Here is a 57,671-nt window from a genome sequence, read left to right on the forward strand (position 1 = left end):
CTCCTGACTATTTCAATTTTTTCAGAATACCTTTTATCTAAGACGCTATCATCAAATATAACGTAACCGTTATCATCAGTCATAATTACATCTTTAACATTATCCCAAAGTAAACGAGGTGTTAATTTTTCTTTTTTTAAAAAGTAGTTAATTTTGTCATGACTAATATTTTCTAAATGCTCTGCCAAGTTAGTAATAGTATAATTGATTTGGCTACTTAGCAAATATTGGCAATAATCTAATTTCGTAAATTTCATATTAAATCAGAATTGATAATTCATGGGATTGATTATTTTACCATGTCAGGAATAATCGGATTTTTATTATTTATGGTCTTGGCGATTAAAAATATATTTTAATAATTGCAAAATTGGCTTTTTACTGGAGTTTAGTCTCGGCGCGACGCTTCCGCCGCACCGAGACTGATTGTGCCAGTTATGTTATTTATTATATTACAATAATACTATATTCTAGCGATCGCCTGTGCCAGTTGCGTAAGTCCTGTGTAAAACTAACTGACACAGGCTTAAAAGTAGAAAACGGTGATGTTGTAGTCAACAAAGCAACTGCTAACACCGCTACCATCAGCGCTAACCGTAATTTGACATTACCAGCCAGCCAAATTTCCACAACAGGTAACCTATCGTTATTAGCGGGAAATATCATCACAGTTCGTGACAGTTCGGCAAATTTTTTTAGTGCTAATGCGGGCGGTAATTTTTACATTCAAGGCAATCAAGGCATTGATGTTTTTACAATAGACAATTTAGGTCAAACACCTTTTGTTAGTGGTGGTCAACTAACATTCGTCAGCGATGGCAATATTGACATATTATCATCTTTGATTGCCAGTGGTGGAGTTGAGTTAACAGCTGGAGGTAATTTGAAAACAGGTATAATTAACACTTTTACCAGAAATGATTCTAGTTCTTCTCAACAAACAGCCACAGGCGGCATAGTAAATATTAAATCTGGCGGAAATATTGACATCAAGGCTATTGATTCTTCCGCAGCCAGTAATTATGGTGACTCCACAGGTGGAAATGTCACTTTAGAAGCAGGAGGAAATATTAACATCGGTTCAATTAATTCTTTTGCAGAAAGCGAATTGAGTGCTGCTACAGCCGGAAATATCACCTTAATATCTGGAAGCAACATCAACACGGGCGATATTGATTCTTCAACCAGAGCATTAGAAACTGCTAAAAGTGGCGTGGTGAATTTTCAAGTTAATAACTCCGGTAATATTGTCACAGGAACTATCAATACCTCAGCCATTTCTTTTAATAGTCTTGCTGCGTATGGTGGTGATGTAAGCCTTCTGGCCAATGGTGTAGTCAGAGCATTAGGAGTTTTAGATACTAATGATACAATTATTAGCAGTGCAGTAACGGAAGCAGGTTCTGTAACAATCCAACATGATGGAGGGGCGGATAATTTGCCATTTGTTGTTGGTGATTCTAGCCTGAATGGGACACAAGGAAACATTAACACCGGAATTTCTGAGATTACACCAACTTCCGAATTTCCTGTATTACCAAATGGCGGAAATGCTGACACTACTCCCAGCAATATTGCCATTATTTCCACTAATAGTCCACCCACCATAACAGCAAATTCACAGTTACCAACCACAGAAGAAAACCAATCTGTAACATTTAAGTTTAGTGACCTCAGTGTGTCTGTCAATGATGTTGATAGAGATAATTTCACTATTGGTTTAGATAATTTATCCGGAACTGTGACTTTGGAGGATGGTACACCAGTCACCAGGGAAACAACCCTTGCATCAGACACGGTTTTAGTTTACAAGCCGCCAGTAGATACAAGCGGTCAAAATATTCCCGCTTTTGAGATCATAGCCAGCGATGGTGTTTCTGACTCCTCAGCACCAGTATCCATCAACATTACTCCCAAACCCAAACCCACACCACCGGAACCACCGATACCTAAAGAAAACGGTCAGATTGTCCAAAAGGTCGAACAAGCAATTAGTACACAATCAAGTATATCTGGAAGTACATCAGTAAAAGAAAATAGTGAGATTGTCCAAAAGGTCGAACAAGCAATTAGTAATAACTTAACTAGCCTTGGTGCTAGTGTCTCCCAAGACTTGCAGAATTTAGAAGGTCAATTTAGCCAGGATGTTGCTAACTTCTTAGGTGTACCGTCACCTGAAATCAAAACATTACAAGATACTACTGATGTTCTCCGCAGTTTAGAAAAATCAACAGGTATAAAACCTGCACTAATATACCTCAATTTTGTACCTGTGGAAATTGTACAAAACACTGATACTAAAAACAACAAATCTACAGCAGCATTGAATAGCATAGCTGAGAGTGATCAGGATGAGTTAGAAATATTACTGGTCACTGGTCAAGGCGACCCCATCCGCAAACGCATTACCGGAGCAACTAAAGCTAAAGTTTTGCAACTAGCTCAAGAATTTCGTAATCAAGTCGTCAATCCTCAAAACCGCCGGGGTACTGGTTACTTAAAGCCATCTCAGCAACTTTATAATTGGATCATTGCAGATTTGGAGGCAGATTTACAGGCAAAGGGCATTAATAATTTAGTCTTTATATCAGATGTTGGCTTACGTACAACTCCCTTAGTGGCGCTTCATGATGGTAAACAGTTTCTGGTAGAAAAATATAGTGTTGGCTTAATGCCTAGTCTGAGTTTAACAAATACCCGTTATAGTGACATTAAAAACTCTCCAGTTTTAGCTGTGGGAGTTTCTCAAAGCACTCAGGGACAACAACCATTACCAGCAGTTCCTTTTGAGTTATCAACTCTAGTCTCTAAACTAAGGTCAGGGAAATTATTGTTAGATCAGCAAGCGACTTTAGATAATCTCAAAATGATTCGTCGCCAACAACCCTTGGGGATCATTCACTTAGCAACTCATGCTGATTTTATCCCCGGTCCGTTGAGCAATTCCTATATTCAGTTATGGAATGACAAATTGCGTTTAAATCAATTACGTCAATTAAGATTGAATGACCCGCCTGTGGAAATGTTGGTGCTGAGTGCTTGCAGAACTGCTTTAGGTGATGAAGAAGTGGAAATTGGGTTTGCAGGTTTAGCTGTATTAGCAGGGGTAAAAACTTCTATTGCCAGTTTATGGGCGGTAAATGATGCCAGTACGGCGGCATTTATGACCAGATTTTATGAATCTCTCAAAACTGCTCCTATACGTGCAGAGGCGCTGAGAGAGGCGCAAGTGGCTATGGCTCGAGGACAGATTTATATCCAGGATACTCAAGTCCGGGGTTTAGAATCATCCCCCGGATTACCTTTACCTGCTGAGAGTGTTACAGCACCGGATATGAAGTTAACCCATCCCTATTATTGGGCTGCATTTACTATGGTAGGTAGTCCATGGTAGTGGGAACCGTTACCGCGCTGCTTGTTAGGAGCAACGAGAATTTTGGTTAATTTGGGGAAGTACAACAAGGCAATAGCGGCTCTTGAGCGACTTCTTTCAGGTCCACTGATTTCAATAAATCCTGCCAATATTTCTCCACCTGGGAATCATTGGGGCGATCGCGGCGTAAGTTAACCAAAACACTTAGAGTATTTTCCCATAATCCTGCTGCTGCATAAAGCATTGCCTTGTCTAAAGGTTGAGTTGTTTGCTGTATTTGAGAGGAGAGGTTTTCATTTTCTATTAACTCGATTTGACCTTCTTCATACAAATCTTGATCACGATTCAGAAAATCGCAGATCATCGAAAACCCCCAAATATATTTTTTGCCCGCTTTTAATGATGGCTCATCACTAGGTATGGTAATACTGACAATACCCCCTTGTTGAACAGGTTTAAAAGTTTTTCTATACACAGTTTCAATACTTTCCTCCTCCCGCAACACAAATTCTAGTCCTTGTATTGGTTGAGCAGTTTCAGGAACGTAGAACAAAAATGTGGGATGCTGTGATGTTGTTAGTTGCGCTTCGTAGTCGGTGGGTACAAGGGGAACTGCATACTGGCTATTTAAGAAACAACTTCCCCTGGATGCAGCCCCTCTCCGTCTCCCTGGTCTACCGGGAGAAAAGCTAATTAAACTGCTGCTTTGCTCAATGTAATTACTGACATTCCTAATGGCAGCTTTGGCATCCTGATCATCAGGACGTACCTTCAGCGCCTGCTGGAAATATCCTAAAGCCCTGCGATAGTTTCTCCGTATAGTTTGTGTATAACCAAGCTGCATATATTGGTCATAAGTTGAACTTTGCTGTGCTGCGTGAACACCGTAATCATTTGCTAGTGTCTGAGTCTGACTGACCAAATCTAAGGATAGACAGAGGAACCCAGCTAACAAAAATCCTCTCCAAAGTTTATTTTTCATAGGTTATATAGGACTTGCTGAACAACTTTACTACTGATGACAGCAGGTTTTTAATGATTTAATCACTGATTGTAAGACCTAATTATTTACTGTTATGTTCCGACTTTTAAATTTTTCTCAAAAAAAAGAAACACCAAATATTACAGGAAATCTTAACATTAATATGAAAACCATTGTCTAGCCTGTATTTTGACTTGTGGTAAGATTATTTAACATATAAGTATCAGGGTTAACTGGAAATTCAACTACCCCTAGTTTTAATTTCCATATATTCACAACGGTGCAGTTACTTCAATCAGGATGATCAATCTACCACTTATGGACTTATGGATATTCAACAAGCCTTAGCCTTGGTTGACACCTTGGTGTTTGAGAAAACAGGTAAGCATCTCAGCGATTTGCAAAGAATGCTTTTGCATTCGTCTTGGTCAGACCCGCACCTACGCTACCATGACATCGCCCAAACCCACGGTTACTCAGTCAATTACCTTAAGCAAGATATCGGTCCAAAGTTATGGCAACTGCTATCAGAGGTTTGTGGTGAAAAAGTCAGTAAAAGCAGTTTTCGTTCAGCTTTGGAAAGAAAATGGCATCAAGCAGATAAAAATTCAGTAGTTACCCCCAAACAAAACTCATCAGAGAAGATGAGGACATACCAAGACTGGGGAGATGTGCCTGATGTTACGGTTTTTTATAATCGCACTGAGGAATTGGCAACCCTGGAAAAATGGATAGTGGGTGATGGTTGTCGTTTGGTGGTGTTGCAAGGAATGGGGGGTATTGGTAAAACTCACCTGAGCGTTAAGTTAGGGCAACAAATTCAACATCAATTTGAATATTTAATGTGGCGATCGCTCGTTTCATCCCCTCCTTTACAACAATTAATACGCGATATCCTGAAATTCTTGAACCGAGGAGAAGAAAACAACTTACCCATCAGACTTGAGGAGCAAATTTCCCATTTGATGCAAATTCTCAAACAGAAAAAATGTTTATTAATACTAGATAATGCTGAGAGCATTTTCAAAAGTGGGGTGTTAGCAGGTGAATATCAAACAGGCTATGAAAATTATAAAACATTTTTTCAAGGTTTAGGACAATGCCAGCATAATAGTTGTTTGTTATTAACCACAAGAGAAAAAACCCAAGAAATTAGCTTGATGCAGGGAGAAACATCACCTGTGCGCTGTTTAAATTTAGCGGGATTAACTGCTGAGGCAGCAGTGCAAATATTACAACTAAAAGGTTGTTTTTTAGAGTCGGAAGAATGTTTACAGGAATTACTCAAAAAATATAGTGGTAATCCTTTAGCTTTAAAAATCATTGCATCCATCGCCAGGGATTTATACAATGGCAATGTTTCCGAGTTGCTGAGAAGTAATTTATTTATACCAGGAGAAATTAACGAGGTTTTAGAACAACAATTTAATCGCTTGCCTTTGGCAGAAAAAAATTTTTTATATTGGTTAACTTTAGAATCTGAACAATTTGATGAAAGTGGATTGAGATCGTGGTATATCCCAGAAATTCCCACACCAATGATTAATAGAACTATTCGGTCATTACTGCATCGTTCTCTTTTGGAGAAAAAAGACAAAAAGTTCTTCCTACAGCCTGTTGTCAAAGAATATTTACAAAACAAGCTTATTGAGGAGATTTTAGCGGAAATAGAAAGGGAAAATATACTTTTATTAAATCAATACCCGCTAGTAAAATCAGATGCAAAAGAGTATGTGAGACAAGGACAAATTCAGCTATTTATTAGACCTTTAGCAGAGAGGCTGCTAACTTTGTATAAAACTGTCAACAAAGTTGAAACGAAGTTACAAACAGTTCTGGTCAATCTGCGGCAGAAAATTTCCTTAGAACCGGGATATGCAACTGGTAATATTATTAATATTTTATCTCATTTGCAAGTTGAACTCACTGGCTATGACTTCTCTGATTTAACTGTTTGGTCTGGTTGTTTACAAACAATCAGCCTACACAATGTTAACTTTACTGGTGCAGATCTAAGCAAGTCGGTATTTGCTAAACAGTTAACTAGCATTTTATGTTTAGCTTTTAGTGACAATGGCAAATTATTAGCCACTGGAGATGTCAATGGGGAAATTCACCTTTGGCAAGTTGATAATGGTCAGGTGGTGCTGAAATGCAAAGGACACGCAGGTTGGGTACATTCCATTAGTTTTAGTCCCGATGGCAAAATGCTTTGTAGTGGTAGCAGCGACCATACTGTGAAATTATGGGATATGTTTGACGGCAGTTGTTTAAAAACCCTCACAGGACATGACCAGCGAGTGCGATCAGTGGCCTTTAGTCCAGACGGTAAATTCATTGCTAGTGGCAGCAGTGATGCTACCATCAGACTGTGGGATAGTAACACTGGTGACTGTTTGCAGGTTCTCCAAGGACACGAAAATTTTATTTGGTCTGTTGCTTTTTCCCCTGATGGCAGGTTGATTGCCAGTGGCAGTGAAGATAAAAGTGTTAAACTGTGGGATGTCAATAGGGGTGAATGTTTACACACCCTATTAGAACATAGCCGTTGGGTGCGGTGTGTGGCCTTCAGCCCTGATGGTAAACTGTTGGCCAGTGGCAGTGGCGATCGCACTCTAAAAATTTGGGAAACTAATACTGGCAAATGTTGGAGAACATTCACAGGACACAGCCAAAGACTGCGATCAGTGGCCTTTAGTCCTGATGGCAACCTAGTAGCCAGTGGTAGTGGTGATCACACCGTTAGACTTTGGAGTATTACTGATGGAAAATGTGTAAAAAACCTACACGGTCATAATAGTTATCTCACATCAGTAGCCTTTAGTCCCAATGGAGCAATTTTAGCCACATCTGGGGAAGATCGCTCGGTGCGACTGTGGGAGGTGAGTACAGGTAGTTGTATTGATGTTTGGCAAGGTTACGGTAGCTGGATTCAGTCAGTAGCTTTCAGTCCCGATGGTAAAACCCTAGCCAGTGGTAGTGAAGATCAAACCGTGCGATTGTGGCATCTAGAAACAGGTCAATCTTTAACAACTCCACCCCCAGCGATGGTGTTAAAAGGACATCGCGGATGGGTCTGCTCTGTGGCCTTTAGTCCTGATGGTAAATATCTAGCTAGTGGTAGCAGTGACTACAGCATCAAGCTTTGGGATGTGAATACTGGTCAATGTCTCAAGACCTTCCAGGGACATAAACGTTGGATTCGTTCAGTGGCCTTTAGTTGCAATGGACTGACCCTAGCCAGTTGCAGTGGTGATTACACTGTGAAATTATGGGACATGATCACCGGCAACTGTCTAAAAACTCTACAGGGACATGAAGGTTGGTTGTGGTCTGTGGAATTTAGCCCTGATCAAGTTACCTTAGCCAGTGCTTCTGAAGACAAAACCATTAAACTGTGGGATATTACCACTGGTAACTGTATACACACCCTCCGGGGACATACTAGCTGGGTACAAGGAATATCTTTTAGTCCTGATGGCCAACTTTTAGCCAGTGCCGGTTGTGATTGTACCATTCGCATCTGGGATGTTGCCACGGGAGAATGTTTAAAAACCTTGTGGGGACATACTAGTTGGGTGCAGTCAGTAGCATTTAGCCCCCAAGGAAACATTTTAGCTAGTGGTAGTTGTGACGAAACCGTCAAGCTGTGGAATTTAAATACCAGTCAATGTCAGTTGACAATACCAGCCCATCAAAGTTGGGTGTGGTCTGTGGCCTTTAGTCCCGATGGACAGATTTTAGTTAGCGGCGGACAAGATGAAACTATCAGACTGTGGGATATTTCCACCGGAAAATGTCTACAGATATTGAGAGCAAAGCGACCCTATGAACAAATGTGCATCAAAGACGCGAAAGGTTTAACAGATATGCAAAGAGAGGCTTTGAAATTTTTAGGCGCAATGGATTGAAACTAGGACTCTGTAGCCTGGAGATCAAGTTGAAACCGGGAAGATAGAGATTTTCGGATGATATCCATTTGCTCAGTTAAGTTAGCTTCGTTTAAAGTTTTCAGTCTTTGTAGCATGAGTTGAAAACTAGGTGCTGTAAAGACTTCTGGCACAATTGTATCGTTAGGTAAAATTAAACCATCACTAGATGAGTCAACCACAAAAAAAGGTATGTCGTTTTGTTCCATTGCCTGTAATTCAGCCTTTAAAACCGGCCAAAACACAGGTTTTTCCTCGCCGACTAAAAAAGCGCGACTGAGAAGCTCCAGGATGATGCTGTGATCAATGCCACAACGTAAGAACATTGAGCAATAGGATTTTTGCAAAATCTTAGCGTAGGTGGATGTATTACGAAATACAAGACGGACTTTTTGCTGGTTTAAGTCTGTTAAACAACTCTCACTGGTGAGCAAATCTTGGTGATATGTGATCAGAAAGCGATACATATCTTCAAATCCATTGAGGATATTTTCTAAATAGTCATGGGGAAAGATGGGATTTCCTTGACAAGTTGGGGAGTTGACATTTTTAATGGCGACTCTATGCTGGTCAAGCCGCATCCCATCTGTGTTAATATCTGCTAAAGTTAGAGTATCTAACTCCTGGTCGTGGACTCCACCAATACCACTCATATCAAAATTTTTCGGATACAGATCAATACCCGCGTTAGGAAACATATGTGTGGGAAGCATGGCTGTCCGCAAAACTGATTCAGTGATTTTTAGTTGGCTTTCTTCTAAAGACGCAAAAATCTTGAATCGGTGTTGTAATAGAGTTTCTAAATCTATTAATACCGGATGTTCAGCATGAGCCACTAAATTTTCAAGATGGCAATCTGTTCCTTCCAGAACATAAACCAAACACATTAACATCCCCATTCTTTGGTAAAATTTCTCTGCATCTGCTTGTGTTTGACAGTCTTGAAATGAAATATACTCTACCCAGCCATAGGTTTGACGATTGAGTGTTTTGATCACTTTCAGAGGTAAATTTACAGAATGATTATTATACCAATCTATCAAACGGTAAAAAGTAACATCTAAAACTAAAGTTTTGGGTTTATAGATGAGTTGCATTCCTTGCTCAAAGGTGAGGGAAATGACACTTCTTCCCCGATTATGAGGATCTGATAAGCCAGCAGCTAAATCTACAACTTGCCCTAAAGGTTGATGATTGGCAAAACTTTTTTCAATTTCTGGGTAGTCTGCAGCCAGTCTGTGAATAAACTCTGCCATGGATTCTACCCAAAAATCAATGGTTTGGGCTAGTAGTCGTGCTAACACACTATACTCTTGAAAAAATGCCACTAAACCGTCTGCAAATAACTTTTTGATAAATTCTTGGTATTTTTCTTGGCGATAACGCCCTCTCAAGTGCAGCAAGAGAAAATCTCGTGTAGAGTTACTTGAGGAACGGAATTGAGTAAATTCTTCCAACAAAGTTACAGCAGCAATAGTAGCCAAACGATTCACAAGATTCCGTTGTAAAGGAAGTTGGGCTGAATCGGCTAGTAATTGCCAATGTGTACCTACTGAATTATTTAGCTGGGTCCAAGCAACTTGCACAAAGGGAAAATAGAAATGCTCAAAGGGAATAGGTTCTTCTGGATTTAAGTAGGGCTGAGGTGCAAATAGTTCCTCTGCATTGGTGGTTTTTGCTACTTGTAGCAATTGATTGAGAGTGTCCGCCCACGGGGGTAGAGTTTCGGGTTGATTGTGATCTATATCATCCAAGCAACAACGAATCTTGTCTAACTCCCACCCATCCCAAGCTAAACGCCGTTCAAATTTGCTACTATCCCCCTTGGAGACAATTTGACACCAAGAAGCTAAACGCTTTTCTGCTTGTTCTGTATCTAATGGTTGCTGGGGGAAAACTAAACTGTGGTCGATACGCTCTGACAGTGTGGCGGCTTTACGAACAATTGAAGTAATGAGATCCATATTAGTTAATTGCATTTGGTGATTAATGATTGATTAATGATTGATTCATGAATTGCTACTCATCGTCGAGTATGTCAATTGCTCAGTTGTAGCGATAAACAACTTTGCCAAATCTGTCTTTGGCATGATAAGTTCTGGTAAAAAATTCTGAAATTTGGGTGTCACTCCAAACTGAATCAATGGCTACAGGTAATTGACCGTTTAGATAATCTTGCACGGCATTGGCTAAGTCTTCAGTTTGACCGATACAATTACCAATAATTTGAAGATTTTTTACCAAGACTGTTGTCATAATTTCGCTAAGTGTTAATCCTCGATACTCAAAACTAGGGTCAAAAAACTGATGATACAAACCACAGGTTATATATCTACCGCCATCCACTAAATTATTAATTAATTTGCCGATATGCAGGTCAAAGAAAGGATCTATAATACAATCAAAACCAGGAATTTCCGGGGGGATTAATTTTTCTGTGTTCAGATTAACAGGAATGAATTGTTTAACCCCTAAATCAGAAAATTTATCGGCAAAACCCCATGAAGTGGAAGTGACATAGACGTTGACTTGATATTTTTGCAGAGCGGCGATGGCAAACAAAGAAGTATTAGATTTACCAGCAGTAACTAAAATATTAGAGCCTGGTTGAATATTTAGTTTGCGAATCATACTATAAGTGGTTTGAGCGCCAATGCTAAAACCAGCCGCTATTTCATCCGGCATTTGGGGAGGGATTTTTAGTAATTTGACCTGATGAAAAACTTGGTATTCTTTGGAGGCTTGATTAGTGGGTACACCGGGCAAAATACCTACTACCCCAGAGTGTGGATATTGATTATCACCAATGACGCGATCGCCAATTTGTAAATTAGTTACTTCTGCACCAACAGCAACAACTTCACCCACAAATTCTGAACCGATCACATAATAGCGATCGCCCTTAACATATGGCGCAGCCCTCAGCATCAATCCCTGGTCACGATAGTTACAGGAAAAAGCTATTTTTCTCACTAAAACTTGTTGTCGATTTTCCGGCAAATCAGGGTCAAAGTCAATATCTTCTGTTTTTAGCAAACCCGCCAATATAGGCACAGAATTTAATTCAATCTGGGCAATTCCCAAGGTTTTCACCGGTGACTGATTGATGTTTTCACCGCAAATAGCAAGATTTCTCATACCAACAATCCTTGTAGATAATAAGGTAAAGCAAATTTAGTAATGTATTCACAATGATGAGGACATTGATAGCGGGGATGAATATCTGATACAGAAGACTCGCGAAAATTTAAGTCATATTCTTGTGAGCAGCAGTTTTCCGCTAGAGCTAAAGCAGCTATGGCAGTGGATATGGTTTGAGAACTATCTATATAGAGAGAGATGCTATGATATTCTCCGAGGACTTTTCTAATTTGTTTTGGTTGCCCATCACTAGCTAAACTATGAGTTAACAATAATCCCAATAAATTTTTACTAGAAACCTGGGTATCTATGGCTAAACTAGAATAAAATGGGGTTGCCACTGGAAACTTACCCTCCCTATCCATAAAATCCAACAACCGCAACTGAGCGCTTCTCAGAGTTCTACCTCTAAACCCCAGCTTGGCCATACACAGAATCGCCAAAGCTGTAGAAAAAGCCACATCATAGTTGCCAAAAGAAAAATCTGCATTTATGGTGGGGAGAATCTCGTTTAAAAGTTGCTGGCGCAAAGATTCCGCCCCCGGATCATTTTCAATGGCACTGGCCAGAGCATAATCTACTAAATAGGGGTTGGCAAAATACAAACCACTGCGTTCTGCAAAACCAGCTTGTAAGTAATCAATGCTAGTGTTTGTTGGTAATCCCCCTTGGCGTTGTAATCCTCGGATCAAACAAGTAGTGGCGTAATCGCTTTGACACCAATGGACACAAGTCTCATCCCACAGCATTTTACCCGGTTCTTTTGTCTTAGACCACAGTTGAGGATAGTAACCACCCTGTCCATCAGCAAATATTTCTAAGGCTTGAATAGCAGATTCATCCTCAAAACCTTGTAAAATCAAAGCTGAATCTGTAGCAGTTACCAAACGTCCAGTGTGAAATGCCCACAGTTTTCCTTGACGCTGTTCTGCTAAAAACTCCCTCAAGCTTCGGTGTGCTGTGAGCATATCTGGTTGATCTTGGGATGATACAGCAACATTTAAAGCCTGTAAAACAAACCCCAAGGGAACTAAATCACCATAAGCAAAAGATGGGGCTGGTGCGGGGGGTTGACAAGTCATGGCTTGATGTGAGTCCACACAATTGGCTGCTGTAGTGGCCAGAGCTTGAAAAGCACGATTTTTCACGAATTTGACCCGAACTTCTGCCGCCTTTAACAACCCCTGTTCTAACAAAGGGTCAATATTACCATGTTGCAGAAAAAAGATGTTGCAATGTCCCGTGCGACTGAAATGAGAAAGAATACCAGCATGAATATGCACAGGTAAACGATTACGAAATCGAGCTAAATAGTAGTTATCTGTGGTTTCTCCCCCCATAAACTTAACTCCCACTGCTTGCAGGAGTTCATAATGTTTTTCACAAGGCTTTTGCTCAAAAATCGCTTGTGCTTCTCCGTAGCCTTCTGAGTTAATTTTGATGTGGAGTAAAACGGGAGCAAAGGGAGATTGTTCTCCCAAACCAAGACAGTCGGCTTCATCTACAGGAAACAACGACAATTGTTGACAAAATCGCTCGGCTAAGGAAGATTTAATCATGTTCCCAGACCAACCTTTCCCCAGAGTAGGTTCCGTCAACCAAGACTTATTCTTACTAGCTAAAAATCTACCGTGACTTGTCAATACTACATGAGAATAAGCATCTAGGTCTATATCTTCAGGTAAGTGATACATGGCCTTAGAGGTATTATCATCCGCCAATTGGCGAATTTCTCCCAGATTGAACAAAACCATCCATTCTAAGAAATTAGGTAGGGCTTGTAAAATTTCTGATACCAACATAGTTCTGCAATTTTCTCCCATCAATTGAATTGACTTGGCTTTTCCGATACTGTTGGACGAAATCTTGAGTAATCAACCAATAACCCATTGCCAGATAAGCTTTTGCTAACTGGGGATGGTTATCTTGATAAACAATTTTGATGTGATGTATTTGCCTAAAAAATACCGCCTCGGCATTATTTTCTAGTAAATTACATGAGCGAGAAAGGTAACTTGGCCAATCACCTGGATCGGCACTTTCTCGGACAAATCCAGGATAAGCCAATAAAGCCGCTTGCTTGCCTGTAAGACACAAATTTTTACCCACCAGATAATTTAAAAATAATTGCCATCGGGGTTCTAATTTTGGTTGTTTAGAGAAGTAACATTCCAAGCCAATTTTAGCACCAATACTTTCACCCACATCAATATCTAAATCAATTCTTTCCACCAAACCAGAAATTTCTTGCAAAAATACTTCTAGAATATCTACAGAACCAGACCAACCAATTTTTTGTAAATATTCGCCAATTTGTTCTGGTGAAATGTTGCGGATACACACCCTCACCTGATTGTTAACATTTCTAGCTAACATCACCCCAATTTGAAACACATAGGCTTCATGGGGCAACAAATCTAAACACTTAAAAAGTTCTTCTTCTACTGCTTCTGGTAAGTTAGCATTAAGGAGCAGTTGTAAACCAGTTCTGGTAATCCATTCATAGGAGTTATTCTCAGCTAGACCTGCATCAGGTGATTTACTAGAGTAAATCGGTTGTGGTCCAAAAAAACAACTGGGAACAGGTAAACTATCTCCGTAATCATCAATGTCAAATTCTAGCCAAACATTATGTACTTGTTGATAAAGAGCAGAAGTCTCATTCTGCCATGCTTGACTAAATTTATGTATCTGATGCCAAATAGGATCAGACAGCAATAATTTCGGTAAACCACCATGATTTGCCGCTAATACTTCTCGTCCAGATTCTGCCGCCTCTGCACAAATTAAAAAATCACTCCTAGCAGCTGCAATTCCCAAGGGACATTCAAAACCAAAAAACGAAGTAATATCACTAGGAAGCAGTGCGGCTATGGCGTTAATTTTACCCCAAGTTGCTGAGGAAATCAGGGCAGAGGATGTGTAGGGTTGAACAAGTTTTACATAATCTTTTACAGAAGAATTAATCATCAGCTATTTCCTACCACCATATTTTAATTAAATACGGGATGACAAATTGTCTGGTTATCCTGGCTGACAGAGCCATCACCAATGCGCCAAGGAATAACTTTTGTGGAACAGCCTAGCTTGTTGAGTTCCTCTTGGGTCTGTACCATCAGCCGTTCATCGTTAGTTGTGTAAGTGCCTAATTCCGCCCAACTGTGGGCATAAGGTAAGCAAAATTTAGCTCCCACAATGGCACAAATTTCCGCCACTCCCTTCGGTCCTAATGTAGCAATATATTCTCCTTCTTGTTGGTTAGTAACAGAAAAAATTTGAGGATTACTAATTAAATTGCCAACAATATCTATGCCCCAACTGGATAAATCTGTGCCAATTGAGTTATAAGATAATGGCTGAAAATTACTAATAATCTGATCTACATCAGCAAACTTTTGTTTCACATATTCTGCCACTTCCACCATAGAAGCTGTTGGTTCATTGCCCGCATCAATTAAGAACCAAGATGTATAATATTCTGTGCGTATCAAATAGGTATTACCCCAGTTTCTCAACTCTGGATATTTCGGGCGATCATATTCTGGCACTAAAGGCTGTTCTCCGTAAAACGGTAAAACATGAATTTCTATGTCACCAAATATAATAGGGTCAGCATACCAATCAACAGCAATGACATTCTCAAATCCCAGACTTTTTAATCTAGCTTCCATGTCTTCACAAGTAATTGTTCCCTGTGGTACTTTGGGAACAATGATAGGGATATCAGCAGGAAACATCATTAAGGTGGGACAATGCCAATGGTCATAATGACTATGGGAAATTAAAATAGCATCTACAAGACCTTCTAATTGGGCGCGAGTAATATCTTTTTTCAAAGAAGGGATGCCATAATTAGAGTGGAGGTGGGGATCTACTAAAACTCCTGTAGTCTTGGTTCTGTATAGTAGTGATGCGTGTTGCAGGCGAACAACCCCCGGTGAATTTTGAGAATTTTCTGCCTCATTTATGTCATGAGAACCAGGTTTCTCTTCAACAATACGGCATTTGATCCATTTATCTAACAACAAATTACCACCATCACCGATTTGTTGAGAAATTTGTGAATATGTGTGTTGGGACTGACCGCATAAATACAAAAGTTTTTTGATATCGGGTAATATCCCTTGGTCTTGCAGGTTTACCAATCCACTTTTACCTAAAAATGCTGGATATCTGGCATTGTTAAACAACAAGGCTAAAACCGGGTTATTTTCAAGTAAAAGAAATTCTTTCTTTAAGGAAAAACTGGTTTCTACTTGGTTAGGGTCGATATCAAAAAATCTATCTGCTATTTTTTGATGTTTGTGGGCTGCTTGTAGAATTGCTTGTCCAAAATTATTAAGTTCCAATAAAGAGTTAAAAATTTCTTGAACAAAAGGTTGAACCACACTACACAGGCGATCGCTTTATATTTCTGAGTTGTAAAAGTTTTCTGTCTTGTTATCTGTCTGAATATCGGCTAAAAGCCGATGCTACTTATACAGTCCACGTAACACAAGCATCTTGCTTGTTAGAATTTAGAATTGCAGAAGCATTAGCTGATGCGCGATCGCCTACGGCACTGGCGAAGCCAATCGCCTACGAATATAGAATATAGAATTTAGAACTTAGAATTTAGAATTGCAGAAGTAGCCATTAATGCGATCGCCTACGGCACTGGCGAAGCCAATCGCGTTCAATACAAGCATCTGTAAACTAGTCGGTTTTAACCGACTTTAGCTATTAGACAGGGAATTTATTCCCTGTCTGCATGATATAATAGAACAGCGCGCTCTTGAATACCGGCTAGAAGCCAGTGTTACCTGCTTTATTCATAACAAAAAAACACAAATAAACAAATCAAATAAAAACAAGCAGGATGACATCAGTGGGAATGTCAATACATAAAAGTTCAGGTTTGTTCAGGTCTTCCCACTGACCAATTTGTGTATAATGTCTCTAGATAAGAAAATATCACCAGAATTAATCACCCTCAAAGCATCCGGTAACACAATCAGCATTACCTGAGAGAATATGAATACCATCTATTGTTTAAATCCAGACTGTCTCCACCTTAACCCTGATAACTTCACATCTTGTCAACAATGCGGTAGTAAGTTAATTCTAACAGAAAGGTATATACCCCGGTCAATTTTAGGTCAAGGCGGTTTTGGGCGGACATTTCTGGCTACTGACAAATATAAACCATCCCAGCCTTTTTGTGTCATTAAGCAATTTTTACCCCAAGCACAGGGGACATCTACTTTTGACAAAGCATCTGAGTTATTTGCACAGGAAGCACAACGACTAGAAGAGTTAGGTAAGCATCTCCAAATTCCTGACTTGATGGCTTATTTCGTGGTGGATAATCGCCAATACTTAGTACAAGAGTTTGTGGACGGAAACAACCTCCAGGCTGAGTTAGATCAAAATGGTGTATTTTCCGAACCACAGATTAGAACATTATTACTAGAAATATTACAGATTTTAGAATTTGTCCACAGTAAACAGGTAATACACAGAGATATTAAACCAGAAAATATTATCCGGCGTAGCAGTGACAACAAGTTGTTTTTAGTAGACTTTGGCGCGGCTAAAGCAGTAAAACCACAGCGACGCACAGCCGCAGGGACAATTATCGGTTCGGCGGAATATTGCGCTCCAGAGCAGTCTATGGGGAAACCGTTATTTATCAGTGATTTATATAGTTTAGGGGTGACCTGTTTGTATCTATTAACTCAAGTTAGCCCCTTTGATTTATACAGTCCCCTGGAAGGAGAATGGCTATGGCGAGATCACCTGAATGGGAATGTAGTCAGTGATGAGTTGGGTCAGATTTTGGAAAAGTTAGCCCACCCCATCGCCAAGCATCGTTATCAATCTGCTGCAGAAGTTATTAATGCTCTTAATCCTGGTGGTCATTCAGTTACCCAGTCACCCACCACAGTCCCCCCTGTTCCTACTCCATCTGTAACTTTACCAAGTCAGTATCAAAAGCTAGAGCGATTTTTAACAGATGGGGAATGGAAGAAAGCGGATGAGGAAACATTCCGGGTCATGTTAGCAGTGGCGAAGCGGGAAAAAGAAGATTGGTTAGATGAAGAAAGTATTGAGAATTTTCCCTGTGAAGACCTCCGTCTTATTGACGGGTTGTGGATCAAACACAGTAATGGGCGGTTTGGGTTTTCTTTACAGAAGCGCATTTATCAAAGTTTGGGAGGAAGCAGAGAGTATAACGCTAAAATCTGGGAAGCTTTTGGGGAAAGACTAGGATGGAAAAGAGGAAGAAGGGGATGGTTGCACTACACTAATATTACTTTTAACTACGATGCACCGGAAGCCCATCTTCCTTGCAGGTGTCATTTTATGTGGACATTTAAGGAATTGGAGGATGGGCGGATTGTTCTCGGTGGTTGGGGTCTGTTATCCCGTGTTGAGACTTGCATCAAGGAGACTCAAAGGGTGACACATTCTTCTCCCACTGTGATCAAGTAACAATCTTCAAGGGTAGGTCGAAATAGCATTGGTGAAACTCAAGTTAAATGACTCCAACAATGTATCTTTAAGTGAGATTATTGTTTTTTCTCAGCTGCTCTGCACGTTGCTGCAAACTTTGGAAAAAATCGCCCTCAATGATTTCAGCAACTTCTTCTTCTTTCTTTGATTCATCAATTTTAATTTGCAGTTCTAGCACTTGTTGTTTCAGTTTTTGTTCTCGCTTATAAAATTCCCGAGACAGATGAATGGCTGCTGCTGCTTGGTTAGCCAAAGCAGTTAAAAAGTCTAAATCCTCCTCAGTATAACGGACAAGGGGAGACAAATTATCAACATATAACACCCCCATGGTTTCTTGATGATTTTTCAGGGGGACGCACATACAATTCTGAATCCGGTCTAGGAGAATAGAAACAGAACCATGAAATCGCTCATCCCCCTTGGGATCTTGAGAGATAATTGCATCACCGCTCTTGTAGGCGACATTGACGATTTTGCGACTGTAAAACTCTTGACTAGAATGAACATGATCTCGTAACTTGACCGCTTTTGGTTCGATTTGTTGAGACTCTTCATCCAATAAGAGAATTACCGCCCGGTCGATTCCCATAATTTGAAATAACAAATCCAGAATTTTTTGCAACAGTTGATCTGGTTCATCGGGGGAACACAGCTGTTTACTGACTTCTAAAAGAATTTTTAGTTTGTTGACTGGGCGTTGCTGATTATTGTCAGTATCAAGATTAACAATTGACTGATTTTTGGAGTTTTTACCCAGCAAATTCTCTAGTTGATTGGGAGTTTGGGGTAGAGGAATTTGTTTGAATTTCTCGCCTAGTGATTCTTGATCATCAATATCCTTTAGCCGTGATGTGGTCAGGTGGTGGACAAATTTAAATGTGGCTGTACCGCACATAACTTGATCACCTCCACTCAATTGACATACATCAACCTGGACTTGATTGACAAAAGTATGATTACTACTACCACAATCTTTAATAGTTACACTGTTATGAGTAACAAAAATCTGAGCATGGTGACGAGATACAGTTTCTTCTAGCAGAACAATAGTATTATCTATTTGGCGACCTATTGTGTTAACTCCAAGTTTCAATTGATAAACTCTTTCATTTGCTGTTTCAGAAGCGTAGATTAAGTAAGACACGGTTGCTACTCGGATATTTTCTAACTATATTTAAATGATTTAAATCCTAATGGCCTGGTTAGTAATTTGTTGAGCCATTTTTTGCATAACTTCAGTGATGGGATGGTTTTTGTATTTAATTGTAAATATCCCTTGACTAGCTAAACGTAGCATATCGGCAGAGTCTGGGAGGATGCCTAACACTGGTAAATTGTAGGTTTGTGTGACTTGTTGGCGCATTTTTTCAAAGTCGTATTCAGGTAAAGCTTTATTAACAATGAGAAACATCTGAGGGACTTTCAGTCGCCGGGCTACGTCTACTGTAACTGCGGTTCCCTGAAAGTCTTGTTGATCTGGTCGCAATATCAACAGCAGAGTTTGGGAAACTGTTAAAGAAAGTAAAGTTTCTTCACTGAGACCAGGATGGGTATCAATGAATAGATAATCTAATTTTAATTCCTTAATCAGCTGCTGATATCCTTGAAATAACAATTCTGGATCAAAACCTTCTCTTAATATGCGAGAAATTTCATTGAGTTTGACGCTGGCGGGAACTAAATAAATTTTGCTATCAGGAGTTCCCTGATTTTCTAGCACATGACTGACATCATGGGCAGCATCACTAATTTTACTCTTCCCCCACAGAAAGTCATTCAAAGTGTTCAAGGTGCGATTGCTTTTTTGAAGTTCCAAGCCAAAGAGAATGTGAATTCCCGGGGAAGGAAGGTCGGTATCAATAATACCAACACGATTTCCTTCACGAGCAACTAGGGTAGCCAGATTAGCTGTGGTATTAGATTTCCCAGTCCCGCCCCGATAAGAGTGAATAGAAATAATTTTTGACATAGACTTAATTACTCACCATTGAAAAAATATACCAATCCCCACAATATACAACGAATTTTTCCAGTATTACTATTTCTAACATACTTTGTTCCTGTGGGGTAGCAATGGATTCTTTACAGTTGTGTGCCGATACCTTGGCAGCTTATGGAGCGAGTGAGTCAGAAACTCTAGAACTGCTGAATTACAATGAAAATCTGTTCACTCCTCCCCGTCCAGAACAACTACACCAAAACCGTGTTGAACCTCATCTTGCCACCTGGAACCAATATGTACAACAGTCTCATACCATTGGGGCTTATGCAGCCTTAAAACCACACTTAGTGCAGTTACAGTTCCCTATTTATTCTGGTATTAGCGAAACCCAAGAATATCGAGCCGCAACCCGCCAAGGAAAATCAACCGAACACATGAAGATTTCTAACGGGTTTACTTTGCTGCAACCAGAAAAACTGCAACTATACACATATCAAACCTTAGCTGGTGAGATTCCCATCTTAGTTGCAGGTAACAGACCTGACTTTATTAGCTTAGTCCAAGCCTTAACAAAACGCAATGAACCCCACCCCATCCCGGAATCAATGGGGGCTTGCATTATCCAGGGGTATAACAACTGGCATCGAGTGCGAGAATATCAGCAAGAATGGCTAAAGGAAAATCAAGATGATCAACTAAGATGGAATGCCGAATTTCAACGCCTAGTCCAGCGCCCAGAACTGTACCGGGATCGCTTTATTTTGCTCAGTCAAGGTACATATAGCAACGTTAGTGCTACTAAGTTAGGATTAGACCAACAAAAATGGCTAGAACTTTCTGGTAAAATTCGCTTAGAACACGAATGCACCCATTACGTAACGCGCCGTTGGTTCGGCTCGATGCGAAATAACATTCTTGATGAGTTAATTGCAGATTATCGTGGTATTGTCAGTGCAATCGGCCATTATCGGGCTGATTGGTTTTTACATTTTCTGGGTTTAGAAGCTTTTCCCATCTATCGTCCAGGAGGCAGATTAGAAAATTACCGGGGGAACCCCCCACTTTCGGAAGGGGCGTTTAAAATTTTACAAAGGCTAGTCAAAGCAGCAGCGGAGAACTTAGAACAGTTTGAGCAAAAGTATCAAATAAACCCAAAAACCAAAGCAGAAGCAATGTCCATATTTATAGGCTTGACAACCATTAGACTGGAAGAATTGGCATCTGAAGCCGGAATATCCCTAATCGAAACAGCTGTAGAGAATGCCAAACAACTTATTGGTCAAAACCAAGAAATTACAACCCAGTGAAATACAACCCTTGAGACTTTCATGATTAAACAGGTGAGACTATGATAGACCTTTTTCTGAAACAGTTAAGTAATGGCGATATCCAATGGCTGAAGCAAAACGGACACACGGAAAACATTCAGACAGGGGGCGTGTTAATTGAACAGGCGCGATCGCCTGATTTTTTATACCTAATCATTAGTGGCGAATTCATGGGGAGTATTAGCCAAAATCAAGGGGGTAGATTAGGGCGTGTGTTTGCAGCCCTGGAAGATGATCAAGACTTAGAACAGGAAATTGCCCGCTTTTCCCCAGGGGAAGTGATGGGAACAGTTTCAACCGTGGAGCTAACCCCGGCGAAAATGACCATTAGAGCCACAGAAAACTCCTCCTTACTCGCCATTCCCCATCCGCTACTCCAACAACAAATAACACAAGACCTGGGTTTTGCCTCCCGATTTTATCGAGGAATAGCAACTTTACTCTCAGAGCGTTTTGGGCGACTTGTTCAATACTTTCTGCGTCAGCACAAAAAACAAATTCCCCCTCTAGAGGATGTACCCCTAATTTTTGGGGAACTGCGTGACAGTGATGTTGACTGGATGCTAAACGTGGGTAGATTAACACAAATATCAGCCCAAGAAGTTCTCATTCTCAATGGGGAACAGATGGAAAATCTTTATATCCTCCTGCAAGGGACAATAGCCGTCCTTGTCAAAGAAGAACAGCCCAATAAACTCATCAGCTTGTTTGCAGCCTTAGAAAGGGATGAACAAACAGATGAATCATTAGCCACAGAGATCATCCGTCTCAACAGAGGAGAAATTTTAGGAGAGGCGATCGCTTTAAACGATCCCATGTCAAACTACACCTTGAGAGCCTTAGAAAATTGCAGCTTACTCACCATTCCGGGTCAACACCTGCTAGTCAAATTACAGCAAGATGTCGGCATTGCAGCGCGGTTCTATCGAGTTGTTTCCATGCTGATTTCCGGGAGATTACAAGGCTTAATTAGCCGTTTGGGATATGGTCGAAGTCCCTACCAAGTCGGGCAAACTCTAGACACACAAGCAACTTATGAGGATGAAATTGATTTAGAAATCATGGATAACCTGACTCTGGGCGGGGCCAGATTCGACTGGATGCTCAAACGATTAAAAGTCAGTTAAACATTGATCAAGCATAAATTATCAGTGGGCATCAGTGGATTAATTATTATGTCAGATTCATCAAAAAAACTATTTCGTCAGGAAGCTTTAGAACGCCTATCCTCACCAGAAAGGCTCGACCAGCTGATGAACGTTGTCAATCCTAGAGCTTGGTTACCACTAACCGGCTTGGGATCTTTGGTAGCAGTAGCCGCAGTTTGGAGTATTGTTGGTCGGCTTCCCCTCACAGTCACAGGACAAGGTGTGTTGCTCTATCCTCGCGGTGTAGTCCAATTTCAAGCACCTAGTGAAGGAACCGTCACCAAACTTAGCATTAAATCTGGAGATGAAATCAAAAAAGGCGACATCATCGGATTGATTAGCCAACCTGCTCTAGAACAGCAACTGCAACAAGAGCAGAAAAAGCTGAGAGAATTATTGACTCAAGCGCAAGAAAGCGAATCAGCCCTCAACACAAGACTAACTGCAGAAAGGGAAAATCTAGCTAAACAACAAGCCACCCTCCAATCCAGTCTAGAAAGAGAATCCATCATACCCAGGTTACGCCAACAAAACCTGAAACTACTAGCACAAAATCGTGAGTTGATTGAAAAAAGACTTAGGGACGACCAAAAAGTTTTACCCAATCTGCGTCAACGAAGTTTCGATTCTATTAAACAAAAAAAAGAAGGTCTCAATAACCGCCTGAAGCAAATTAACAAATTGCTCCCCCAACTGGAAACACAGCTAGAGGCTCGACGCAGCTTGTATGACCAAAAAATTGTTAGTGCTGATGTGATGTTAGGGGCTCAAAGAGAATACTTTGATAGTCTAGCCCAACTCTCCGATCTGGAAGCCCAAGAGAAACAGCTAGAACTAGAGCAGGTAAATACAGAACGACAGTATTTAGACAGCATTAACCAAAGTAACCAACTGAAAGTTCAACTACAAGAAATTCAGGTCAATGAAGTTGATCTAGAAAGACAATACCAGCAAAGCCTGAATAAAATCGACGAACTAAACACCCAACTTCAAGGAATTAACAGTCAACTAGCCAAGTTAGCTCAAGAAGAATTAGAGGCAAACATTAATAGTAAGAATAGAATTGATGAAGTAAAAGTCAGAATAGCTCAATTAAAAAAGGAAATAGAATTAAAAAGCCAAATTATCAGTGATTATGATGGCAAAGTCCTTGAATTATCAGTTGTACCCGGGCAAATAGTTTCTGGAGGATCTCGTTTAGGATCAATTAATGCCAAAGGTACTGTTGCCAAACTGATGGGCGTCATTTACTTTGCTGACAAAGATGGTAAGCAAGTTCAACAGGGAATGGAAGTGCAAGTCACCCCCAGTTTAGTTAAGCGAGAACGATTTGGTGGTATTTTAGGCACTGTAAAAAATGTCGCACCTTTTCCAGTAACAGTGCAGGATATGTCAACCATTATCGGTAACCAAAATCTGGCAGAAAATCTAGCTCAAGGTCTGGCATCAGGAGGCGGTACTGCCCCTGTGCAAGTGTTCGCTGAACTGGAAACTGCCAATACCAATAGTGGCTATAAATGGTCTTCTTCCACAGGTCCTGACATCCAACTGTCTCCAGGGACTACCGTACAGGTTCGGGTCAAGGTGGGAGAAATTGCACCTATAGCCTACGTCATCCCCATCTTTAGGTCTATTACTGGTATTGATTAGCATACTATGAGTATAGCATTTATTTCTAACTTGATCAGACGGAGTGACGGTGGTCGAGTGCGAACTCCCACCATGCTGCAAATGGAAGCCGTGGAGTGTGGAGCAGCAGCACTGGGCATTGTCTTGGGTTATTACGGCCGCATAGTCCCCCTGACGGAATTGCGGCTGGAATGTGGTGTATCTAGGGATGGTAGCAAAGCCTCTAATGTTCTTAAAGCTGCTCGATTATATGGTTTAAACGCCAAAGGCTTTAAAAAATCTTTGGCAGCAGTGCAAGAAATTAAACCTCCTTTTATTGTTTTCTGGAACTTCAACCACTTTTTAGTAGTGGAGGGCTTTGTTGACAAAAACGTTTACATTAACGATCCAGCCACAGGTCCAAGAAAGGTTTCCTTAGATGAATTCGACCAAGGGTTTACGGGTGTGATCCTAGTGATGGAACCGGGACCAGAATTTAAGAAAGGTGGTAAAAAAAAGGGGATTATCCCCGCATTAGCTACACGGTTACAAACCTCCCGTTTGGCGATTATTTTCTGCTTGGTGGCCGGGTTGTTGCTGACAATTCCTCGCCTGGCTATACCTGCCTTTACTCAAGTATTTATTGATGAAATTATCATTGAAAATCGCACTGACTGGCTGCGCCCCCTGGTGTTGGGTATGGTTTTAACAGCTTTGCTCACCGGTTTATTAACCCGATTGCAGCTCACATATCTGCGAAGATTACTACTCAAGCTCTCAGTTACTATGTCCGGTCAGTTTATTTGGCATACTATCCGTTTGCCAGTGGGGTTTTATGCCCAACGCTTTGCCGGCGAAATTAGTAGTCGTGTTCAACTCAATGATCAGGTGGCACAAATCCTTTCAGGACGTTTGGCCACCACTATCATAGACTCCGTGATGATAGTGTTTTATGCCTTGATCATGTTTTTCTATGATCCATTGTTGACCTGGATTGCCATTATTTTCGCCGTCGCTAACTTCATTGCCTTACAGTCCCTATCTCGGAGCCGAGTAGATGCCAATATCAGATTGTCACAAGAAACAGGAAAAGTCGCAGGAATAGCTATTAGTGGTATTCAAAGCATAGAAACAGTCAAGGCCAGTGGGTTAGAGTTGGACTTATTTTCTAAGTTTGCCGGCTATTACGCCAAAAGCATCAACGCCCAACAAGAGTTAGGGATACCCACCAGAGTCCTCGGAACCTTCTCCACAGTCTTGACTTCCGTGGCAGTCACTTCAATATTAGTGGTGGGGGGATTTAGGGTAATGGCAGGAAGTCTCAGTATCGGGGGACTCATCGCTTACCAAACCCTGACCGGGGAATTTTTCCAGCCGGTCAATCAACTGGTCAACTTTGCCGGTACTCTACAAGACCTAGAAGCCAACTTAAATCGTCTAGATGACGTTTTAGAAAACCCCATAGATCCCGAAGCCCAACGAGCAATTGACCAGGATAACTCCAGCCCGGCTATGTATAGCCAAGAGTCTTTTAAATTACAAGGGTATGTGGCATTGCGGGGACTCACCTTTGGCTACAGTCGCCTAGAAGATCCCCTGATTCAAGATTTAAACTTGAGCCTAAAACCCGGTCAAAGAGTTGCCCTCATCGGTGGGAGTGGTTCCGGTAAATCTACTGTGGCTAAGTTGCTCACCGGACTATACCAACCCTGGTCAGGGGAAATACTCCTAGATGGTATCCCCCGGCGGCAAATTACTCGCCCCATCCTAGCCAATTCTTTGGCTATGGTAGAGCAGGAAATCTTTCTATTTGCAGGAACCGTGCGGGACAACCTCACCCTTTGGGACTCAACCGTACCGGAAGAAGATATCATTGCAGCCTGTCAAGATGCAGCCATCCACGATTTGATTCTGAATACCCCTGGAGGCTACAATAGTCAACTCAGTGAAGGTGGGATGAATCTAAGCGGAGGACAGCGCCAGCGATTGGAAATTGCCCGCGCTCTAGTGAGAAATCCGTCTATATTAGTTTTAGATGAAGCAACTAGTGCCCTTGACGCGGAAACCGAGCTAATTATTGACAGAAACTTACGCAGACGGGGTTGTTCTTGTATTGTGGTTGCCCATCGACTGAGTACTATTCGTGACTGTGATGAAATTATAGTCTTAGAACGAGGGAAAGTGGTACAGCGAGGTACTCACGAAGAGTTACGCAATCAGCCCGGAGTTTACACACGCTTAGTTGGTACTCAAGAAGAAGGATAAATTATGACTATTGCTCGGCAAGGACGCATTGTTAAAGGTAATGAACCATTGCTTTTAAATGATCCGGATACCATCTGGTTCGTAAAATCCGGTTCTCTAGTCTTGCACGTTATCTCACTGGAAAACGCAGAGATTAAAGGTAATCGCCGCTTTTTGTTTAATATAGGTGCTGGGGAAGCTTTGTTTGGAGCTACTTTAGCACCCAGCAATCAACACGCAGATTGGAGATGTATTTTGGCGGTAGCGCTGGAAGAAACCGAACTGCTGGAATTGACATTAACAGACTTATTAGAGCAAGTCAAACACCGTAACTTAGAAGCCATTACCCTGATTGAGGGCTGGTTTAATCACTTAGGAAAATGGTTACGAGGGCAACTAACACCAAGCCACGCCCCCACTAATAGCATTGTTGCTGAAGGAACTCACTATATATCATTGCTGAAACAGCAAACCCTGGTGCCGTCTCGTTCCTCCTCAACGATGCCATGGGTAGTCTGTCAACAGGGTACAACTCGCTGGCTAGGTATGGAAGACTTTATACTAGATACTTCTTCGCCCCCCATACCTCTCATGGGCAGTACTTGGTTGGAAGCGGAAAATTACGTTGAAGTTTATACCACTCCCACCCAAGAACTAGAACAGGTGGAACAGTTACCGGCCAGTTTTGCCCTCTTACACGCTTATTTTTTCCGCTTGTTTAATGTTTTAGAACAGGAACAGATCGCCTCGGAATTTCAACGTTTCCAGCAAAGGCAAGAGTTCAACCGCTTGATGATTGAAAGTTCCATGGGAGAGTTAACTGCGGTGTTAAAACCGCAAGAACCAGAATTATTGCCACAAGGAACTTCTTTACTTATGGCTGCTGGGGCTGTGGGTAGATATATGGGCATTAAGATTCTACCCCCCGCACAATCGGAAAACCTAGATCGGCTTCAAGAACCTGTGGAAGCCATCGCCCGGGCTTCTCAATGCCGAATTCGCCGGGTGTTGCTGGCTGGTGACTGGTGGAAACAAGAACATGAGGCTTTGTTAGCCTATACTCAAGCTAACCAACCCGTAGCTTTATTACCAGATCAAAACCAAGGTTATCTTCTGTTTGACCCGGAAACTTTGACTCGAATCCCCGTTGATGCCCAAGTGATGGAAAACATCAATCCAGAGGCTTATGTATTTTATCGACCTTTGCCGCCAATAGTCAGTAACGCCCTGGAAATTTTCCGTTTTGGCATCAAAGGATACGAAAAAGATGTGGCGGCAATTTTAATTTTGGGTATCTTAGCATCGCTATTGGGCATGGTCACTCCCCAAGCAACTGCTATTCTGGTTAACGATGCTATTCCGGATAGCGATCGCTCTTTATTATCCCAACTGGCACTAGGTTTATTTGCCGCTGCTTTCGGGAAAGCCACCTTTGAGTTAGCCCAGCAGATTATCTCTTTGAGAGTGGAAAGTGCTGCTGATGCTTCTCTGCAACCGGCTTTGTGGGATCGAGTTCTCAAATTAACTCCGGGATTTTTTCGCCAGTATGCCTCTGGGGATCTTCTCACTCGTCTTTTAGCAGTGAGTCAAATTCGCGGTCAATTGACTGGTTCTACCCAAAGCACCCTGTTAAGTGGAATTTTTGCTATCCTCAACTTAGGGCTGATGTTCTTCTATAGCTGGAAGCTGACCCTGGTAGGTGTTGGTGTGACTATTTTGGTAATCATTGTCACAGTGATTTCCAGCAGGATGTTAGTCCACAAACAACGAACACAAGAGAAATTAGATGGAGAAATTGATGGACTGACTGTGGAATTAATCAACGGAGTAGCCAAACTGCGTGTTGCTGCTGCTGAGGAACGAGGATTTGCCGCCTGGGCGAAGAAATACAGCCATCGAATCAAGTTACAATCGGGAATCCAAGCCATTAATGATAGTGTAACAGTTTTTAATGAAACCCTGTCTGTGGTGAGTTCGGTACTAATATTTTGGTTTGCGATTTTATTTATTCAAATGGCCGCAGCCCAGAGAAACCCTACCGGACTATCACCGGGAGCATTTCTGGCTTTTAACTCAGCCTTTGGTGTTTTTATCAGTAGTGCCACACAGATCAGTAATATTTTCACTGATATTTTGGAAATAGTTCCTTTGTGGGAACGAGCTAAACCAATTTTGCAATCACAACTGGAATCAGATCCCAGTAAGGCCGACCCAGGACGATTAACAGGACGTATTTCTTTAGAACATATCACTTTTCGCTATCGTGAGGATGGACCACTCACCTTAGATGATGTCAGCATTCATGCCGAACCCGGGGAATTTATCGCTATAGTTGGACCTAGTGGTAGTGGTAAGTCTACAGTGTTTCGCTTGTTGTTGGGCTTTGAGACTCCTGCTAGCGGTACAGTCTATTACGATGGACAGGATTTAGCCGGACTGGACATACCAGCTGTACGACGACAATTAGGTGTGGTGCTGCAAAATGTCCGCATTTCCTCATCCCCAATTTTTGAAAGTATTACATCCGGTGCTTTAGTCACTTTAGATGAAGCTTGGGAAGCAGCCCGGATGGCTGGATTTGAGGCAGATATACAAGCTATGCCTATGGGAATGCACACTGTAATTAGTGAGGGGGGGAGTAATCTTTCCGGGGGACAAAGACAAAGATTGTTAATTGCCCGTGCTTTGGTTTTAAAACCTAAAATTCTGTTGATGGATGAAGCAACTAGCGCCCTTGATAATCAAACCCAAGCCATTGTTAGTCAAAGTTTAGATCAACTCCATGCCACTCGTATTGTCATCGCCCACCGTCTCAGCACCATTCGCAATGCTGATCGCATTTATGTAGTAGAGGCTGGCCGCGTGGTACAGGTGGGAACTTATGATCAACTAGTCCGGGAGGAGGGGTTATTTGCTCGCTTGGTAGCGCGACAGTTGGACTAGTGGGTTGATCAGTTGCAGAGATATCTGCAAAGCCCTCATATCACCTCTGTTTTAAAATATCTGGCAACCATAACAAGATCAGCATGACTAAGCAAACCACTACTAAGCCAACGCTGTAGCGGAATGCGTCTTGGAGATTAAAGGATTGCTGGATCAGATATAGTGTTGTCAGCATAAAACAATTTTTATTACATATTCTGTCATATATTTACACCACAATCCATCCCCTCAGTCAATGACCCGCAGCTAAATTTTAATGAAATATTAGTATTTTAATACTTGATGTAATTCTTCTGCTGAGGAGGAGTTTAACAAACTAAGATGAAGAGGAGCTTGACTGAGATACTCAGCATAGGAAGGCTGTAAATAACGGGCGTATTCTGGGCGGTTGAGAAGGTGTGTTTGCCAAAAAGCTAGATTCAACCCCTGAAGATAAGAATAAGCAGGTTCACGGTTTGGTCCCAGTAAAGCTGATGGTATGGGTAAAACAGTATTTTCTAAATTATCTGCCATGGTTTCCCCTATGGTAGTAAAATGTGTGGCGTTTTCGATTAATACCAAGTACTTATCAGGAGTAGTCAGCCAAGTAAAAGGGCGCACCTGCTCAGATACAATTGGCGTAGCTATATCCTGGCTATTTGCCACTAACATCACAGGAACCTGAACTTGGCTGATACCACTTTCACCAAAAATTGAACTAGATAAGGGATTAATAGCCAATACAGCTTTAATGCGCTGATCTTCCATGTGGTAATCTTTGGGTTGTAATTCTGTGACTTGACACTGCAAAAACAGCGATAAATTAAAACTGGAAATGTTACCACTACAATCTTGTTGCAGTTGCTGAAAATTAATCTTTGCCCCTGCCAAAGTTAACACAGTATAACCACCAAAAGAATGCCCAATTGCTCCCACTTGCTGAAAATTCAGTTTTTCTTCCAGGTGAGGATTTAATTTTGCCCACCTCTCTAACTCATCCAGCATAAATTTCACATCTAAAGGTCGGTTAATAAATTCTTTTGCTTCTAATGGTCTGGCTAAACCTGTTAAATAACGCTGAACCCGTTCTGCATTACTACCGGGGTGTTCTAATACCGCCACTGCAAAACCGTGTGATGCTAAATGTTCAGCCAAGTAAGCAAAAGAAGAACGGTCAGAAGCAACACCATGAGAAATGACAATTACAGGAAAGGGCTGTGAAGGATATTTCAGGCTGGGTAAATAAAAATATGTTGGTATAATGCGATCGCGTTGCCAATCCCTAAAAATCAACTCTTTTCGCACCCAAGTAAATGAACCAGGGGACACCAAATCTGGCTGTTGAGCAAAGTTAATGTTAGCATTAACAGACTGATATATGGCTTGTTGTTGAATCCAAGCCACAACTTTATCCCTGTTCTCTAATAGTTGAGACAACTCATCAACTAACCTTAGTCCCTCTGTAAAATTTAGCCGTAGAGTGGATGTGGGAAAGTGACGCAAAAAATTAACAATTGTTAAACCTTCTGGATGTGCCGCCGCCAATATCAAAGCACCCCGTAGAGCATAAAAGCCATTTTGCCCCGACTCTGTGCGGAGTAAGTCTCCTAAACGCTGTATCAGGTCTTCGCCTATGGGTGAGTAAGTGACCTGAGATACAAGAGTAGGAGAAACATTAAACTGCTGTTGAAGTAGCTGTCGTAATTGAGCAAGTTGCTGGGGATGAATCCGACGAGCATAAAAAGAAAATTCATTAGTGATTTTCCCTTCCTGAGCAAATATTTCTAAAGAATCAACACTGAGGGAAAATTCACCAAAGGGCGGATAAAAAAAACTCAGCCGTTGCGCCGCTAACCCTGGAATAGCAGTAATAAAAGTAGATAGCAGTCCTAAACTTAGATATTTAACAAATTGCCTCATTAATTTAATCTAGCTATCAGCCGATTTTTCTCCCTGGGGTTTGTGACCTTGAGAACAGCGATCAAACCACTCCTGATATTTTTCTTTAAATGACTCATTGCTTACAGCAATTGTGATTTTTACCTGCTGACAACCATGATTTTGTTCTAGAGCGATCGCATTTAAAAGTAAGCTAGCAATTTTTGGTGAACTAAATTCACCACTCACTGTTAAATGACCATTAACAACCGTCCCCATTGGTTTGTCTATTGACTGCAACTCAACACCAGAAACCTCACCTTGGCTTAAATCAATTTCTACCAGTTTTTTATTTTCTGGACTAACTTGTTCTACAATTAATTTTTCCCGTCGCACCGGTACTTGTAGCATCCGAGTTTCAATTTCTTTGCGAACAATCACCTCACCAATTTTATGTTTGCTCTGTTTACCTATCAGTCGTTCTTCTATTAAACGAACAACATTTCCGTCCTCAACATGGGCTAAATTTGTTTTTTCACTAGGACTTTTAACCATTTGCTTACTCCTAATTAGTTGGCTAGTGAGAACAATAGATAGTGGAACATTTAAACCCACTACCAAAGCCTGACCATACCCCACCTGCACCAGATTGTAAATTAGCGTTCCTCCACAGGAAGATTACCGGCATTTACATCTAACTCTTCACGGCGCACAGTGTCTTGAGTCTCTACCGTCTCTCGTTCTACAACTTTTTCAAATTTCACCTCTTCACGCAAAAATACTTCTTTGCGAATTTCCGGGGTTTCCTCGTAGATTTCTATACGAGCAACCTCACCTTCACGAAAATCAGCAGTCTCAGGAGAAACAACCCGACCCCCATCTTCTGGAGTAACACGCTCAATCACAACGTGTTCTTTTTCTATGGGTACAGAAACTCTTGCAGTTTCCCTTTCAACGTGCTTACCAATTGCCACTTCTCCAATTTTTTCTCGTCTTTTGTTGGCAATTAGCCGTTCTTCATACAATCTCAAGGTTTGATGGTCTTGCTGATTTAGCCTGTATAAAGAAGGTTCTTGTTCGTAACTATAAGTTTCACGGCTATAAGTCGGGGTTGATGTTTCTACAGGTCTGATATCGCGATAAACCCCCCGCACCTGTTCTTCGTAGTCGTAGTCAAGTGTTCTACCTTCTTGAAATGCCGGTAAATTTTCCGCCTGTTCCCTAGTCATACCAATGGCGTAAACTCGGTCAGCATCATAGTCAATGCGGGAACGTCCAATTGGTAGTAATACTTTTTTACCAAATATCCAAAAACCTAAATCAACCACTAAATAACGAAAATGTCCTTCTTCATCAACTAAAACATCAGTAACTGTACCAACCTTTTCATGAGTTATATCTGTGTACACACCTAAACCTTTAATCTCCTTACCTTGAATATTCTGGCGATAATTTGGATCAAAATCAGCTAATTTATGCAGAGCCATCACATTTTACCTCTAAAGTTTCATACCATCTCTTAAGAACTATAATAAATATTTTTTGGTTTGTTTAACTCCTACTAGAGAATGATCATATTAAAAATAATAATCTCATAATAATCCCAGAAATTATAGATATTTTAATTATAAAATATCAAAAATATATAGCTGTTTTCGCTGCTTAGTGAGGTACATCATTAACAAGCAGGATGCTTGTGTTACAAGACGAGCATTTACATTTACATCTCACGTATTGAAGAAATGCTATAAAAGTAGAAGCAGAGGTTAAACTGCCCCCGCTTCCAGAATTTAACATCAATTAAACCAACAAATTAAACAGTTTCATCTACACTTAATTCGCCTGTAGTATCAATATCCAACCGTTCTAGACGAATTGTGTCTTGTGCTTCCACCGTGTGTCGGTCTACAACTTTTTTCACTATCACTTCTTCCCGCACAAAGGCTTCCTTGCGAATTTCAGGGGTTTCTTCATACAATTCTATGCGTGTTACTTCCCCGTCTTGAAACTTAGGGGCGTTAGGGTCTACAACTGTTCCTGCTTCTGCAGGGCGGACGCGCTCAATTAAAACACGTTCTTTGTTAACTGGTACTGTCACCCGTGCAGTTTGGGTTTCAACGTGCTTACCAAGTCCTACTTCCCCAGTTTTAACCCGATGCTTGCCGGCAATCAATCTTTCTTCATACAACCTGAGTGTTTGATGATATTGTTCATTTAAATTATATAAACCTAGTTCTCTTTGATAAATAGATGTTTCCCCTGACTGAGATACATTGGTAGTCTCAGGACGGAAAACAAGGCGTACTTCTTTTTCATAATCTTCATCAACAGTCATACTCTCTTGATATTCAGGTAAACGCTCGACTTGCTCTTTACTCAGTCCATCAACATAAACGCGGTTGGCTGGGTAATTGATGTGGGAAAGCCCAATGGGTAGTAATATCTTTTTACTCAGAGAGTCTAAGCTGCTGTCAATAACTAAATATCGAAAGCGTCCATCTTGGTCTACTAAAGCATCAGCCACTGAACCGACTCTGACTCCACTCTCGGTGTAAAGGTCTAAAGCCTTAACATCATCACCGCCAAAGGTTTCTCGGTAGTTAGGGTCAAATTCTTCGAGTTTGTAAAGAGGCATATGTTTCCAGGTGTAGAATATTTATATTTATCCATCACCAAAAATATAAAAATTATTATCTTGGTTTTCCTCTGGCTGACGGGTGAATTTAGGGTATATATTTGAGGTTATAAATTTATTTCCCCAATGAATTAATTACCTGTTTGCATATAACTTAAGATATATTACTCGTGGACTCTCTTAACAGGGAACAGGCAAAAATGAAAAAGGGATATTAACATCATTCCCTTTTCTCTCAACCAACTATTGATTTAGTCTAATTATAACAGTCGAAAAATAAAGGGATAACGGAATGGTTGATCAGACTGGCTTAAACAGTGGAAAATTGCCCAAATTGTCAAACCCCAATGGAGTAAAAAACCCAAAGCAACAACAGGAAAGAATAAAATTCCCCCTAGTCCAAAGGTAAAGAAAGATAAAATACCCAGAGGAACGCCAATTATAGTTGCCCAAAACCAAACATTAAAGTGAAAGTTAATGGATTCTTTGGCGTTGCTTTTCACAACTGGGTCGTCAGAAATTAAGTTAATGGCAATGGGAACCCCTACAGACAATAATGTTGTACTAAAAAAAATTGCTCCATGACACAGGGATGATAACAACTTACGCTTATCAGAATCATATCCAACTGGCATCTGCTTTCCTCTCAACTCAGTTTCTCACTTTTATTGTAACTAACACATAATAAGTTGAGTATTGCAGATTACCGTACTGCGGCAGTTTTTCCTAATTTTTTTCAGATAAACTAGAATATGAGGTTTATTTAATAAAGGTGATCAAAAATGGGTCGCATTAATCCCTACACCCTCCAAATGCAGATTACCCGGATGTTTGAGCAAGGGCAATCATTTTTTGCCACTATCAAAGTCCAAGAATGGTTAAAAGAACGCCAACATAACCCACTAGATTATGAAATTATTTTTCATCAAAAACCAGCGCCCCCTGGTTCTTTAGCAGCGATGATGGTGGAAATTGAACTACGTCGCCGGGATGGCCAACCAGTAGACCCTTGGTTACAGGAACAAGTAAATAATCATACTTAAATAAAAGTATAAATACTAACTTAACTTACAAGGGGCTGGGTGTAAACCTTAAAATATGCCAAGTAAATATGCCTTCGCTAGTTAAAACTGTCAGGATCAGAAAGTAAAGAGTAAAAGAGATTGTCTTTTACTCAGCGCCTTTTGTTCAACTCCCACAACAGGAGGTTTGATTTGACTAAACTAAAAGTTGGCATTAATGGCTTTGGTCGTATCGGGCGACTTGTGCTGCGGGCTGGTATTAATAACCCCAATATCGAGTTTGTAGGTATTAATGACCTAGTACCACCAGATAACCTGGCTTATCTATTAAAGTACGATTCTACTCACGGTAGATTAAAAAGTCAGGTGGAAGCTAAGGATAATGGTATCCTGATTGATGGGCATTTTATCCCCTGTATGTCGGTTAAGAATCCGGCAGAGTTACCCTGGGGGAAACTAAATGCAGATTATGTGGTAGAATCAACAGGACTGTTCACAGATTATGACGGGGCAGCAAAACACCTGCAAGCCGGTGCTAGGCGAGTGATAATTTCTGCTCCCACCAAAGATCCAGAGCAAGTGCGGACTCTGTTAATGGGCGTGAATCATTACCTATTTGACCCGGTAAAAGACTTGATTGTTTCTAATGCCAGTTGTACTACCAACTGTCTAGCTCCCATAGCTAAGGTTATCAATGATAACTTCGGACTGACCGAAGGGTTGATGACTACTGTTCACGCCATGACTGCTACCCAGCCAACTGTAGATGGCCCTAGTAAAAAAGATTGGCGGGGTGGAAGGGGTGCATCCCAAAATATTATCCCGGCTTCCACAGGTGCAGCTAAAGCAGTCGCACTGGTTTTACCAGAATTAAAAGGCAAGTTAACTGGTATGGCCTTCCGGGTTCCCACTCCTGATGTTTCTGTGGTTGATTTAACTTTTAAAACTGCTAAAGCTATTAGTTACCAGGACATTTGCGCGGCCATGCAGCAGGCCGCCACAGGTCCACTGGCAGGTATACTAGGTTATACAGATGAAGCAGTGGTTTCCACAGATTTTCAGGGTGATGCTCATTCCAGTATTTTTGATGCGGGTGCTGGTATTGAGTTAAACTCCAACTTTTTTAAAGTTGTGGCTTGGTATGACAACGAGTGGGGCTACTCTAATCGGGTGGTTGATTTAATGTTGTCAATGTCAGAAAAAGAACAACTCACCGGGGTTGGTGCTGTGGCTTGATGAGGAGTTAGGGAGCAGTTAGAGACGCGAAACCATCGCGTCTATAGAAGAGTCCGGATGTACCAATTGCTAAGTTAGGAACAGGCGGTTTAATTGAAGAGCATTATATTGGACAGCACATTGGAGGAGAACACGCCTAAAATGGGGCTGTGGCTCCAGTCAGCTTGGCAATCTTTCTGAAAAATTGCCAAAATCCCAATTGTGAGGAACAGTCAAGGGTGTAAGGAAGTAAAGCAGTAAGGAAACCAAACCAACTTACGGAGAAAATTATGTCTAAAAGCTTACTAGAACAATTGCGCCAAATGACAGTTGTGGTGGCAGATACAGGCGATATCAAAGCAATTGAGAAGTTTAGACCCCAAGATGCTACCACCAATCCTTCTCTGATTACTGCGGCAGCACAGATGCCGGAATATCAAGAAATCGTTGATCAAACCTTACTCCAAGCTAAAAAAGATGCTGGTTCTACTGCTAGCCAAAAGGAGATTGTCACCCTGGCTTTTGACCGTTTAGCTGTGGCTTTTGGTTTGAAGATTTTAGAAATTATTCCCGGTCGTGTTTCCACAGAAGTAGACGCTCGCTTGTCTTTCGATACCGAAGCCACCGTTACCAAAGCTAGAGAGTTGATTGCTCAGTATCAAGCCGCAGGGGTGGGACGCGATCGCGTATTGATTAAAATTGCCACCACTTGGGAAGGAATACGCGCTGCGGAAATTTTGGAGAAAGACCGTATTCACTGTAACTTAACTTTACTGTTTGGTCTTCACCAAGCCATCGCCTGTGCAGAAGCCGGCGTTACCTTAATTTCTCCCTTCGTGGGGCGCATTCTTGACTGGTACAAGAAAGATACTGGAAGGGATAGCTACCCAGCAGCGGAAGATCCAGGGGTACTATCAGTCACCCAAATTTACAACTACTACAAAAAATTTGGCTATCAAACCGAAGTCATGGGAGCCAGTTTCCGCAACATTGGCGAAATTACCGAACTGGCAGGTTGCGACTTGCTGACCATTTCTCCCACACTCTTGGGAGAACTGCAAGCAACTATTGGAGAACTGCCACGCAAACTTGATCCTGCCACAGCAGTAAAAATGGAAATCGAACAGATATCTGTTGATCAGGCCACCTATGACAAGATGCACGCAGCCGACCGCATGGCATCAGACAAACTAGCAGAAGGTATCGACGGCTTTACCAAAGCACTAGTTTCTCTAGAAGAACTGTTAGCACAGCGACTAGTTACCCTAGAGGGGAAAGCCGTTGCCAGCCATTAGGATGTAAAGGGTAGTGAGTTGTTAGTGGTTAGTTGTGATCAAACCATCAACCATTAACAACTGACTGCTTCAAAGATAAAGTCTTTGTTTTAACTGAAAACCACTTGATTAAATACCTTTAAAGTTAATGAATAAAACAGCACAGACCTTAATGACAACAAAAAGCAATGAAAATACTAGTATTAAATGCTGGATCGAGCAGCCAAAAGAGTTGTTTGTATGAAATTGCGGATGATCATCTTCCCAACGAACCACCCCAGCCCCTGTGGTCAGGGAAAGTTAACTGGACACAAGACCGGGGTGTGGCGGAAATTGAAGTAAAAACTGCCACTGGTGCTGTGCTGCAAGAATCAATCTATGGCGATTCCCGACAGGCACACGTTGCCTATATGCTCTACAGTCTGAGTCGCGGCACTACCAAAGTAGTTGGGCATCTATCAGAAATTGATGTGGTGGGGCATCGTGTAGTACATGGTGGTCAGCAATACAGAAAAAGTGTAGTAATTACGGAAGAAGTCAAAAAAACCATTGGCAATTTATCGAGTCTAGCACCGGCACACAATCCAGCCGCTTTAGAAGGGATAGAAGCCATTGAGCAAAGCTTGGGAGATGTAACTCAAGTGGCAGTATTTGATACAGGATTTCATGCCACCCTGCCGGAGGCAGCTGCCATTTATCCAGGCCCCTATGAATGGGTAGAACAGGGTATTCGCCGCTATGGTTTTCATGGTATCAGTCATCAATATTGCTCCCATCGTGCTGCCCAAATTCTGCAACGAGATTTAGCATCCCTGCGCTTGATTACCTGTCATTTGGGGAATGGTTGCTCTTTGGCAGCCGTAAAAAATGGTAACAGTATTGACACCACTATGGGCTTTACACCCCTGGACGGTTTAATGATGGGGAGCCGTTCCGGTTCAGTTGACCCAGGGATTTTGATTTATCTGTTGCGGCAGTCGAATTACTCTGCCGAACGACTAGATTATGTATTAAATAAAGCATCTGGTTTACGGGGTATTTCGGGAGTATCCAGCGACTTACCCCAAGTCATAGAAGCCATCGCCCAGGGGAACTACCGCGCTCAACTCGCTTGGGATATGTATGTGCATCACTTACGGTCTGGTATTGGTTCAATGCTACCTAGCCTAGGGGGGTTAGATGCTTTAGTTTTTACAGCAGGTGTGGGGGAAAAATCAGCAGGAATACGCCAAGCAGCCTGTGAAGCCTTCGGATTTTTGGGGTTAAAAATCGACCCGGCCAAAAATCAGCAGCAGCCCATTGATGAAGATATAGCCACACCAGACTCAGCAGTGCGAGTGTTAGTTATTCGCACTCAAGAGGACTGGGCGATCGCTCAACAATGTTGGCAGCTAATGCCAACAAAATAGCCTAAACCTAGCTTTTTCACCCAAATCTGGCTAGCTGGAGATTTAAAAACACTCAGGGGGGACCAACAAGCCCACCCCTGAAAAAAAGAATCTAAAGAAGCTAAACTTATACCAAACCGCCAGCAGCTTGAAAACGAGCGCGAGCGCGTTTAAAGGCTTGGTTTGCCTGAATTTGAGCTTGGCGATCGCCTGGTGGCACTTGATTTAAAGTGGTTTGTGCTTGGTTGTAAGCGGCACGAGCATCTTCCAATTTAATCGCGTCGCCACGTTCAGCACCGTTAACCAAAATTGTCACTTCATCCTCTTCCACTTCAGCAAAGCCACCCAAAAGGGCGATGGCTTGCCAATTCTCGCCTTTGCTGGAGCGGACACGCATCACACCAGTGTCTAAAGCAGTTAACATAGGTGCGTGTCCACTGAGGATACCTAACTGACCGGTAGTGCTGGGTAGAACTACTTCGTCAGCTGGGGCATCCCAAACTATTTTATCTGGGGAAACTACACGAACAGTTAGAGTCATTTGTCTTAGTCCTTGGTCTTTTGTGGTAATTTTCTGCAATTTTTGACACTAGCCATTAGCAATTCCACTAATGACTAATGACCCATGACTAATGACTAACCTTTGAGCTTTTCAGCCTTAGCGATGGCTTCGTTAATGTCCCCCACCAAGTAAAAAGCCTGTTCTGGTAATTCATCCAATTCACCAGATAAAATCATTTGGAAGCCCTTAATGGTATCTTCCAACTTCACATACTTACCAGGAGAACCAGTGAACACTTCCGCCACAAAGAACGGCTGAGACAAGAACCGTTCCACTTTCCGCGCCCGTGCTACGGTGAGACGGTCTTCTTCAGACAATTCATCTAACCCGAGAATGGCGATAATGTCCTGAAGTTCTTTATAACGTTGCAATGTTGACTGTACAGCACGGGCTGTGTTGTAGTGTTCCTCACCTACAATTTTCGGTTGCAACATGGTGGAAGTAGAATTTAATGGGTCAACCGCAGGATAAATTCCCTTGGAAGCCAAACCACGAGATAGTACTGTTGTTCCATCCAAGTGAGCAAAGGTAGTGGCAGGTGCGGGGTCAGTTAAGTCATCCGCAGGTACGTATACCGCTTGAATGGAGGTAATGGAACCCTCTGTAGTAGAGGTAATTCGTTCTTGTAGTGCGCCCACATCGGTTCCCAGTGTCGGCTGATATCCCACAGCTGACGGCATCCGACCCAGCAGAGCCGATACTTCAGAACCTGCTTGTACAAAGCGGAAGATATTGTCAACAAACAGCAGCACGTCTTGCTTGTTCACATCGCGGAAGTATTCCGCCATAGTCAAACCTGACAGACCTACCCGCATTCTGGCTCCAGGTGGCTCGTTCATCTGACCGTAAACCAGAGCAATTTTCGATTCATTGAGGTTATCTTTATTGATTACCCCAGATTCGATCATTTCGTTGTAGAGGTCATTACCCTCACGAGTGCGCTCACCCACTCCAGCAAAGACAGAAACGCCCCCGTGCTGTGTAGCAATGTTGTTAATCAATTCCATCATGATGACGGTTTTACCAACACCAGCACCGCCGAACAGACCAATTTTACCACCGCGTCGATAGGGAGTCAGGAGGTCAACAACTTTAATCCCAGTTTCAAACACCGAAGGTTTGGTTTCCAGTTCTGTGAATTGGGGAGAAGGGCGGTGGATGGGTAAGGTTTCCTGAGAATCCACAGCCCCTTGATTGTCTACAGGTTCACCCAGGACGTTAAAAATTCTTCCCAAGGTAACTTTACCAACTGGGACGCTGATGGGAGCGCCTGTATCAATAACTTCCAGACCTCGCACTAAGCCATCAGTGGAGCTCATAGCAACTGCTCGCACCTGGTTGTCGCCTAGAAGCTGTTGTACTTCAACAGTTAGGTTGATTTCCTGTCCAGCTTCGTTGGTTGCTGTGATGGTCAGGGCGTTGTAGATTTGCGGTAATTTTCCACCGGGGAATTTAACATCTACAACCGGACCAATAACTTGGGTAATGTAGCCAATGTTTGTTTTTTCTGCTGTGGTGACCATGCTGAGCCTAATAATTGAAGCTATATTTCAGATCGGGTCTTGGAAGACATGAGATTATGAAATGTCATCTTTCACTCTAGCACTGGACGGGGACACAACTCCGTTACTAATTTCTTAAAAAAGGAAAATGGGGGAACAGTTGACATACTCACCGACATTTTGTATTTTATGTTGGTATATGAAAAATTGCGAGCTATTGAAACCAGAAAAAGGCTGTCCTAGAAGGACGAGCTTCTAACCCCATTCTGTTGCTCGGCTACTCTGGGCTGTGGGTAGTTACTATTGACTTTTTTTTGTTACATTTGCTACCTAGTTAATGATTTGAGATTTGAGATTTGAGATTTTAGATTAAAGCGAGGTTTTTTTAGCGGTGGCGAGCAAGATGCTCCCACTACCATCTTATTAGGTTGATGTAAGGCGGGCATCCATCAAAGATTTTTTCTAGGTGGCTATTCCTACAGGTACTGCCATAATAAAAATATCTAAACATATCTCAATGGGATTTATGGTGCAAATGAATACAAAACAATATTATTCTAATTTTGCTCAACAAGATTATTACCTGTGGCTAGATAAGATGGCTGATTTGTTGAGAAATAAAAAATTTTCTGAGTTAGATTTAGATAATTTAATTGAAGAAATAGAAAGTATGGGAAGAAGTGAGAAAAATGCTTTAAGAAGTAATTTAAGAGTAGTTTTAATGCACCTGCTCAAGTATAAATTCCAGCCGCAAAAGCGCTCTAATAGTTGGTTATATACTATATACGAGCATCGGTTAAAATTACAAGAAGCTTTTTTAGATAGTCCCAGCTTAAAAGGTTATTATCTAGAAGTTCTTGCTAATTGTTATCAACACGCTCGCACAGAAGCAGCTATTGAAACCGGGCTTACCGTTGCTATTTTCCCCACTGATTGTCCCTTCTCTGTTGATGAGATATTAGATGCAGACTTTTTCCCTAGTTGATGTATGAGTATGATACAGCCTAGCTTAGTCAGCGATCGCGCGAAGCGCACTGCTCTAAGCAATCGCCCATGACCATTTTATATATTTTTTGGATTTCATATTTTAGATTGTTCCCTTTCCCCTGTTCCCTCTTGGAAAAACTAATTACTTCTGGCGGCACCTTTTTTGATCTACTGCAATTTGTTTCTGTAATGATGGTGGTACACCAAGTATGGAATCACTATACAAACGCTCAAATTCACGCACATAATGGGCAGCAATAGTGGGATTCTCTATTATCAAAAGTGCTTCATCATTGTTATTATTGGCAACTTGTGACCAATTATGAGAACCTGTAATTACTGTTTGTTTGTCAATTACAGCAAATTTGTGATGTAATAAATCGCTTCTAGATAAGATGGGTACACCGACAGTAGTTTGGGGAGTTTGCCAAGGATTATTATTAATTTCATACTGACATTTATTACTGAGCTTAACCCCCATCATGTCCAAGGCTTCGCTATAATAACGATAGGCAAAGCCTGAGTCAATTAAAGCCCGGATGGAAACATTTTGCTTTTGAGATTTTTCCAGAATATCACTAAGACGCTGCTCGGAAAAAACAAACAACGCTAGATCAATAGATTGATTAGCAGAATTTAAGGTTTGACCAATCAAACCATTACTAGATTTGCTCCATGGTTCGCTAGATGCGGTGGGGGAAAAATGTACCGTGATTTTAGTGTCACCTAATGTGATAGTTTGAGGCGATCGCATTGGTTTATTAACCCCAAATTTACTATCTCGCTGACCTCCCGCACCATCACCCCACATAATATTAAACTCCTCGGTAAACAAAGCAGCTAATTCTGGGCTGTCAATTTGTAAAAAATTATTGGCATTACCTAAACTGCTAGGATTAGTGTAATCGCCGTGAACATCACTGAGAGTAAAATTAGCCGAAGTTATAATTAACCAACGATTATCCACAATCACAAATTTGTGGTGCATCAAACTACTACCTGCTGAACCATCAGCACGATCATCTATCCAAGTAACTTGGGCATTTTGTAGCATGATCAATGTATCTCGTTGATTAATTTCTTCTTGGCTGAGTCGCCCATCTTGGTTCAGATCCACAAAATCATAAAAGTCTTGATAACGTTGTTTTTCTATATAAGTGAACTTTTCTACTTCCTGGGGTGTTAAACTGCTCCAAGGACGACTGTAATTATCTTCTAAAATCACCCTCACTTTAACGCCGGCTTTTTGTCTTTCTGCTAGTGCTTGGGCAATTTTAGGTAATCTCAATTCTTGAATGGCTACATCCACCGTAGTTTGAGATTGAGAAATAACATCAATAATTTGTTGTTCTAGATTATCCCCAAGGCGAGTTTGTCCACGGTAAGGTTCCCTATATTTGGCAGCCTGGGAATGATTAAAATAAACTTGAACTAATGGATCTTGGGGTAGGGGTGGTAAAAGTTGACGTAGAGATGGTTGTTTTTCACAAGCCGTTATCCCTAGCATCAGAAAAACGACCAGGATATATTGTGGTGGGGGCAAAATCTGCACGGTAATTTGGTAAAAGGGAACAGGGAACAGGAAACAGCAGCCAGCACTATTTAGGGTTTATAAATATAATATTATCAATCATATGCAAGTATATTTAGACTACAGCGCCACTACTCCAACTCGCCCAGAAGCCATAGCTGCTATGCAAGCAGCCCTGCATCAACAATGGGGCAACCCCTCTAGTTTACATGAGTGGGGACAACGGGCAGCGACAATTATCGAACAAGCAAGAATCCAAGTGGCAGAATTAATTCATGCGGCTAATCCAGAATCTATTATTTTTACTGGCGGTGGTACTGAGTCCAATAATTTAGCTGTAATGGGTGTTGCTCGGTTGTACACTGTACCTCAACATATAATTATTTCTCAGGTTGAACATTCTGCTATTTCTGAACCAGCGCGGTTATTGGAGATGTGGGGTTGGGAAGTGACCCGCTTGGGTGTGGATCACCAAGGTAGAGTTAATCCCCTGGATTTACAGGCAGCTTTGCAAGATAACACTGTGTTAGTTTCCATCATTTATGGACAAAGTGAAATAGGTACAGTACAACCAATTGCAGAACTAGGAAATATTACCCACCAGCATGGAGCGTTATTTCACACAGATGCAGTCCAAGTGGCGGGACGTTTACCCATGGATGTAGAGAAATTGTCAGTGGATTTACTCAGCATTTCCAGTCATAAAATATATGGACCACAAGGCGCTGGGGCGCTGTATGTGCGTCCTGGTGTAGAATTAGTACCTCTGCTGGCTGGTGGAGGACAAGAAATGGGACTGCGTTCTGGTACTCAAGCTGTACCCGTTATCGCCGGTTTGGGAATCGCAGCACAATTAGCCGCAGCTGAATTACCCAGTGAAACACCCCGTTTAATTAATTTACGCGATCGCTTGTTTGCTCACTTAGCCAATATTCCTGGTTTAATTCCCACAGGCGATTTACAACAGCGTTTACCGCACCATGTCAGTTTTTGTTTACAACAGGCCGATGGTAAAAAAGTCACTGGTAAAGCTTTAGTGCGACACATGAATTTAGCCGGCATTGGTATCAGTGCTGGTTCTGCCTGTCACAGTGGTAAACTTAGCCCTAGTCCCATACTTCTAGCAATGGGTTATCCAGAATCGGCCGCCTTGGGAGGAATTCGTTTTACCTTGGGGCGTGATACTACGGAAGCTGATGTAGATTGGGCGGCCATGGTGTTTAAGCAAGTTTTGCAGAGACTGACCATAAAACGAGACGCAAGCCCCTGGCTTCAGACACGGGGATAATTCGATAGCGACTTTAGTCGCATTAAAGCGATTGATTGGCTTTAGCCACATTCAAAATTGTATAAAATAATTTATCTAATGTTTATTAAAGCTTTACAGTATTATACAGGACACTCCTGTATAATAATTGTATGAGTCAAGAATATAAATCAAACAGAAATATTACTCACTAAAATGTCTAATTACGGATGCCAACAACACTTAATCAATCCTGATAAAAATTTAGCTGCTATTCTAGAATTTTTGTGTGGAGAATCAGCTAAACTTGCTAATTGCGGAACTTATTATGCAAGGCAGTTGTATTTTAAAACTGGCAGGATACCTGGAAAATACGATTTGCATAAATTATTGAAAAGCAACATCCATTTTCAGGCAATGTATTCACACGTTGCTCAACAATGCTTAACTACAGTTGCAGAATCTTTTAAGTCATTCATTGGATTACTTAAAAGAATTAAAGAAGGAACAGTTGGTCAACGTCCCAGGCTTCCCGGATATCGGAAAGGTGGACTAGCTTTAGTTACTTATCCAAAAGCAGATGTTAAACTCAAGGAAAGGCTTTTAAGGTTTCCCCTTGGCACTAAAGTAAAAACGTGGTTTGGATTAGATGCTTTTTACTTGCCAATGCCGTCAAATCTTGAGTTTAAAAGCATTAAAGAGTTGAGGATTTTACCAAGAAACAAATGTTTTTACATCGAATATGTGTACAAGCAACCTGATATTGCAGTTAATCTAGATAAGTCTAGAGCATTAGGGATAGACCATGGCATAAACAATTGGTTAACTTGCGTTTCTAATGTGGGAACAAGTTTTATTATTGATGGGAAACATTTAAAATCAATGAATCAATGGTACAACAAGCGAATTGCTACCATCAAAGAGAATAAAACTCAAGGATTTTGGAATGAGAAATTAGCCCACATAACTGAAAAACGCAATCGACAAACCAGGGATGCCATCAATAAAGCTGCAAGATTAGTAATTAATCATTGCCTAAATAACAATATCGGTACAATTGTATTTGGATGGAATAAAAAGCAAAAAGACAATGCTGATATGGGGAAAGTAAATAATCAAAAATTCGTTCAAATTCCGTCTGCTAAACTAAAAAACCGTATTGCGCAATTGTGCAAACAATATGAAATTCAATTTGTAGAAACAGAAGAATCATATACCTCAAAAGCTTCATTTTTAGATGGTGATGTGCTACCTACATTTCGTGCAAAACCGGACGGGTGGCAATCATCAGGAAAACGTGTTAATCGTGGGTTGTTCAAAACAGCCAAAAATATTTTATTAAATGCTGATGCTAACGGAGCAGCTAATATTTTAGTCAAAGTAGGGATAAAGCTAGGTCTAGACCTAAGTGGAATCAGTAGGGTGTCTTTGATAGCACCGTTGAAGGTTCGTTTGTGGACTATTCAAGAATCCCCCGGCTAAAAGCCGTGGGGAGTATCAACATTTTGCGTTATTAGTAATTAAACGTGAACAAGTACAAATCAGGTTCTTAATGGCTCGCACCCCTACCTTAACATTTGATCGCGGTACATTAATTTTGCATCCACCACCACGGGGTAAGGCTTGGATGGACTATGCTACATGGGATGATAGAGTAGAAAAATTTCGGATTCCAGCTTTGAAGTATCGGGATGTGGTGGAAGCACTGCAAGGGGAAGATGTTTACTTTATTGATGAAGCCAAGGCTTTTTATCCTGTGGATTTAATTCCCAGTTTGCAAATGGAACCTTATCCCCATCAAACCGAGGCCTTAACAGCCTGGAAACTGGGGGGAAGACAGGGGGTTGTAGTGCTACCTACCGCAGCCGGGAAGACTTATTTAGCACAAATGGCCATACAGTCCACACCCCGCAGTACCTTAATTGTGGTTCCTACTTTGGATTTGATGCATCAGTGGTATGCTCATTTAGTGGCGGCGTTTCCTGATGCTGAAGTGGGTTTATTGGGGGGTGGTTCACGCGATCGCACGCCTATTTTAGTAGCAACTTATGATAGTGCTGCCATTCATGCAGAAACCTTGGGAAATCTCTATGGTTTGATTATTTTTGACGAATGTCATCATTTACCCACAGATTTTAGCCGGGTGATTGCTGAATATGCCATCGCCCCCTATCGTTTAGGATTGTCAGCCACGCCAGAACGTACTGATGGGAAACACGCTGATTTAAATATCCTCATTGGTCCACAAGTCTATCGCAAACGGGCTGAGGATTTAGCGGGTGGTGCTTTGGCAAAACACGAAGTTGTCCAAATTAAGGTAAAATTATCACAGCAAGAGCGGGAAAGATATAATCAATTAATTCAAACCCGCAATGATTTCTTACGCCAATCTAAAATTTCTTTGGGGAGTATTCAAGGTTGGCAAATGTTTGTGAAAATGAGTGGGCGATCGCCAGCAGGAAGAAGGGCAATGTTAGCACATCGGGAAGCTAAAAATATTGCTCTAGGTACTGATGGCAAGTTGCGAGTTTTGGTTAATTTATTAGCGGAACACTTCCCCGCCAGGATTTTGATTTTTACTGCTGATAATACGACTGTTTATAATATTTCTCAACAATTATTAATTCCGGCTATTACCCATCAAACCCCTGTGAAAGAACGTCATGAAATTTTAACTAAGTTTCGCCTGGGTGAATATAATACTTTGATAGCTTCTCATGTGTTGAATGAGGGGGTTGATGTACCAGCTGCTTCTGTGGCCATTATTTTGTCGGGAACCGGTTCTACTAGGGAGTATATCCAGCGTTTGGGTAGAGTGTTAAGAAAGGGAAATGTTGCTGATAAACAAGCGATTTTGTATGAGGTTGTGGCTGAGGATACTAGTGAGGAGGGGACTTCGGCGCGACGACGAGGAACAGAGAAGAGAAACGAACCGCAAAGAGGCGAAGAACGCGAAGATAAAAGGGAAAAGTTGGGGAATTTGCAGGTGGTTTATGGGGGTGGGAAGAAGGGTAGAACTCCCAAGGCTGCGGAAGAGTTAGAAGTTAGTTATTTAGGTAAACAGGGAAATGTTACCAACGGATTTACTGAGTCATCGTCAAAACGGAGAGGAGATAATTCCCAGGAGACTGAAGATTGATCGGAATAATTTGCAGTTGGGGAATGAGTTGATTAGTTGTTTTGAAGCGGCTAAGGGTAAGACTCTGGGCGAACTGGAACGTCAACTTTTAGATTTGGAAGGTGATGCAACAGATTATCGGGTGAAGCGGGGGTTGGCTTATATTCTGAAAAGTAGTTTTTGTACTTTTGAAGTGGTAAGTCCTCTTGAACCGTCAATGTTAAGGGAGCGGGTGTTTGCTTTGGCGGCTAAGTCGGCTCCCAGTCGGGAATCTAGTGGAGTTATTTTAGGTAAAGTTGCTGATGAGTTGAGTCAGGAGCTAGAACGTGAGGTTTTGTTAGAACAAGTGCGTGATGGTTTATATGCTGATTTAGCTGAAAATAAAATTTTGACTAATTTTGATGCACCGGGTGCGGTGGATTTGTTAAATAGATATAATTTGTCCCAGGTGCAGGGAATTTTTTATAAAGCTAGTCAATTAACTTTAAATGCCCATCGCAATGTACCAGGGGAATATAAACTATTGTTTCGTTATTTAAAGTTGTTTCAATTAATGGCTTATATTGAGGGGGATGCTGACCACGGGTTTACAATTACCATTGATGGTCCAACGAGCTTATTTCATTCTAGTACAAGATATGGGCTGGCGATCGCTAAATTAATTCCGGCTTTACTTCATGTCACCAAATGGAGTCTTTCAGCTACCCTACAAACCCGTGACCCCTACACCAGAGCTTGGCAAATGGGAAGATTTACTCTCAATTCAGAATGTGGTTTAGTTTCTCACTATTCTAAAGGTAAACCTTATGATAGTATGTTAGAATCATCATTTGTGGATAAGTGGGAAACAATAAAAACCGACTGGGTACTGGAGAGAGAAGTAAACTTAGTGCCAATTCCCGGTAGTGTGATGATCCCTGATTTTCGGTTAATACATCCTGACGGGCGTGACTTTTTATTAGAAATAGTTGGTTATTGGCGACCAGAATATTTACAGAAAAAGTTTTATCAAGTGCGCCGTTCTGGATGTGAGAATTTAATTTTAGCTATCTCCCAAAGATTAAACCTAGAAAAAGCGGGAGTTAAATTAGATAACGTCCCCGCCAAAATTGTTTGGTTTAAAGATAAACTATTACCAAAATCCGTATTAGAAGTCCTTGAAGAAGAGAATTAAAAAAAGTCCACCTCACCCATTCTCGCCTCCAACAAATCTAACAACTCATCAACATCCTTCCCCACATCCTGAAAACAAACCGCCGGAGGAGGTTCAGGCGCAAATTGAATCAACTTAATTTCCCCCTGACCAATAGCAATCATCACCACTTCCAATTCAGGGTTCTGATGATCAATAATTCCCAAAACTTCCTGAAGCCGACTTTCCACCCTCTCATTTAAATCTTCTATAGCCTTTTGAGGACAATAGACAAAATGGGGGCTTGGTTGTAAATCAATACCCACAGTACCTTGACCATTACCATTAGCTAACCACAAACCCCAAAACAAAGCCGCCAGATGACGCTGATTTTCCTTAACAAACCTATCCAACTGTCCACGCCACTTGCTATTCCCCGAAACAGGCTGACTACTTCCAAACATGATCCTCTCTCTGTGTCTCTGCGCCTCTGCGTGAGACTGATCTTAACCCACTTTGGACACCCTAGAGACTAGCATCAACCCTTCCTAAAAATGAACCTCCGAATAAAGCGATCGCTTTCGAGATACTTTTTTGTAGTCTAATTCTTCGGTAGATGAGCAGGGAACGTGTCACCATAGTACAGGAGTTACCTAAAAGATGTAAAAGGAGATAGAACCTTGAAAAATCAGCAACTAGGGAATTGGCAAACTACAATTGTAGGCATTGTGTTAGCACTGGTCGTCATTGTGGGATTAAATTCCTTTGTGATTATCAACCCAGGAGAAGCAGGAGTGATCAGCATCTTAGGTAAAGCTAGAGATGGTGCGCTACTAGAGGGTTTTCACATTAAACCCCCTGTCATTTCAGTAGTTGATGTATATGATGTGACAGTACAAAAGTTTGAAGTACCAGCTGAAAGTTCCACTAAAGATTTACAAACCTTGTCAGCGAGATTTGCGATTAACTTCCGCCTTGATCCTATACAAATAGTTGATGTGAGAAGAAAACAAGGAAGTCTAGCAAATATTGTCTCAAAAATCATTGCTCCCCAAACACAGGAAGCATTTAAAATAGCAGCAGCCAGAAGAACAGTAGAAGAAGCAATTACCAAACGCAGCGAATTAAAAGAAGACTTTGATTTTGCTTTGGGCGATCGCTTGGCTAAATATGGGATAATAGTTTTAGACACTAGTGTAGTTGACTTGACTTTTTCACCGGAGTTTGCCAGGGCTGTAGAAGAAAAACAAATAGCCGAACAACGCGCTCAAAGAGCCGTTTACGTAGCACGAGAAGCGGAACAAGAAGCACAAGCAGAAGTCAATCGTGCTAAAGGTAAAGCAGAGGCTCAAAGGCTATTAGCAGAAACTCTCAAAGCCCAAGGGGGACAGTTAGTTCTGCAAAAAGAAGCCATTGAGGCTTGGAAAACTGGCGGCGCTCAAATGCCCAGAGTTCTCGTTATGGGTGGTGAATCCAAAAGCAGTGTACCTTTTATTTTCAACCTAGGGAATGTTTCCGACCAATGATAATTTAGGTCAATAATGCCAATGGGGTGGGCTATACCCACCTCAAACACACCAGCAAAACTCAGAACATAAGAAACTAATTTATGTCAACTCCCAATCCTCAGAATCTCACAGTCTCGGAAGCCAAAAAAATTCTCAACAAATTTAATTGCCTAGACATAGCACCTATCCTTAAACCCTCAGAAAAAGCTTTAGTGCGACTAGCTCTAACTTTGGTAAGTAGTATTTGTGATTACCAAATATTAGGCATTTGTGCTGATACAGCAGAGGAAGGAATACTGGCAATGAGAACTTACTCTTATGCTTTTGGTTATGAAGCCCCCAAAAATTTAGCTACACCAGAGGGGCCAGTTTATATTAAATTAAATGGCAAAAACGGCTTATGTTATCTTGACTCCTATGCAGGACATCACCGAGGAGTATTAATTTCCTGCCAGTCTTACCGTGAGGGAGGAATCAACGAAATGTACGGACATTTACCCCTAGATTTGTTTGTGTAAAATTCGCCAGTCTCAGAGCATTCCCATCAGAAGATCATAACTTACCAAACCCATGGTGAAATAACTCACCACCAATGACCAACCAGCAATGACCAATGACTAATTTTTATGAGTATTATTACACTACAATGCGTTAAAAAAGACTTTGGCATCAAGGAAATTTTAAAAAATGCCAGTTTTAGCCTAGATGCTACTGATAAAGTAGGCTTAATTGGTACCAACGGTTCCGGTAAATCAACCCTATTAAAAATGATTGCCGGACTAGAACCAATTGATAGTGGACAAATTACCTTTAGTTCTGGTGCAAAAGTAATTTACTTACCCCAACAGCCAGACTTAGATGATCAGCGCACCGTTTTAGAACAAATTTTCGCAGACAGTGGCGAACATTTAGCCTTACTGCGTGAGTATGAACAACTCTCTCAGCAAATGGTACACTCTCCAGAAGATAGTCAGTTGATGTCCCGATTGGCTGGGGTCATGCAACGCATGGAAACTACCGGCGCATGGGAACTGGAAACCAACGCTAAAATTATTTTGAGTAAGTTAGGCATTTCTGACTTTGAGGCTGTGATCGGTACTTTGTCAGGAGGTTATCGCAAACGCATCGCCTTGGCAACCGCTTTGTTATCAGAACCAGATGTTTTACTCATGGATGAGCCTACTAACCATCTGGATGCCCTTTCTGTAGAATGGTTACAAAGTTATTTAAGTCGCTTTCGCGGCGCACTGTTGCTCATAACTCATGATCGCTATTTTCTTGATCAAGTTACCAACCGTATCATTGAAATTGACCGAGGGGATATCTACACCTACACAGGTAATTATTCATATTACCTGGAAAAAAAAGCTTTAGCTGAAGAATCGGCCATGAGTAGCCAACGTAAGCATCAGGGGGTATTGCGTCGAGAGTTAGAATGGTTAAAACGGGGACCAAAAGCCAGAAGCACCAAACAAAAAGCCCGAATTCAACGTATTCAAGCCATGCAGGGAACTGAGTTTAAACAAGCTCAGGGTAAAGTTGATATTTCCACTGTAAGCCGTCGTATTGGCAAGAAAGTTATAGAATTAAATCATATCTCCAAAGGGTATCATGGACGCACCTTAATTAAAGATTTCACCCACAGATTTAGTCCAGAAGACCGCATTGGTATTATTGGCGGTAATGGGACTGGTAAATCTACGTTAATGGATATGATTATTGGGCGGGTGCAGCCAGATTCCGGTACTGTGGAAATTGGTGCTACAATTCACATCGGTTATTTTGACCAACATTCCCAAGACTTACTCACAGCTGTAGACGAAAATCAGCGCGTGATTGACTACATCAAAGAAGAAGGGGAATTTGTCAAAATTGCTGATGGTACTCAAATTTCTGCTTCCCAAATGTTGGAGCGATTTTTGTTTCCGGGAAATCAGCAGTATGCACCAATTTATAAATTATCTGGGGGAGAAAAACGCCGTTTATTTTTGCTGCGAATTTTGATTAGCGCTCCCAATGTATTGATTTTAGATGAACCGACTAACGATTTAGATGTACAGACATTGGCAGTGCTAGAGGAATATTTAGAAGATTTTACAGGGTGTGTAATTATAGTTTCTCACGATCGCTATTTTTTAGATCGCACTGTTGACTCTATTTTTGCCCTAGAAGAAGGCGGTAATCTGCGACAATATCCTGGTAATTACTCAGTTTATCTAGATTACAAACAAGCAGAAGAAGCAGCAGAAAAACAACAGCCAGCCGCCAATACCAAGGAAAAATTACAACTAGATCCAAAAGTTACCAGTTCATCTGCAAGCACGGAAAATAAAAAGCGTCGCAGACTATCCAACTGGGAAAAGCGGGAATTTGAGGAGTTAGAAGAAAAAATTGCTCAGTTAGAAACCGAGAAAGCAGCAGCAGAAGCAGCGTTAATTAATGTCCCCTCTGGGAATTACAGCCAAGTACAGCAACTCTACCAACAAGTGGAAACTCTCAAGCAATCTATTGATGTAGCTACAGAACGCTGGTTAGAATTAGCAGAGATGGACTCTTAACAAAATCTTAACAAAACCCTAGGAAAATCATATGCCAGTCAAAGTTGGGGATATTGCTCCTGATTTCACCTTACCAGCCCAAAACGGTTCCACAGTCAGCCTCCGAGATTTTCGGGGACAAAAAGCTGTTGTCCTTTACTTTTATCCCAAGGACGACACACCAGGATGTACGGCTGAATCATGTGCTTTCCGTGATCAGTACGAAGTTTTTAAAACTGCCGGTGCGGAAGTAATTGGTGTTAGCGGTGACTCTAAGGAATCTCACCAAAAGTTTGCTGCTAAGTACAATTTGCCTTTTGTTCTCTTGAGTGACAAAGATGATCAAGTCCGTAAGCAATATGGCGCAACCATGGCTTTTGGTCTGATCCCTGGTCGTGTAACTTATGTGCTTGACAAACAAGGCGTTGTCCAATACGTATTTGACTCCATGCTTAATTTTCAAGGTCACGTTGAGGAAGCCTTGAAAACCATACAAAAGTTACATTAACCCAACTCCCCCTGTTTAAGGGGGATAATGGGGTATCTACAAGCGTTCAAAAATCCAAAATCTAAAATCTAAAATCTAAAATCTAAAATTCCTTCCCATTCTTACCGTTGGTATGACCGTTACCATTGCGGGGTTGAATTACACCATAACCCCCGTGGTTACGTTCGTAAATCACATTGATTTCGCCAGTGTCACAGTTGCGGAACATATAAAAGTCGTGTCCTACTAATTGCAGTTGTTGTGTGGCTTCTGTTAGGGTCATGGGTGGCATGGAAAAATACTTTGTGCGCACAACCTCATTGGGCAGTTCGGGAGTGCGATCGCCGATTAAATCTGCGGCCACTGGTTCGGGAACTAATACTTGATTAGTTGGTAGGGCATTAGTTTTTTTATCTTGGAGTCTTTCTTTATATTTACGTAGTTGACGGGCTATTTTATCTGCCACTAAGTCAATGCTGGCATATAAGTTTTCGCTGCTTTCTTCAGCACGGATAACATTCCCATTGGCATAAATTGTGACTTCAGCCGCTTGCTTAGGCGTAATGCGAGGATTACGAGCTACGCTCAAATGTACATCTACCTCATGAGTGATATTTTGAAAATGATTGACTGCTTTTTCAATTTTTTGATGTACATAGTCCCGAATTGCATCGGTGATGTCGATGTTTTTGCCGTGGATCACAAGCTTCATGTAAACTCTCCCACTGATGTATTTAATGTGAATTTGTTTTGTATGAGAAGAATTTGCGGTAAGGTCTTTCACTACCGCCAAAACAAATTTTGAACAAATTTAATGTACTGCTTATGGGTTTTCTCTCGGTTAGATGCTTGATCCAGTTCGAGATGTAAACAATGATTGAAAACTATCAGCCAGTGCATTAGTTCTGATTGTGTTTGGCGTGATGCTTGTTGCAGAGAGTTCCTCCTAACACCATTGAGGTTATATATTCAACCTAGCATTTTGTATTCCCCAATGCAGCTTCTGTTGACGTTCCGTTATGATCCTTTGCATAGCTTGACATTTCTTGACCCAAGCCCTGTAATTGGAAATATATTTGCTCAATCAATTAGTTAATTTGTGGCATGACCCCTGGACAGGAAACACAAACCAGAAAATGTTATTTATTTAACCCAGGATTAATACCATACACTGATGGTTGGTTATGGCAGCGATCGCTTGTAAACGACCGTATTCATTACCCTAATCTCCATGATGTGTTAATCTTGCTAGAGCATCCCCCTGTCTATACTTTGGGACAGGGAAGCAATCCGGAATTCCTCCAATTTGACCTGAATCAAACTAAATTCGATGTTCACACAGTTGAACGTGGTGGTGAAGTGACGTACCATTGCCCGGGTCAAGTGGTGGGATATCCAATTTTAAATTTGCGATATTATCGTCAAGACCTGCATTGGTATTTACGTCAACTGGAAGAAGTATTAATTCAGGTATTGGCAGTGTATAGGTTGTCAGGCGATCGCCTTCCCGGTTTTACGGGTGTTTGGTTGCAAGGGCGAAAAGTTGCAGCCATCGGCATTAAAGTTAGCCGTTGGATTACCATGCACGGCTTTGCCTTAAATGTTTGTCCTGATATGTCAGGGTTTCAACAGATTATCCCCTGTGGCATTGCTGACAAACCCGTAGGCAGTTTAGCCCAGTGGATACCCGGTATTACCTGTGAAGAGGTACGTCCTCATATAGCCCGGTGTTTTGCGGAAGTGTTCGGGGTGGAATTAGTGGAGGCGTAGCCATTTTTCAGGGAGTTTGGCAAAAATTATATCTTCCGGTATAATTATACTAGGAGTTGAGAGTTATTTCTCCCGAGATTCCGGAGACTTTTGCAAGCGGATCAATGTGTTGTAAACCTGTCGTTTTAAATTATTGTTGTTTTGTAGCTCGATAGTAATTGTATTAAACCGATCAATAGTCAAACCATTATCTTCAACTATTTTTTTTGAGTTTTCACAGTAAGTTATTGCAATGTCTTTGACCTGACGTGGTAGACTATTAATACTATTGGCATCGCTGCAAATAATTTTAGGTATCTCTCCACCCCCAATGAGTTTTTTAATTTCATCAAATGCCTGTTGACGTGGTGTTTCCATTGCCAAAACAGCTTGGGCGTAGCTGATAATATCAGTATTATTAACTTGATTGTTGATGATGGGTGTTTGGGCATTAGTTTGGGAATCTAAAAACATACTGCTGGTGACTAAACTAGCAGTGGCCAGAATCCCGCAAAATACCTGACGGGGAAATCTATGTAGTCGGCTACTGGAAAATAATAAAGTAGGAAGAGTTTTCATACCGTGAAAAACACAGAAGTATAGTGGGAATAGTCTAATATATTGAATTATTTTAAGATTCAGAAGTTCCAGAAAACTGTTTGTAAATTAAGTTTTTATATTTAATATCTACTTCCTTGGCATACTTGGCAAAGTTGTATAACTTTAGTTTGAAGTGTAGATACTTCTGTAGCCCCTTGTTTGAGGCTAACTTCTAACTCTAGTAGTAGTGGTAGACAGGAAATTAGTTGCTGCATAGAAAGCGATTTGACTTCTTGCTGCAAAAAGTAAATCCGTTTTGGGTTATTAACTTCGGCTAATTTGGCTATATCTTGAGGATTGCGTTCCCCGCTTTCCATAGCAGCCTTCACCAACAACCAGGTACGAAATTGACCTATGAGAGTAGCTACTATCCTCAATCCCGGTTCTGCCGCAGTGATCAGATCAGCTAAAATGGATAAGGCTTTAGCCGTATCTCCCATTCTAATTGCTGCTGCCAATTGTAAACTATTTTGAGTAGTATTTCTGACTAATTGGGTAATGGTATCTACGTCTAATGGCTTATTTCTATCAGATGCGTAAAGCCGTAGTTTTTCCATTTCATTGTAGAGAAGCCTTGTATCATTGCCCACAGCTTCGGCTAAAATTTCTGCACCCTGGGAAGTCAATTTCACTCCCATGACTTGAGCAACTTGATTAACAGACTCCACCAGTAATTCTGTTTTCCAGGGGGGGACGAGAGGAAATTCCCGAAATTCATCGGCGCATTTTTTCAGTAATTTTGTTGATTTCAGGCGTTCGTCTGGTTTGTTGCGGGTGGTGAGTAATAACCAGGAGTTATCGGGAATCACTGATACAGTTCGCGTTAGTTCTGCTAAGACATTTTCTGGACATTGCTGACATAGGTTAGTATTGACCAGCCATACCAACCTCCCCCCAGCGCCAAAGGGTGGTGTCATAACTTGGTTTAAACCCGTAATTGCTGCATCAGCTTGATCGGGGGATAGGGATGTATAATTAAAACTAGTCCAGAGAGGATCAAGGATGCGATCGCGCAGGGTGGTAACTGCTTTTTCCATAGCAAAATCATCCTCTCCCCAGTATAAATAAATTGGCATAGATTCAATTAATAGAAGAAGATTATATCCTAGAATTAGCCACATACTAATATAAATATCAGCAGTCAGAATGATGAGTACATTACAAACAGTGCAACAGTTACCCGCTAAATGGATAACACCAGAAAATTTCCGCCCTTATGGACAAGTAATCTTTGCTTGTGAAGATGGTAAAAACTTTGACGTAGAAGATGCCCAATTAAACTTACAAAATGGCACACCACGATTTTATATTATGCGGCTACAACAGCGCGGACGCAAGTTTGCTAAAATTACCCGTCATCTGCAATGTACTCAATGTTTAGGTTCTTTGGCGGGAAAAGATTGGTTAATTGCCGTTTGTCCTCCTCATAATCATTTGAGTGAACCCATCTTAGAAGAAATTGCTGCTTTCCGCATCCCCGGAAACTGCTTTATCAAACTAAATCAGGGTACTTGGCACGCAGGTCCGTATTTTGAGTATGAGGTAGTAGATTTTTATAATTTAGAACTTGCCGATACTAATATAGTGGATCATTTCACCCATGATTTTATCAAAAGCCATAAATTAGAGTTTGAGATCAGCCATAGCATTTCTTAAACGCGTGAGATACAAATGTAAATTATCGTCTTGTATTGCGGCGGGCATCTTGCCCGCTAATGATGTAGCTCGATTGGGCAAAATTCGCTATAATTAAGTTAATTAAGATGGAAATAAACAGAATAAATTTTGCTCACAAAAACCCCTGGTATATAAATAACTAAAATAATATGAAACACTGACGGCAAACATAGCTAACATGACTGGAATTACAGTCCTAAATTCTATTTGACGTTTATTGATTATTTCCCATAAACACATGACAACAATTACAGGCCAGAAAATAGTGGTGATAACAAACATCACAAAAGATAAAAATTTATCTTCTGGACTATCCGTAGGATGACGCAGTGAAAATTTGAGCCAATTGGTGAAAAAATAGCAGGTCATCAGGAAATAGCTAATCAGTAAAGTTAATTGCATCTGATTCATTTTTCACACTCCTTATGATTAATTGTACAATTTTTTCCCTCAGTAATCCAGATATGTGTAATTATTTGGATTGTTTTCTTTCTGATGTTACCCTAATATT

Annotated in this window: 45 protein-coding genes and 1 pseudogene; 23 read left to right on the top strand and 23 right to left on the bottom strand. The window is 41.2% G+C overall.

Features of this window, described 5'->3' with window-relative positions:
- Positions 1–257, bottom strand: a pseudogene (locus NWP17_RS03840) (IS701 family transposase); the annotation flags it as partial.
- Between the two features lie 113 nt (positions 258–370).
- On the opposite strand from NWP17_RS03840, the gene NWP17_RS03845 reads away from it, so the two are divergent.
- A complete protein-coding gene (locus tag NWP17_RS03845) occupies positions 371–3,394 on the top strand; it encodes a CHAT domain-containing protein (protein WP_280653592.1) in 3,024 nt (1,007 codons plus the stop codon).
- Between the two features lie 46 nt (positions 3,395–3,440).
- Here the strand turns inward: NWP17_RS03845 and NWP17_RS03850 are convergent, their stop codons facing one another.
- Positions 3,441–4,355 (bottom strand): DUF928 domain-containing protein, encoded by a 915-nt coding sequence (locus NWP17_RS03850; protein ID WP_280653593.1) that lies wholly within the window; start codon positions 4,353–4,355, stop codon positions 3,441–3,443.
- Between the two features lie 326 nt (positions 4,356–4,681).
- Between NWP17_RS03850 and NWP17_RS03855 the strand changes: the two genes are divergently transcribed.
- Positions 4,682–8,266 (top strand): WD40 domain-containing protein, encoded by a 3,585-nt coding sequence (locus tag NWP17_RS03855; protein ID WP_280653594.1) that lies wholly within the window; start codon positions 4,682–4,684, stop codon positions 8,264–8,266.
- Between the two features lie 2 nt (positions 8,267–8,268).
- Here NWP17_RS03855 and lanM read toward each other — a convergent pair whose 3' ends face one another.
- The 5 genes from lanM to NWP17_RS03880 form a co-directional block, all read right to left on the bottom strand.
- Positions 8,269–10,263, bottom strand: coding sequence for a type 2 lanthipeptide synthetase LanM (lanM, locus tag NWP17_RS03860; RefSeq protein WP_280653595.1), 1,995 nt, complete (start codon positions 10,261–10,263; stop codon positions 8,269–8,271).
- Positions 10,264–10,330: 67 nt separating this feature from the next.
- Positions 10,331–11,422, bottom strand: coding sequence for a zinc-binding alcohol dehydrogenase family protein (locus tag NWP17_RS03865; protein ID WP_280653596.1), 1,092 nt, complete (start codon positions 11,420–11,422; stop codon positions 10,331–10,333).
- Complete coding sequence (locus NWP17_RS03870) at positions 11,419–13,227, bottom strand: hypothetical protein (protein WP_280653597.1); 1,809 nt, start codon at positions 13,225–13,227, stop codon at positions 11,419–11,421. Before NWP17_RS03870 ends, NWP17_RS03865 begins: the two co-directional genes overlap by 4 nt.
- Positions 13,193–14,395 carry a hypothetical protein gene (locus NWP17_RS03875; protein ID WP_280653598.1) on the bottom strand — a complete coding sequence of 401 codons (1,203 nt, stop codon included), beginning with the start codon at positions 14,393–14,395 and terminating at the stop codon, positions 13,193–13,195. Before NWP17_RS03875 ends, NWP17_RS03870 begins: the two co-directional genes overlap by 35 nt.
- Positions 14,396–14,418: 23 nt before the next feature.
- Complete coding sequence (locus tag NWP17_RS03880) at positions 14,419–15,813, bottom strand: MBL fold metallo-hydrolase (RefSeq protein ID WP_280653599.1); 1,395 nt, start codon at positions 15,811–15,813, stop codon at positions 14,419–14,421.
- Between the two features lie 625 nt (positions 15,814–16,438).
- Between NWP17_RS03880 and NWP17_RS03885 the strand changes: the two genes are divergently transcribed.
- The gene (locus tag NWP17_RS03885; protein ID WP_280653600.1) at positions 16,439–17,899 is read left to right on the top strand and encodes a GUN4 domain-containing protein; all 1,461 of its coding nucleotides are present in this window, start codon (positions 16,439–16,441) and stop codon (positions 17,897–17,899) included.
- Between the two features lie 67 nt (positions 17,900–17,966).
- Here NWP17_RS03885 and NWP17_RS03890 read toward each other — a convergent pair whose 3' ends face one another.
- Both NWP17_RS03890 and NWP17_RS03895 read right to left on the bottom strand, forming a co-directional pair.
- Positions 17,967–19,064 (bottom strand): GAF domain-containing protein, encoded by a 1,098-nt coding sequence (locus NWP17_RS03890; RefSeq protein ID WP_280653601.1) that lies wholly within the window; start codon positions 19,062–19,064, stop codon positions 17,967–17,969.
- A 39-nt stretch (positions 19,065–19,103) separates the two neighbouring features.
- Positions 19,104–19,889, bottom strand: coding sequence for a MinD/ParA family ATP-binding protein (locus tag NWP17_RS03895; RefSeq protein ID WP_280653602.1), 786 nt, complete (start codon positions 19,887–19,889; stop codon positions 19,104–19,106).
- Between the two features lie 104 nt (positions 19,890–19,993).
- Here NWP17_RS03895 and NWP17_RS03900 point away from each other — a divergent pair, with 104 nt between their 5' ends.
- From NWP17_RS03900 to NWP17_RS03920, 5 genes are read left to right on the top strand one after another with little or no spacing between them, the layout of a single operon-like run.
- The gene (locus NWP17_RS03900) at positions 19,994–21,169 is read left to right on the top strand and encodes a DUF7005 family protein (protein ID WP_280653603.1); all 1,176 of its coding nucleotides are present in this window, start codon (positions 19,994–19,996) and stop codon (positions 21,167–21,169) included.
- Between the two features lie 41 nt (positions 21,170–21,210).
- Positions 21,211–22,317 carry a cyclic nucleotide-binding domain-containing protein gene (locus tag NWP17_RS03905; protein WP_280653604.1) on the top strand — a complete coding sequence of 369 codons (1,107 nt, stop codon included), beginning with the start codon at positions 21,211–21,213 and terminating at the stop codon, positions 22,315–22,317.
- A 48-nt stretch (positions 22,318–22,365) separates the two neighbouring features.
- A complete protein-coding gene (locus NWP17_RS03910; RefSeq protein ID WP_280653605.1) occupies positions 22,366–23,988 on the top strand; it encodes an NHLP bacteriocin system secretion protein in 1,623 nt (540 codons plus the stop codon).
- Positions 23,989–23,994: 6 nt separating this feature from the next.
- On the top strand, positions 23,995–26,211 hold the full coding sequence (locus NWP17_RS03915) for an NHLP family bacteriocin export ABC transporter peptidase/permease/ATPase subunit (protein WP_280653606.1): 2,217 nt from the start codon (positions 23,995–23,997) through the stop codon (positions 26,209–26,211).
- Positions 26,212–26,214: 3 nt separating this feature from the next.
- Entirely contained in the window at positions 26,215–29,133 is a 2,919-nt protein-coding gene (locus tag NWP17_RS03920; protein WP_280653607.1) for an NHLP bacteriocin export ABC transporter permease/ATPase subunit, read from the top strand.
- Positions 29,134–29,173: 40 nt separating this feature from the next.
- Here the strand turns inward: NWP17_RS03920 and NWP17_RS03925 are convergent, their stop codons facing one another.
- The 6 genes from NWP17_RS03925 to NWP17_RS03950 all read right to left on the bottom strand — a co-directional run bounded on the left by NWP17_RS03925 (position 29,174) and on the right by NWP17_RS03950 (position 34,260).
- Entirely contained in the window at positions 29,174–29,308 is a 135-nt protein-coding gene (locus NWP17_RS03925) for a hypothetical protein (protein WP_280653608.1), read from the bottom strand.
- Between the two features lie 89 nt (positions 29,309–29,397).
- A complete protein-coding gene (locus NWP17_RS03930; RefSeq protein WP_280653609.1) occupies positions 29,398–31,032 on the bottom strand; it encodes an alpha/beta hydrolase in 1,635 nt (544 codons plus the stop codon).
- A gap of 9 nt (positions 31,033–31,041) precedes the next feature.
- Complete coding sequence (locus NWP17_RS03935; protein ID WP_280653610.1) at positions 31,042–31,545, bottom strand: DUF2382 domain-containing protein; 504 nt, start codon at positions 31,543–31,545, stop codon at positions 31,042–31,044.
- Between the two features lie 101 nt (positions 31,546–31,646).
- Complete coding sequence (locus NWP17_RS03940) at positions 31,647–32,477, bottom strand: DUF2382 domain-containing protein (protein WP_280653611.1); 831 nt, start codon at positions 32,475–32,477, stop codon at positions 31,647–31,649.
- A 326-nt stretch (positions 32,478–32,803) separates the two neighbouring features.
- Positions 32,804–33,625 carry a DUF2382 domain-containing protein gene (locus NWP17_RS03945; RefSeq protein WP_280653612.1) on the bottom strand — a complete coding sequence of 274 codons (822 nt, stop codon included), beginning with the start codon at positions 33,623–33,625 and terminating at the stop codon, positions 32,804–32,806.
- Positions 33,626–33,885: 260 nt separating this feature from the next.
- Positions 33,886–34,260, bottom strand: a complete 375-nt coding sequence (locus NWP17_RS03950) for a DUF4870 domain-containing protein (RefSeq protein WP_280653613.1) — start codon at positions 34,258–34,260, stop codon at positions 33,886–33,888.
- Between the two features lie 147 nt (positions 34,261–34,407).
- Between NWP17_RS03950 and NWP17_RS03955 the strand changes: the two genes are divergently transcribed.
- From NWP17_RS03955 to NWP17_RS03970, 4 genes are all read left to right on the top strand, one after another.
- Entirely contained in the window at positions 34,408–34,668 is a 261-nt protein-coding gene (locus NWP17_RS03955; protein ID WP_280653614.1) for a hypothetical protein, read from the top strand.
- 171 nt (positions 34,669–34,839) lie between these two features.
- Positions 34,840–35,883 (top strand): type I glyceraldehyde-3-phosphate dehydrogenase, encoded by a 1,044-nt coding sequence (gene gap, locus NWP17_RS03960; protein WP_280653615.1) that lies wholly within the window; start codon positions 34,840–34,842, stop codon positions 35,881–35,883.
- 269 nt (positions 35,884–36,152) lie between these two features.
- Positions 36,153–37,157 (top strand): transaldolase, encoded by a 1,005-nt coding sequence (locus NWP17_RS03965; protein WP_280653616.1) that lies wholly within the window; start codon positions 36,153–36,155, stop codon positions 37,155–37,157.
- 167 nt (positions 37,158–37,324) lie between these two features.
- Positions 37,325–38,545: an acetate kinase gene (locus NWP17_RS03970; protein ID WP_280653617.1), complete on the top strand. Its 1,221-nt coding sequence runs from the start codon at positions 37,325–37,327 to the stop codon at positions 38,543–38,545.
- A gap of 106 nt (positions 38,546–38,651) precedes the next feature.
- Here NWP17_RS03970 and atpC read toward each other — a convergent pair whose 3' ends face one another.
- A complete protein-coding gene (atpC, locus tag NWP17_RS03975; protein WP_280653618.1) occupies positions 38,652–39,065 on the bottom strand; it encodes an ATP synthase F1 subunit epsilon in 414 nt (137 codons plus the stop codon).
- Positions 39,066–39,160: 95 nt separating this feature from the next.
- Entirely contained in the window at positions 39,161–40,609 is a 1,449-nt protein-coding gene (gene atpD, locus NWP17_RS03980) for a F0F1 ATP synthase subunit beta (protein ID WP_280653619.1), read from the bottom strand.
- 514 nt (positions 40,610–41,123) lie between these two features.
- On the opposite strand from atpD, the gene NWP17_RS03985 reads away from it, so the two are divergent.
- Positions 41,124–41,573 carry a DUF29 domain-containing protein gene (locus NWP17_RS03985; protein ID WP_280653620.1) on the top strand — a complete coding sequence of 150 codons (450 nt, stop codon included), beginning with the start codon at positions 41,124–41,126 and terminating at the stop codon, positions 41,571–41,573.
- A 144-nt stretch (positions 41,574–41,717) separates the two neighbouring features.
- On the opposite strand, the gene NWP17_RS03990 is transcribed toward NWP17_RS03985, so the two are convergent.
- Positions 41,718–43,127, bottom strand: coding sequence for a phospholipase D-like domain-containing protein (locus tag NWP17_RS03990; protein WP_280653621.1), 1,410 nt, complete (start codon positions 43,125–43,127; stop codon positions 41,718–41,720).
- An 82-nt stretch (positions 43,128–43,209) separates the two neighbouring features.
- On the opposite strand from NWP17_RS03990, the gene NWP17_RS03995 reads away from it, so the two are divergent.
- From NWP17_RS03995 to NWP17_RS04010, 4 genes are all read left to right on the top strand, one after another.
- Positions 43,210–44,394 carry a cysteine desulfurase family protein gene (locus NWP17_RS03995; protein WP_280653622.1) on the top strand — a complete coding sequence of 395 codons (1,185 nt, stop codon included), beginning with the start codon at positions 43,210–43,212 and terminating at the stop codon, positions 44,392–44,394.
- Between the two features lie 174 nt (positions 44,395–44,568).
- Positions 44,569–45,834 (top strand): RNA-guided endonuclease InsQ/TnpB family protein, encoded by a 1,266-nt coding sequence (locus tag NWP17_RS04000; RefSeq protein ID WP_280653623.1) that lies wholly within the window; start codon positions 44,569–44,571, stop codon positions 45,832–45,834.
- Between the two features lie 70 nt (positions 45,835–45,904).
- Positions 45,905–47,491 (top strand): DEAD/DEAH box helicase family protein, encoded by a 1,587-nt coding sequence (locus NWP17_RS04005; protein WP_280653624.1) that lies wholly within the window; start codon positions 45,905–45,907, stop codon positions 47,489–47,491.
- Positions 47,421–48,644 (top strand): DUF790 family protein, encoded by a 1,224-nt coding sequence (locus NWP17_RS04010; protein WP_280653625.1) that lies wholly within the window; start codon positions 47,421–47,423, stop codon positions 48,642–48,644. The genes NWP17_RS04005 and NWP17_RS04010 overlap by 71 nt, the downstream gene beginning before the upstream one ends.
- Here NWP17_RS04010 and ccmS read toward each other — a convergent pair.
- Positions 48,641–49,069 carry a beta-carboxysome assembly chaperone CcmS gene (ccmS, locus tag NWP17_RS04015; RefSeq protein ID WP_280653641.1) on the bottom strand — a complete coding sequence of 143 codons (429 nt, stop codon included), beginning with the start codon at positions 49,067–49,069 and terminating at the stop codon, positions 48,641–48,643. The genes NWP17_RS04010 and ccmS overlap by 4 nt on opposite strands.
- A 213-nt stretch (positions 49,070–49,282) precedes the next feature.
- On the opposite strand from ccmS, the gene NWP17_RS04020 reads away from it, so the two are divergent.
- The 4 genes from NWP17_RS04020 to NWP17_RS04035 all read left to right on the top strand — a co-directional run bounded on the left by NWP17_RS04020 (position 49,283) and on the right by NWP17_RS04035 (position 53,155).
- A complete protein-coding gene (locus NWP17_RS04020; RefSeq protein ID WP_280653626.1) occupies positions 49,283–50,128 on the top strand; it encodes a prohibitin family protein in 846 nt (281 codons plus the stop codon).
- 83 nt (positions 50,129–50,211) lie between these two features.
- Positions 50,212–50,628, top strand: a complete 417-nt coding sequence (locus tag NWP17_RS04025) for a DUF1824 family protein (protein WP_280653627.1) — start codon at positions 50,212–50,214, stop codon at positions 50,626–50,628.
- Positions 50,629–50,736: 108 nt separating this feature from the next.
- Positions 50,737–52,668 carry an ABC-F family ATP-binding cassette domain-containing protein gene (locus NWP17_RS04030; RefSeq protein WP_280653628.1) on the top strand — a complete coding sequence of 644 codons (1,932 nt, stop codon included), beginning with the start codon at positions 50,737–50,739 and terminating at the stop codon, positions 52,666–52,668.
- A 31-nt stretch (positions 52,669–52,699) separates the two neighbouring features.
- A complete protein-coding gene (locus NWP17_RS04035; protein WP_280653629.1) occupies positions 52,700–53,155 on the top strand; it encodes a peroxiredoxin in 456 nt (151 codons plus the stop codon).
- Positions 53,156–53,237: 82 nt separating this feature from the next.
- Here NWP17_RS04035 and hpf read toward each other — a convergent pair whose 3' ends face one another.
- Positions 53,238–53,846, bottom strand: a complete 609-nt coding sequence (gene hpf / locus NWP17_RS04040) for a ribosome hibernation-promoting factor, HPF/YfiA family (RefSeq protein ID WP_280653630.1) — start codon at positions 53,844–53,846, stop codon at positions 53,238–53,240.
- A gap of 392 nt (positions 53,847–54,238) precedes the next feature.
- Between hpf and lipB the strand changes: the two genes are divergently transcribed.
- Positions 54,239–54,904, top strand: a complete 666-nt coding sequence (gene lipB / locus NWP17_RS04045; protein WP_280653631.1) for a lipoyl(octanoyl) transferase LipB — start codon at positions 54,239–54,241, stop codon at positions 54,902–54,904.
- A gap of 63 nt (positions 54,905–54,967) precedes the next feature.
- On the opposite strand, the gene NWP17_RS04050 is transcribed toward lipB, so the two are convergent.
- The gene (locus NWP17_RS04050; protein ID WP_280653632.1) at positions 54,968–55,462 is read right to left on the bottom strand and encodes a DUF4168 domain-containing protein; all 495 of its coding nucleotides are present in this window, start codon (positions 55,460–55,462) and stop codon (positions 54,968–54,970) included.
- Positions 55,463–55,563: 101 nt separating this feature from the next.
- The gene (gene holA, locus NWP17_RS04055; protein WP_280653633.1) at positions 55,564–56,559 is read right to left on the bottom strand and encodes a DNA polymerase III subunit delta; all 996 of its coding nucleotides are present in this window, start codon (positions 56,557–56,559) and stop codon (positions 55,564–55,566) included.
- A 73-nt stretch (positions 56,560–56,632) separates the two neighbouring features.
- On the opposite strand from holA, the gene NWP17_RS04060 reads away from it, so the two are divergent.
- Positions 56,633–57,139: an ureidoglycolate lyase gene (locus NWP17_RS04060; protein WP_280653634.1), complete on the top strand. Its 507-nt coding sequence runs from the start codon at positions 56,633–56,635 to the stop codon at positions 57,137–57,139.
- 102 nt (positions 57,140–57,241) lie between these two features.
- Here NWP17_RS04060 and NWP17_RS04065 read toward each other — a convergent pair whose 3' ends face one another.
- Positions 57,242–57,571 (bottom strand): hypothetical protein, encoded by a 330-nt coding sequence (locus NWP17_RS04065; protein WP_280653636.1) that lies wholly within the window; start codon positions 57,569–57,571, stop codon positions 57,242–57,244.
- Positions 57,572–57,671 lie beyond the last annotated feature (100 nt).

The organism is Chrysosporum bergii ANA360D (assembly GCF_029891735.1).
Taxonomy (GTDB): domain Bacteria; phylum Cyanobacteriota; class Cyanobacteriia; order Cyanobacteriales; family Nostocaceae; genus Umezakia; species Umezakia bergii.

Bases quoted from the DNA above. Each gene is read 5' to 3' on its own strand.
- NWP17_RS03850 (WP_280653593.1), bottom strand. From the start codon at position 4,355: ATGAAAAATAAACTTTGGAGAGGATTTTTGTTAGCTGGGTTCCTCTGT.
- NWP17_RS03855 (WP_280653594.1), top strand. From the start codon at position 4,682: ATGGATATTCAACAAGCCTTAGCCTTGGTTGACACCTTGGTGTTTGAG.
- lanM (WP_280653595.1), bottom strand. From the start codon at position 10,263: ATGCAATTAACTAATATGGATCTCATTACTTCAATTGTTCGTAAAGCC.
- NWP17_RS03865 (WP_280653596.1), bottom strand. From the start codon at position 11,422: ATGAGAAATCTTGCTATTTGCGGTGAAAACATCAATCAGTCACCGGTG.
- NWP17_RS03870 (WP_280653597.1), bottom strand. From the start codon at position 13,227: ATGTTGGTATCAGAAATTTTACAAGCCCTACCTAATTTCTTAGAATGG.
- NWP17_RS03875 (WP_280653598.1), bottom strand. From the start codon at position 14,395: ATGATTAATTCTTCTGTAAAAGATTATGTAAAACTTGTTCAACCCTAC.
- NWP17_RS03885 (WP_280653600.1), top strand. From the start codon at position 16,439: ATGAATACCATCTATTGTTTAAATCCAGACTGTCTCCACCTTAACCCT.
- NWP17_RS03895 (WP_280653602.1), bottom strand. From the start codon at position 19,889: ATGTCAAAAATTATTTCTATTCACTCTTATCGGGGCGGGACTGGGAAA.
- NWP17_RS03900 (WP_280653603.1), top strand. From the start codon at position 19,994: ATGGATTCTTTACAGTTGTGTGCCGATACCTTGGCAGCTTATGGAGCG.
- NWP17_RS03905 (WP_280653604.1), top strand. From the start codon at position 21,211: ATGATAGACCTTTTTCTGAAACAGTTAAGTAATGGCGATATCCAATGG.
- NWP17_RS03910 (WP_280653605.1), top strand. From the start codon at position 22,366: ATGTCAGATTCATCAAAAAAACTATTTCGTCAGGAAGCTTTAGAACGC.
- NWP17_RS03915 (WP_280653606.1), top strand. From the start codon at position 23,995: ATGAGTATAGCATTTATTTCTAACTTGATCAGACGGAGTGACGGTGGT.
- NWP17_RS03920 (WP_280653607.1), top strand. From the start codon at position 26,215: ATGACTATTGCTCGGCAAGGACGCATTGTTAAAGGTAATGAACCATTG.
- NWP17_RS03925 (WP_280653608.1), bottom strand. From the start codon at position 29,308: ATGCTGACAACACTATATCTGATCCAGCAATCCTTTAATCTCCAAGAC.
- NWP17_RS03930 (WP_280653609.1), bottom strand. From the start codon at position 31,032: ATGAGGCAATTTGTTAAATATCTAAGTTTAGGACTGCTATCTACTTTT.
- NWP17_RS03935 (WP_280653610.1), bottom strand. From the start codon at position 31,545: ATGGTTAAAAGTCCTAGTGAAAAAACAAATTTAGCCCATGTTGAGGAC.
- NWP17_RS03940 (WP_280653611.1), bottom strand. From the start codon at position 32,477: ATGGCTCTGCATAAATTAGCTGATTTTGATCCAAATTATCGCCAGAAT.
- NWP17_RS03945 (WP_280653612.1), bottom strand. From the start codon at position 33,625: ATGCCTCTTTACAAACTCGAAGAATTTGACCCTAACTACCGAGAAACC.
- NWP17_RS03950 (WP_280653613.1), bottom strand. From the start codon at position 34,260: ATGCCAGTTGGATATGATTCTGATAAGCGTAAGTTGTTATCATCCCTG.
- NWP17_RS03955 (WP_280653614.1), top strand. From the start codon at position 34,408: ATGGGTCGCATTAATCCCTACACCCTCCAAATGCAGATTACCCGGATG.
- NWP17_RS03965 (WP_280653616.1), top strand. From the start codon at position 36,153: ATGTCTAAAAGCTTACTAGAACAATTGCGCCAAATGACAGTTGTGGTG.
- NWP17_RS03970 (WP_280653617.1), top strand. From the start codon at position 37,325: ATGAAAATACTAGTATTAAATGCTGGATCGAGCAGCCAAAAGAGTTGT.
- atpC (WP_280653618.1), bottom strand. From the start codon at position 39,065: ATGACTCTAACTGTTCGTGTAGTTTCCCCAGATAAAATAGTTTGGGAT.
- atpD (WP_280653619.1), bottom strand. From the start codon at position 40,609: ATGGTCACCACAGCAGAAAAAACAAACATTGGCTACATTACCCAAGTT.
- NWP17_RS03985 (WP_280653620.1), top strand. From the start codon at position 41,124: ATGAATACAAAACAATATTATTCTAATTTTGCTCAACAAGATTATTAC.
- NWP17_RS03995 (WP_280653622.1), top strand. From the start codon at position 43,210: ATGCAAGTATATTTAGACTACAGCGCCACTACTCCAACTCGCCCAGAA.
- NWP17_RS04000 (WP_280653623.1), top strand. From the start codon at position 44,569: ATGTCTAATTACGGATGCCAACAACACTTAATCAATCCTGATAAAAAT.
- NWP17_RS04005 (WP_280653624.1), top strand. From the start codon at position 45,905: ATGGCTCGCACCCCTACCTTAACATTTGATCGCGGTACATTAATTTTG.
- NWP17_RS04010 (WP_280653625.1), top strand. From the start codon at position 47,421: ATGTTACCAACGGATTTACTGAGTCATCGTCAAAACGGAGAGGAGATA.
- NWP17_RS04025 (WP_280653627.1), top strand. From the start codon at position 50,212: ATGTCAACTCCCAATCCTCAGAATCTCACAGTCTCGGAAGCCAAAAAA.
- NWP17_RS04030 (WP_280653628.1), top strand. From the start codon at position 50,737: ATGAGTATTATTACACTACAATGCGTTAAAAAAGACTTTGGCATCAAG.
- NWP17_RS04035 (WP_280653629.1), top strand. From the start codon at position 52,700: ATGCCAGTCAAAGTTGGGGATATTGCTCCTGATTTCACCTTACCAGCC.
- hpf (WP_280653630.1), bottom strand. From the start codon at position 53,846: ATGAAGCTTGTGATCCACGGCAAAAACATCGACATCACCGATGCAATT.
- lipB (WP_280653631.1), top strand. From the start codon at position 54,239: ATGACCCCTGGACAGGAAACACAAACCAGAAAATGTTATTTATTTAAC.
- NWP17_RS04050 (WP_280653632.1), bottom strand. From the start codon at position 55,462: ATGAAAACTCTTCCTACTTTATTATTTTCCAGTAGCCGACTACATAGA.
- holA (WP_280653633.1), bottom strand. From the start codon at position 56,559: ATGCCAATTTATTTATACTGGGGAGAGGATGATTTTGCTATGGAAAAA.
- NWP17_RS04060 (WP_280653634.1), top strand. From the start codon at position 56,633: ATGAGTACATTACAAACAGTGCAACAGTTACCCGCTAAATGGATAACA.
- NWP17_RS04065 (WP_280653636.1), bottom strand. From the start codon at position 57,571: ATGAATCAGATGCAATTAACTTTACTGATTAGCTATTTCCTGATGACC.